General features: G+C 67.7%; 43 protein-coding genes and 2 pseudogenes (2 of these 45 only partly in view). 14 read left to right on the plus strand and 31 right to left on the minus strand.

What is annotated here, in order from left to right; genetic code table 11:
* From HNQ61_RS00250 to HNQ61_RS00280, 7 genes are all read right to left on the minus strand, one after another.
* Window positions 1-678: the start of a beta strand repeat-containing protein gene (locus HNQ61_RS00250; RefSeq protein WP_183685481.1), read on the minus strand. Its footprint begins 2,706 nt before the window's first position; only the first 678 of its 3,384 coding nucleotides appear in the window; the start codon lies at window positions 676-678; its stop codon lies beyond the left edge, outside the window.
* Between the two features lie 421 nt (window positions 679-1,099).
* Window positions 1,100-1,588, minus strand: a complete 489-nt coding sequence (locus HNQ61_RS00255; protein ID WP_170039340.1) for a GNAT family N-acetyltransferase — start codon at window positions 1,586-1,588, stop codon at window positions 1,100-1,102.
* A 110-nt stretch (window positions 1,589-1,698) separates the two neighbouring features.
* Window positions 1,699-2,226 carry a phage tail protein gene (locus tag HNQ61_RS00260; RefSeq protein ID WP_170039341.1) on the minus strand — a complete coding sequence of 176 codons (528 nt, stop codon included), beginning with the start codon at window positions 2,224-2,226 and terminating at the stop codon, window positions 1,699-1,701.
* A 14-nt stretch (window positions 2,227-2,240) separates the two neighbouring features.
* Entirely contained in the window at window positions 2,241-2,762 is a 522-nt protein-coding gene (locus tag HNQ61_RS00265) for a phage tail protein (RefSeq protein WP_170039342.1), read from the minus strand.
* Between the two features lie 16 nt (window positions 2,763-2,778).
* Window positions 2,779-3,282: a phage tail protein gene (locus HNQ61_RS00270; protein ID WP_170039343.1), complete on the minus strand. Its 504-nt coding sequence runs from the start codon at window positions 3,280-3,282 to the stop codon at window positions 2,779-2,781.
* Window positions 3,283-3,397: 115 nt separating this feature from the next.
* Window positions 3,398-8,971, minus strand: a complete 5,574-nt coding sequence (locus HNQ61_RS00275) for a beta strand repeat-containing protein (protein WP_170039345.1) — start codon at window positions 8,969-8,971, stop codon at window positions 3,398-3,400.
* A 324-nt stretch (window positions 8,972-9,295) separates the two neighbouring features.
* Complete coding sequence (locus HNQ61_RS00280) at window positions 9,296-10,555, minus strand: aminotransferase class I/II-fold pyridoxal phosphate-dependent enzyme (protein WP_170039347.1); 1,260 nt, start codon at window positions 10,553-10,555, stop codon at window positions 9,296-9,298.
* Window positions 10,556-11,641: 1,086 nt separating this feature from the next.
* Here HNQ61_RS00280 and HNQ61_RS00285 point away from each other — a divergent pair.
* Both HNQ61_RS00285 and HNQ61_RS00290 read left to right on the plus strand, forming a co-directional pair.
* The gene (locus HNQ61_RS00285) at window positions 11,642-12,364 is read left to right on the plus strand and encodes a hypothetical protein (RefSeq protein ID WP_170039349.1); all 723 of its coding nucleotides are present in this window, start codon (window positions 11,642-11,644) and stop codon (window positions 12,362-12,364) included.
* Between the two features lie 20 nt (window positions 12,365-12,384).
* On the plus strand, window positions 12,385-12,876 hold the full coding sequence (locus HNQ61_RS00290) for a BON domain-containing protein (RefSeq protein ID WP_170039351.1): 492 nt from the start codon (window positions 12,385-12,387) through the stop codon (window positions 12,874-12,876).
* 249 nt (window positions 12,877-13,125) lie between these two features.
* On the opposite strand, the gene HNQ61_RS00295 is transcribed toward HNQ61_RS00290, so the two are convergent.
* Window positions 13,126-13,797, minus strand: a complete 672-nt coding sequence (locus HNQ61_RS00295) for a BON domain-containing protein (RefSeq protein ID WP_170039353.1) — start codon at window positions 13,795-13,797, stop codon at window positions 13,126-13,128.
* A 128-nt stretch (window positions 13,798-13,925) separates the two neighbouring features.
* Between HNQ61_RS00295 and mobB the strand changes: the two genes are divergently transcribed.
* From mobB to HNQ61_RS00315, 4 genes are all read left to right on the plus strand, one after another.
* Entirely contained in the window at window positions 13,926-15,101 is a 1,176-nt protein-coding gene (gene mobB / locus HNQ61_RS00300) for a molybdopterin-guanine dinucleotide biosynthesis protein B (protein WP_170039355.1), read from the plus strand.
* Window positions 15,091-16,386, plus strand: a complete 1,296-nt coding sequence (locus HNQ61_RS00305) for a molybdopterin molybdotransferase MoeA (RefSeq protein WP_170039357.1) — start codon at window positions 15,091-15,093, stop codon at window positions 16,384-16,386. Before mobB ends, HNQ61_RS00305 begins: the two co-directional genes overlap by 11 nt.
* A gap of 93 nt (window positions 16,387-16,479) precedes the next feature.
* The gene (locus HNQ61_RS00310) at window positions 16,480-17,472 is read left to right on the plus strand and encodes a hypothetical protein (protein ID WP_170039359.1); all 993 of its coding nucleotides are present in this window, start codon (window positions 16,480-16,482) and stop codon (window positions 17,470-17,472) included.
* A 109-nt stretch (window positions 17,473-17,581) separates the two neighbouring features.
* Window positions 17,582-17,767 (plus strand): hypothetical protein, encoded by a 186-nt coding sequence (locus HNQ61_RS00315; protein WP_170039361.1) that lies wholly within the window; start codon window positions 17,582-17,584, stop codon window positions 17,765-17,767.
* Between the two features lie 78 nt (window positions 17,768-17,845).
* Here HNQ61_RS00315 and HNQ61_RS00320 read toward each other — a convergent pair whose 3' ends face one another.
* Entirely contained in the window at window positions 17,846-18,061 is a 216-nt protein-coding gene (locus HNQ61_RS00320) for a dodecin (protein WP_205762138.1), read from the minus strand.
* 196 nt (window positions 18,062-18,257) lie between these two features.
* Here HNQ61_RS00320 and HNQ61_RS00325 point away from each other — a divergent pair, with 196 nt between their 5' ends.
* A complete protein-coding gene (locus tag HNQ61_RS00325) occupies window positions 18,258-18,692 on the plus strand; it encodes a hypothetical protein (protein ID WP_183685479.1) in 435 nt (144 codons plus the stop codon).
* Between the two features lie 123 nt (window positions 18,693-18,815).
* On the opposite strand, the gene HNQ61_RS00330 is transcribed toward HNQ61_RS00325, so the two are convergent.
* From HNQ61_RS00330 to HNQ61_RS00345, 4 genes are all read right to left on the minus strand, one after another.
* Window positions 18,816-19,595 (minus strand): inositol monophosphatase family protein, encoded by a 780-nt coding sequence (locus HNQ61_RS00330; RefSeq protein WP_170039363.1) that lies wholly within the window; start codon window positions 19,593-19,595, stop codon window positions 18,816-18,818.
* A gap of 576 nt (window positions 19,596-20,171) precedes the next feature.
* Window positions 20,172-20,852, minus strand: a complete 681-nt coding sequence (locus tag HNQ61_RS00335; protein WP_221239647.1) for a DNA-3-methyladenine glycosylase — start codon at window positions 20,850-20,852, stop codon at window positions 20,172-20,174.
* Window positions 20,849-24,001: an NYN domain-containing protein gene (locus tag HNQ61_RS00340; RefSeq protein WP_183685477.1), complete on the minus strand. Its 3,153-nt coding sequence runs from the start codon at window positions 23,999-24,001 to the stop codon at window positions 20,849-20,851. Before HNQ61_RS00340 ends, HNQ61_RS00335 begins: the two co-directional genes overlap by 4 nt.
* 192 nt (window positions 24,002-24,193) lie before the next feature.
* Window positions 24,194-25,789 carry a class I adenylate-forming enzyme family protein gene (locus HNQ61_RS00345; RefSeq protein WP_183685474.1) on the minus strand — a complete coding sequence of 532 codons (1,596 nt, stop codon included), beginning with the start codon at window positions 25,787-25,789 and terminating at the stop codon, window positions 24,194-24,196.
* Between the two features lie 778 nt (window positions 25,790-26,567).
* Here HNQ61_RS00345 and HNQ61_RS29770 point away from each other — a divergent pair.
* Both HNQ61_RS29770 and HNQ61_RS29775 read left to right on the plus strand, forming a co-directional pair.
* Window positions 26,568-27,419, plus strand: a pseudogene (locus HNQ61_RS29770) (ATP-dependent helicase); the annotation flags it as partial.
* A 39-nt stretch (window positions 27,420-27,458) separates the two neighbouring features.
* Window positions 27,459-28,817 (plus strand): annotated as a pseudogene (locus HNQ61_RS29775) (ATP-dependent helicase); the annotation flags it as partial.
* A 98-nt stretch (window positions 28,818-28,915) separates the two neighbouring features.
* On the opposite strand, the gene HNQ61_RS00355 reads toward HNQ61_RS29775, so the two are convergent.
* The 8 genes from HNQ61_RS00355 to HNQ61_RS00390 all read right to left on the minus strand — a co-directional run bounded on the left by HNQ61_RS00355 (window position 28,916) and on the right by HNQ61_RS00390 (window position 41,148).
* A complete protein-coding gene (locus HNQ61_RS00355) occupies window positions 28,916-30,601 on the minus strand; it encodes an AIPR family protein (RefSeq protein WP_170030561.1) in 1,686 nt (561 codons plus the stop codon).
* Window positions 30,602-30,808: 207 nt separating this feature from the next.
* Complete coding sequence (locus HNQ61_RS00360; RefSeq protein ID WP_170030563.1) at window positions 30,809-31,894, minus strand: glycosyltransferase family 9 protein; 1,086 nt, start codon at window positions 31,892-31,894, stop codon at window positions 30,809-30,811.
* Entirely contained in the window at window positions 31,891-33,624 is a 1,734-nt protein-coding gene (locus HNQ61_RS00365; RefSeq protein ID WP_170030565.1) for an asparagine synthase-related protein, read from the minus strand. The genes HNQ61_RS00360 and HNQ61_RS00365 overlap by 4 nt, the downstream gene beginning before the upstream one ends.
* Window positions 33,621-35,369 carry an asparagine synthetase B family protein gene (locus HNQ61_RS00370; RefSeq protein ID WP_170030567.1) on the minus strand — a complete coding sequence of 583 codons (1,749 nt, stop codon included), beginning with the start codon at window positions 35,367-35,369 and terminating at the stop codon, window positions 33,621-33,623. Before HNQ61_RS00370 ends, HNQ61_RS00365 begins: the two co-directional genes overlap by 4 nt.
* Window positions 35,366-36,475: a glycosyltransferase gene (locus HNQ61_RS00375; RefSeq protein ID WP_170030569.1), complete on the minus strand. Its 1,110-nt coding sequence runs from the start codon at window positions 36,473-36,475 to the stop codon at window positions 35,366-35,368. The genes HNQ61_RS00370 and HNQ61_RS00375 overlap by 4 nt, the downstream gene beginning before the upstream one ends.
* On the minus strand, window positions 36,472-37,560 hold the full coding sequence (locus HNQ61_RS00380; RefSeq protein ID WP_170030571.1) for a glycosyltransferase: 1,089 nt from the start codon (window positions 37,558-37,560) through the stop codon (window positions 36,472-36,474). Before HNQ61_RS00380 ends, HNQ61_RS00375 begins: the two co-directional genes overlap by 4 nt.
* A gap of 22 nt (window positions 37,561-37,582) precedes the next feature.
* Window positions 37,583-38,707, minus strand: coding sequence for a DegT/DnrJ/EryC1/StrS family aminotransferase (locus HNQ61_RS00385; RefSeq protein WP_170030573.1), 1,125 nt, complete (start codon window positions 38,705-38,707; stop codon window positions 37,583-37,585).
* Between the two features lie 575 nt (window positions 38,708-39,282).
* Window positions 39,283-41,148, minus strand: a complete 1,866-nt coding sequence (locus HNQ61_RS00390; RefSeq protein WP_183685472.1) for an ABC transporter ATP-binding protein — start codon at window positions 41,146-41,148, stop codon at window positions 39,283-39,285.
* Between the two features lie 205 nt (window positions 41,149-41,353).
* Here HNQ61_RS00390 and HNQ61_RS00395 point away from each other — a divergent pair, with 205 nt between their 5' ends.
* Window positions 41,354-41,671: a hypothetical protein gene (locus tag HNQ61_RS00395; protein WP_170030577.1), complete on the plus strand. Its 318-nt coding sequence runs from the start codon at window positions 41,354-41,356 to the stop codon at window positions 41,669-41,671.
* Window positions 41,672-41,758: 87 nt separating this feature from the next.
* On the opposite strand, the gene porX is transcribed toward HNQ61_RS00395, so the two are convergent.
* The gene (gene porX / locus HNQ61_RS00400; RefSeq protein WP_170030579.1) at window positions 41,759-43,318 is read right to left on the minus strand and encodes a T9SS response regulator signal transducer PorX; all 1,560 of its coding nucleotides are present in this window, start codon (window positions 43,316-43,318) and stop codon (window positions 41,759-41,761) included.
* Between the two features lie 460 nt (window positions 43,319-43,778).
* On the opposite strand from porX, the gene HNQ61_RS00405 reads away from it, so the two are divergent.
* Window positions 43,779-44,540: a lipopolysaccharide kinase InaA family protein gene (locus HNQ61_RS00405; RefSeq protein WP_170030581.1), complete on the plus strand. Its 762-nt coding sequence runs from the start codon at window positions 43,779-43,781 to the stop codon at window positions 44,538-44,540.
* A gap of 165 nt (window positions 44,541-44,705) precedes the next feature.
* Here the strand turns inward: HNQ61_RS00405 and HNQ61_RS00410 are convergent, their stop codons facing one another.
* Both HNQ61_RS00410 and HNQ61_RS00415 read right to left on the minus strand, forming a co-directional pair.
* Entirely contained in the window at window positions 44,706-45,584 is an 879-nt protein-coding gene (locus tag HNQ61_RS00410; protein ID WP_170030583.1) for a hypothetical protein, read from the minus strand.
* Window positions 45,585-45,892: 308 nt separating this feature from the next.
* Entirely contained in the window at window positions 45,893-46,132 is a 240-nt protein-coding gene (locus HNQ61_RS00415) for a hypothetical protein (protein ID WP_170030585.1), read from the minus strand.
* Between the two features lie 201 nt (window positions 46,133-46,333).
* On the opposite strand from HNQ61_RS00415, the gene HNQ61_RS00420 reads away from it, so the two are divergent.
* Window positions 46,334-46,573, plus strand: a complete 240-nt coding sequence (locus HNQ61_RS00420) for a hypothetical protein (protein ID WP_170030587.1) — start codon at window positions 46,334-46,336, stop codon at window positions 46,571-46,573.
* Window positions 46,574-46,706: 133 nt separating this feature from the next.
* A complete protein-coding gene (locus HNQ61_RS00425; protein WP_170030589.1) occupies window positions 46,707-46,901 on the plus strand; it encodes a hypothetical protein in 195 nt (64 codons plus the stop codon).
* A 317-nt stretch (window positions 46,902-47,218) separates the two neighbouring features.
* On the opposite strand, the gene HNQ61_RS00430 is transcribed toward HNQ61_RS00425, so the two are convergent.
* The 4 genes from HNQ61_RS00430 to HNQ61_RS00445 all read right to left on the minus strand — a co-directional run bounded on the left by HNQ61_RS00430 (window position 47,219) and on the right by HNQ61_RS00445 (window position 50,625).
* Complete coding sequence (locus HNQ61_RS00430; RefSeq protein ID WP_338088053.1) at window positions 47,219-48,193, minus strand: DUF6174 domain-containing protein; 975 nt, start codon at window positions 48,191-48,193, stop codon at window positions 47,219-47,221.
* Between the two features lie 53 nt (window positions 48,194-48,246).
* Window positions 48,247-48,516, minus strand: coding sequence for a hypothetical protein (locus HNQ61_RS00435; protein ID WP_170030593.1), 270 nt, complete (start codon window positions 48,514-48,516; stop codon window positions 48,247-48,249).
* 271 nt (window positions 48,517-48,787) lie between these two features.
* Complete coding sequence (locus HNQ61_RS00440; protein ID WP_170030595.1) at window positions 48,788-48,997, minus strand: hypothetical protein; 210 nt, start codon at window positions 48,995-48,997, stop codon at window positions 48,788-48,790.
* 314 nt (window positions 48,998-49,311) lie between these two features.
* The gene (locus tag HNQ61_RS00445; RefSeq protein ID WP_338088054.1) at window positions 49,312-50,625 is read right to left on the minus strand and encodes a serine hydrolase domain-containing protein; all 1,314 of its coding nucleotides are present in this window, start codon (window positions 50,623-50,625) and stop codon (window positions 49,312-49,314) included.
* A 1,089-nt stretch (window positions 50,626-51,714) separates the two neighbouring features.
* Here HNQ61_RS00445 and HNQ61_RS00450 point away from each other — a divergent pair.
* Window positions 51,715-51,882, plus strand: coding sequence for a hypothetical protein (locus tag HNQ61_RS00450; RefSeq protein ID WP_170030599.1), 168 nt, complete (start codon window positions 51,715-51,717; stop codon window positions 51,880-51,882).
* 91 nt (window positions 51,883-51,973) lie between these two features.
* Here the strand turns inward: HNQ61_RS00450 and HNQ61_RS00455 are convergent, their stop codons facing one another.
* The 3 genes from HNQ61_RS00455 to HNQ61_RS00465 form a co-directional block, all read right to left on the minus strand.
* Window positions 51,974-52,852 carry a hypothetical protein gene (locus HNQ61_RS00455; protein WP_170030601.1) on the minus strand — a complete coding sequence of 293 codons (879 nt, stop codon included), beginning with the start codon at window positions 52,850-52,852 and terminating at the stop codon, window positions 51,974-51,976.
* Window positions 52,853-54,326: 1,474 nt separating this feature from the next.
* On the minus strand, window positions 54,327-55,262 hold the full coding sequence (locus tag HNQ61_RS00460; protein WP_183685470.1) for an SWIM zinc finger family protein: 936 nt from the start codon (window positions 55,260-55,262) through the stop codon (window positions 54,327-54,329).
* Window positions 55,263-55,275: 13 nt separating this feature from the next.
* Window positions 55,276-57,671: the 3' portion of a DEAD/DEAH box helicase gene (locus HNQ61_RS00465; RefSeq protein WP_170030603.1), read on the minus strand. The gene runs 730 nt beyond the window's last position; 2,396 of the gene's 3,126 nt are visible here — the last part of the coding sequence; the start codon falls outside the window, past its right edge; it ends in the stop codon at window positions 55,276-55,278.

A 57,671-nucleotide genomic window follows, 5' to 3' on the forward strand; every position in this document is an offset into this window, starting at 1 on the left:
CACCGTGGCGACGGCTGCGTTGGAGGTGGTCCACACGACTGCGGCGGCGGGGAGAGGAGCGCCGTGCAGGTCCGGCACCGTCGCGGTGAACTGCTGCGTCGCGCCGGTGTTGATGGTGGCCGACGCGGGCGACACCACCACCTGCGCCGCGATCCCCGTCTCGATGCGGAACTTGATGGGGATCGTCTGGCCCGCCTTCACCGCCACGAACTGCGTTTCATCCACCGAGTGCTTGTCCTTGCCGCCCGACACCACGTCCGCGTCCGCGTACCCGAGGCGGAACGCGCCCACGAACACCTGGATGCGGTAGAACTTGTCGGGATTCAGCGACTTGGAGGTGTGCCAGTTGGTGATGTAGTGCTCCGCGCCCGCGTCCACGCGCACGGACGACGATCCGGTGCCGAACGAAAAGCTCGCGACCGTGGCGCCGCACAGGCTTCCGGCCAGCTCGCAGATTTCTACCCGAGGCTGCAGCGTGGCGTCGAACGTACCGGAGGGCGCCGCGCCCTTCACCGTGGGGGGAAGAAAGTAGAAGCCCGGCGCGGCGGCGCTGTGCGCGGCGTCGACGATGGCCAGCGACGGATCGCCGTCGGGGGCCACGGGAGAGGTGGCGTCGCCGGTACAGGCGGCGAGCGCCAGGAGGAATACCGCGGAGGCGGCACACTTTGCACGGATCATGGAGCGACTCCGGATTCGGTGAACGTCGGGTGTACCGCCGGAAACCCGCCGGATCGTTCTCACGCTGGCGCGAGACGAGCGGCGATGGATGTCGAGACGTTTTCCGGTGCGGTTGCAGAGGCCGGGATGGGGAGGAGAGTTCCGCGCGCGGCCGCACGCGCCCATCCCGGCACCCGACGAAAATGCATCATGCGAGCCGGGTATTCCTCGCGTTCGAAGCGAACGAAAATCCAGCAACCGCGCCGTTTCGCACCCTTCGCTCCCGATTTCCGCGCTCCTCTTCGGGACATTCATTCCACACACACTGAGACACGATCAGAACAGGTGTCGCAGATCTTCCCCGGTCCACCCCGCACGAAAAGGCTCGCATCCGCCGGATGCGAGCCTTTTATCATCACATCGGAGCCGTGGCGGCGCGCTGTCAGCCGGCGGCGACCGCCGCGGGCGCGCGTTCCATGCGCAGGTACACGCCCCGCACCTCCGCCTGCACAAAGCCCAGCCGCTCGTACAGCCGCCGCGCGGGATTGAATATCTCCACGTGGATGCTGACCTTGCGGCCGCTGGCGTCGCCCTCGGAAAAGAGCGCGCGGATCAGTTCCGTCCCCAGACCGCCGCCGCGCAGGGCCGGCACCAGCGCGATGTCCACGATGCGGATGTCGCCCGGCCAGCGCGCCACGTACAGCCGCCCCACCGGTTCGCCGTCACGCACGATCAGATCCCACGAGGTGTCGCTGTAGTTTTCCCGCCAGAACTGGTGCTGCGCGTGGAACTGCTGGTGCACGAACGCCGCCTTCTGCTCCGGCGTCCAGTCCACCTGCTTCAGTTCCTCCTCGCGCGTAGTGGCGTACAGCGCGAGCAGAAACGGCATGTCGCCGTCGGTGACGGGGCGCAGCGTGATCGTTGGATTCATCGAAATGGACGACCGGGAGGACAGAAAAGGCTAGTTACGAAGAAACGGTGTCTGCGCAGGCACAAAGAGGGCGGCCACCGGGCCGCCCTCTCTGCTCATTCCACCGCGGATTACGGCCGCTGCGGAAAGATGCCCTGCATGGCGATGCAGAAGTTGAGCGTCAGGTACGGCTGCATGTTGTTGTGCGGCAGCCCGCCACCCGCGGGGGGAAGCACCTGGGGCGCCATGGTCCCCAGGTTCGCGGTGGACGGCTGATACGCGAACGCGTTCTGCGAAACCGCCAGCGAGCGCGTCGGGCCGGGGATGTTCAGGTCCGCCGGATCGATGTTGTTGGCGTTCAGCGTGTGCACGTGTACCGGGATTTCAGACACGAGCAGGGTGATGGATTCCACCCCGGACTGCTCGCCCAGGTCGCGCAGCGAAAGCCCCTGCCCCTGGCCGGGCTGCATGGGCGCGGAACCCTGCAGGTTCGGCAGCGCAAACGTGCTCTTGCCGTCACCGCCGTAGGTGGTGCCGAGCAGCGCGAACAGCGCGGTATTCTGCGAAATCGGAAGCAGCTGGCCGTTGCAGAACGCCCACCCCGTCGGGGCGAAGGTAAACGGAAAGATGCGGACTTCCGCGAGAAACTGGTCTGACATGTGGGCGCTCCTCCTCAGGTCGGGCTCGGGAAGACCCCGAACAGGGAGATGATGTGGTTGACGCAGAGGAAGGGCTGCGTGTTCTCGTGCGGCTGGCTTCCGCCCTGGGGGGTGATGGCCTGGTTGCTCATCTGCCCCGTGGGATCGCCATCGTAGTAGAGCTGAACGCTGCCCGTGGGCTGCGCGAGCATGCCGCCCACCGGCGTGCTCTGGTTGCCGGCGGTCGCGGCCGCCAGCGGGGTGTGCGTGTGAAGGGGAATCTGCTGCGAGGTGAGCGTCTCCTGCTCCGTTCCCGCCATCTCCCCGATCTGGTACGTGGTGCCGTCCGGGCCGGTGCCCATGTGGATGGGAACGCGGCTGGCCAGGTTGGGGAGGTTGAAGGTTTCCTGCCCATCTCCGCCGTAGGTAGTGCCGATCAGCTGAAACAGGACGTCGTTCTCGGAAATGGGCAGCGTCTGCCCCTCGCAGAACATCCAGCCGTTGGGGGCGAAGTTTCCGGCGAACAACCGGATTTCGCCCACGTAGGGTTGTGCCATGGGTACGGTCTCCGGATCAGTTCTGGGAGGGGAAGATGCCCTGCAGCGCGATGATGAAGTTCAGCGCCAGGTAGGGCATCATGTTGTTGTGCGCCTGGCTGCCTCCCACGTTGCCCACCGTCTGCGGATTGAGCGGGGTAAGGGCCGTCGGCGTGGTAACGTAGCTGTTGTTTACCGGAGCTAGGACCTTGCTGGTCGGATCGGCCGAAACACCCGTGGAAATGGGCGAAGCCTGGAGCAGGTGGACGTGCGTGGGAAGCTGCTGGATGTTCACCGTCACGCTGGTGCTGCCGGCCGTTTCGCCCAGCGTGTGCCCGTTGCCCACGTGGATGGGCACGCGCCCGCGCAGGTTGGGAAGGGCGAAGTTGGTCTGGCCGTTGCCGCCGTACGTGGTGCCCAGGAGCGCAAACAGCGCCTGGTTCTGGTTGATGGGCAGCAGCTGCCCGTTGGCCAGCGCCCAGCCCTTGGGTGGAAAGTTGAACGAGACGAGCTTGATCTCGCTCAGGAATGGCTCTGACATCCTTGCTCCTGTACGGATGGTGTGTGGGGTACCACGGGGGACCTGCAGAGCCCTGCACCTGCCACGAAATTCCCTCCCGCGGCGGGCGCCGCGGGAGGGAATTCCGCGTCCTGCGTTACAGCGACGGCTGCGGGCAGGCCGAGCCGGCCGGAACGGTGTTCAGAATGCCGGGGCCGCCGGCGGATACGTTGTTGGACGTCACGGCGACCGTGCCCGGGTTGCGCGCCACGAGGTAGGCGTTGATGGCCGTGTTGTCGCTGTTGCCGCCGGTGTAGCCCACCAGCCGCATGGTGGTCAGGAACCGCTCGTTGGGACGGATGCGGTTGTTGAAGTTGGTGATGGAGTTGCCCAGTGCGCCAGCCCCCCCCACGTCCGCGCACATGACGTCGGTGTCGCCGGTCACCCGCCCCGACTGCACCACGATGCCGCTGCGCGCCGACGACGCGGTTCCTTCTTCGGCGATGTTGTTGCCGGTGATGGTGGCGTTCATCGTACCCGAGCCGCCGCCGCCCACGTCGTCGCCCAGCAGCGTCCAGATGGCCTGGCTGCCGTTGATCTGGCGGATGACGTTGTTGCTGATCCTGACCGTGGTTGCGTTGGGCCCGGCGTGCTGCACGAAGATGCCGGTGCCCGTCGCCGAACCGGAGTTGGCCACCCCCGACGTGCCGATCGTGTTGCCGCTGATCGTGCCGTTGAAGTAGGTGTTGCCCTGGTTCTTGTCAGCGCTGACCGCGGTGCCGTCCGTTCCGCTGATCTGGTTGTTCGAGATGTTGAACGACAGGTTTCCGCCGTTCACCTCGATGCCGCCCGCCGCCGCCAGCGCCCCGCTGGTCTGCTGCACCCGGTTGTTCTGGATGAGGGCGGTGGAGGCGCCGGCCCCCGTCTGCACACCCACCTGAATGCCGTTGCCCCACCAGTAGGTCACCGCGTTGTCGCGGATGCGGACGTTGGCCGAGCCGTCGCCGATGATGGCCTGCAGCCCGCTGCCGCGCACGTCCGACGTGCTTCCCTGCATGGTGCTCACGGTGTCGTTGGCCAGCACCAGCGAGTCCACCACCGGGGCCGTGCCCGAGGTGTTCTCCAGGCGGAAGCCGTTCATGGCCGCGCCGTCCAGCCGCGAGTTCTTGACCGTGATTCCGCCACCCGCGTCTACCAGCCGCACCGGGCCTTCGCTGAAGGTGCCGCTGTTGCTGGTGCCGTGCGTGCCGGTGAAGCGGACGTGGTTCAGGTTCATCCCGCGCACGCCCGTGCCGAACAGGCCGTGGTTCTGGTGGCCGCTGAACGCCATCCAGTTCAGGTTCACGTTGCGCGCGCCGTTCAGGTACACGCCGTTGCCTGCCGAGGCGCCGTCGCTGCCGGTGGTGTTCTGGATCGTGCCGCCGGAGCCGGCGGCGCCGCCGAAGCCCGTCACCTGCAGGCCGTTGCTCGTCCCCGTGCCGCTGAGCACGATGCCGTTGCTGCCGCCGTTGGCGCTGATGCTCCGGAAGGTGAGCCCGCTCGCGCCGATGGTGGTGGCGCTCACGTTCAGCGCGATGCCGCCCGTGGCCGCAAGCGTGTTGTTGCTCCCCGTCACCTGCACCGTGCCGCCGCCCGTGGCGTTGAAGCCGTTGCCGGTGGTGGTGGTCACCACCAAGCCGCCGCCGCCGAACTGGATGGTGGCGCCCGTGTTGTTCACCAGGTTCACCGCGTTCGCCGTGGACGTGCTGAGCACCTTGGTTTCCCCCGCGTCGCCGGTGAAGGCGATGGTTCCCCCGGTGTTGTCCTGCACCAGGATTCCCGCCACTGCGTTGTTGTTCTTGGTGAACGAGCCGGCGTAGCTGAAGGTCGGCGCGCTGTTGCTGATGTTCACCAGCGCGTTGACCGGATTGGTGATGCTGGCGTCCGCGTTGAACGAGAATGTACCCGACGAGTTGTTGGTCACGTCGATGCCTGCGTCCGCACCGGCCACTCCGTTGGACAGCGTGGTGGCGCCGGTAAAGGCGTACGTGCCGTCGGCGTTGTTAAACTGCAGCCCGCTGCCGTGGGTGGCCGTAACCGCGCCGGAGACAGTCAGGCCGCCGCTGTGGCCGCCGCTCACGCTCACCGTCGCCGCGTTGGCGGCCTGGAACAGCGTGGCCCCCACGTTCACCGCCGTGGCCGAGCCGCCGCTGATCAGCACCGTCGGCCCCGTGGTGTTCTGCAGGCTACCGCCCACCGTCTGGAAGCCGGCGCCGGTCACGTTGGTCAGGCTGATGCCGTTGGCACCGCCCGTGGTGGAGACGCTGGCGAACGACACGCCCTCCGTCCCCGTGCTCACGTTGGCCAGCACCACCGGCGTGCCGTTCATCGACGCGGCCGTGTTGCCGGGGCCCGTGATGGACAGGGTGCCGCCCGCGGTCGCCGATAGAACGGTGGCGTTGTTCGGGGTGCTGATCGCCAGCCCGCCGCCGCTGAAGACGATGGTGGCGCCCGGATTGGTGGCCAGCGTCACCGCGGGGGTGGCGGTACCGATGGACTTGGACCCACCGCTGAAGGTGATGGTGCCGCCCGAGTTGCCGGACACCGAAAGCCCCAGCCCGCTGGCGGTGATGTTCCCCGACACCGTCACCGCGCCGCCGCTCACCCCGGCGACGGAAACCGGCCGGCCCGCGTTGGCGCTGATCGTTCCCGCGTAGGTCACGTTCGCCGCCGACCCGCCGTTGGCCACGTCCAGCGCCGTCCCGGTCGGGTTGGTGATGCTGGCCCCGGTGCCGAAGCTGATGGCGCCGCCCGAGCCGCCGGTCACGTCCACCCCGGCGTCGCCGCCGTTCAGCGTCGTGGTCCCGTCAAAGGCGTAGGCGCCGTCAGCGTTGTTGAACTGAATGCCGGTGCCGGTGCTCGCCTGCAGCGTTCCCGTGTTGAAGGTCAGCGTGCCGGTGTGGCCGCCGCTCACCGCCACCAGCGCGGCGTTGCTGGCGGTCTGCGACAGGCTGCCCTGGATGGTGGGGCTCACCGAGCCCGCGATCACCGCGAAGCCCGTGGACGCCGCGTTGGTGATCGATCCGCCCGCCACGGTGAAGGTGCCGGCGATGGCGTTCAGGATCACGCCGCTGCTGGCGCTGGTGGCGGAGGACAGCGACGAGAAGCCGCCGTTCACCGTTCCCGTCAGCAGGCTGAGCGCCGGGCCGCCCGTGGCCGACACCGAGGTGCCTGCCGACGTCAGCGTGCCGAAGCTGCTGCCGAAGATTCCCGCGTTGCCCCCGTTGCCCGCGCCGGTGACGGCGACGCCGTTCAGCGTGGTGGCCGTGGTGCTGGACAGCGAGATGGCGTGGCCCGCCGGGCTTGCCACGTTCATGAACTCCAGGGTGGCCTGCGGAACACCCGTGATGGAAACGCCCGCGCCGGTCGCGCCCTGGATGGTGCCGCCGGAGCCCGCGGTCGATCCGTCGCCCGTCACCTGGAAGCCGTTGCCGGTCAGGTTGGCGGCCGCGATTCCGTTCACCGCGCCGTTGGACGACACGCTGCGGAAGCTGATGCCGCTGGTGCCGGTTCCCACGCCGTTCAGCGTCAGCGCCGTGCCGGTGGTGGAGGCGATGGTGTTGTTGGGGCCGGTCACCTGGACCGTGCCCGCGCCCGTGGCGCTGAAGCCCGCGCCGCTGGTGGTGCTGATCGCCAGCCCGCCGCCGCCGAAGGTGACGGTGGCTCCGGTGTTGGAAGCCGCCGTGACCGCCGCGGTGGCGCCGGTGGAGATGTTCTTGGTGGTGCCCGTGAACGACACTTCGCCGCCGGTGTTGCCCGAGGCGGTGATTCCCTTGCCCGTCAGCGCCAGGGTGCCGGAAAGCTCAACCGCGCCGCCGCTGGTGCCCGTCACCGAGATGCCGTCGCCGGCGTCGGTGATGGCGCCGGACAGCGTCACCGCGCCGCCGCTGCGTCCGCTGATCCCCACCGCCAGCCCCAGCGCGTTGCCGATGCTGCCCGGGTAGGTGATGGTGCCCCCCCCGCCGCTGACCGCGAACGCGGTGCCTTCCGCGCCGGAGATGGATCCGCCCGTGGGAGCGATGGTGCCGCCCACGTTCGTCAGGCTCACGCCCGTGGTCTTGCTGTTGGTGGAGCTCAGCAGGTCGATGGTGCCGGCGACCGTGCCGTCCGTCAGGTTCAGCGCCGGGCCGCGCGGGTTCAGCGAAAGCTGGCCCACCGTCAGCGTGCCGAAGCCGCTGCCCGTGATGGCCGCGCCGTCCGCCGCCGTGATCCCCACGCCCGCGATGGTGTTGTTCTGCGCCAGCGTCACCGTGGCGCCCGCGTCCTCGCGGGACAGCCCCGGCGCGCCGCCGGCCGTGAACACCGTCAGCGTCGATTCGTTGTACGGCCCGCGGGTGATGGGGGCGGGAATGCCCTGGCCGATGATGGCCTGGTTGTCTTCCAGCAGCCAGGCGCCGTTCAGGTCCGTGGCGCCCGCCGCGAGGACGAAGATGGTGTCGCCCGCTTCGGCCGCGACCTGCGCGTCGGCCACGCTGCCGAAGGGACGGCTGTCGCGCCCGTCTCCGGCGCCGCCCGCGCGCACGTACCAGTAGTTGCTGTCATCCACGTCCACCACGGCCAGCGCGGGCAGGGTGCGCACGCCGTCGGTGACGAAGTAGCTGATGGTGTCGCGCCCCGCAAAGCCGCTGGCGCTCAGGTAGGTGTAGCTGCCGTCCGCCCGCAGAACCGCCAGGCCGCCCTTGGCCGTGGTGATGGAATCTTCCACCACGTCCAGGTTGCCGTCGTCGCTGTCGTTGGCCAGCATGCCGTGCGCCGAATCCACCGGCGTCGTCACGTTGCTCAGCGCACCCGCGGAGTCCGGGGTCACCACCGGCGCGTTGTCGACGATGACCAGCGTGGAATCCACCCGGCGGGTGTTCCCGTCGTTCACGGCGCGCACCCACGCGGTGCCCTGCGTAACGGCCGCGATTTCCGCGGTCGTGTCGCTCAGCGCGCTGACGGTGACGACGGAAGGGTTGCTGCTGGTGAAGGTGACCGAACGCGAGACCGAGTCCCGGGCGCCCACCACCGTGCGCACGTCGGCCGTCAGTGTGTCGCGCTGCCCGACGTTCAGCAGCGTGGTATCCGGCGACAGGCGCAGGAATCCTTCCGGATACCGCACATCCGCCGCGATGTACATCTTGAAGGCGATCCGCTGCACGCCGGGGTCGTAGCGCAGCTTCCACGTCTTGGGAAGCGACACCTCGCCCGAGTCCAGGCCGCCCGCGTACTGGTAGTACGGCCGGTCTTCCGTCAGGTAGATCTCGTTGCCGTCGGGGTTGCCCACGTCGACCGTCCCCGTGCCCACGCTGGCGTACGGCTCCTGGTAGAAAAAGGCGCGCACGCCCTCCGCGTCCACCGCACCGGTGGAATCCACGCCCAGCGCCTGCGGAATCAGGTTCTGCACGGTGGCGTCGAACGCCAGGGTGTCGGGGGCGATGTTGCGGACGTTGCTGCTGCCCAGCCGCACGTACACGCCCTGGTTGCCCAGGATCAGCCCCGAGGCCGAACCGGCCGAAGCCGCGGAAGGACGGCACTCCAGCGTGCCGCCGCTCACGTTCAGCGAGCAGTCCAGCGACTGCAGCGCGTCGTTGGGCGTGGGGGGCCGGGGCGGATTGCCTCCGGTCTCAGGCGCAATGGGATTGCCCGCATCGCTGCAGGAAACCGCGGCAAGCAGGCCCGCCAGGAACAGGGCGCGTCTACGGATTGACATGAACCAACTCCGGCCGATAAAGGGCACAGGGGAGGGATGCGACCGACCAGGAAGGCGGTCCGGAGACACGCCCGAAAGGAGGGAGGCAGACAGCCGCAGCGGTTTCAGGGCATGGCTTCGCCACGACCGGAACCGACTGCGACGCGTCAATGTCTCACATGCGGCTATCGGCGTCAAGAGTTTGTGTATCAGCAGCTTCCGCGATCTGGCGCGTTGCTGCGATGGCACGAAAACGCAAATTGGGACACGTCTGGTACACCGAATCGAAAAGGCCCGTCCGCACGCGGCGGACGGGCCTGAAATGTCTGCTTCGATGCGCGTCCGTCAGACGCTCGCGGGCCCGCGGGACAGCGCGCGGGCGATGCGCTCCGCCGCTTCGGCCAGGCGGCTTTCCGGCTCGATCAGGGCAAAGCGCACGTGCCCCTCGCCCTCCGGCCCGAACCCTACACCGGGCGACACCACGACGCCCGCCTCGGCCAGAAGGAAGCGCGCGAACTCGATGGAACTCACCCCGCGGAACGCTTCGGGGATGGCGGCCCAGATGAACATCGTCGCCCGCGGCGCCGTCACCGGCCACCCAGCGGCGTGCAGGCCCTTCACCAGCGCGTCCGCGCGGCGGCGGTACACCTCGCGCGTTTCGCCCACGCACTCCTGGCCGGCGCTGAGCGCGTGCGCGGCCGCGATCTGAATCGGCTGAAAGATCCCGTAGTCCAGGTAGCTCTTGATCTTGGTCAGCGCGCCCACCATCGCCGCGTTGCCCACGCAGAAGCCCACGCGCCAGCCTGCCATGCAGTACGACTTGGACATCGAAAAGAACTCCACCGCGATGTCGCGCGCGCCGGGCACGGCCAGCACGCTGGGCGGGTCTTCGCCGAAGCCGAAGTCCGCGTAGGCGAAGTCGTGAATCAGCAGCAGCCGGTTGCGGCGGCACACCTCCACGGCGCGCTCAAAGAACCCGGCCGGCGCCTGCAGCGTGGTGGGGTTGTTGGGAAAGGACAGGACGAGCACCTTGGGCGGGTTCTCCGCCGTACTGCACGCTTCCTCCACCGAGGCGAACAGCGCGTCGGCGTCCACGTATCCTTCCCCGCCATCGGTGAGCGGCAGCGTGTGCACCCTGCCGCCCGCGAAAACCACGGAGTAGGTGTGGATGGGGTACGCCGGCACGGGCACCAGCACCGTGTCGCCGTCGCCCAGAATCGCCAGCATCAGGTGCGCGATCCCTTCCTTGGCGCCGATGGTGACCACCACCTCCGACTCCGGATCCAGCTCCACCTTGTACTTCTCGCGATAATGGTTCGCGATCCCCTCCCGCAGTCCGTAGATGCCCCGCGAGGCGCTGTAGCGGTGGTGCTGCGGATCACCCGCGTGCGCCACCAGTTCCGCGACGATGTGGCCGGGCGTGCCCAGGTCGGGGTTGCCCATTCCCAGGTCGATGACGTCCTCGCCCGCGTCCATCCGGTCGCGCTTTTCCGCGTTGATCTGCGCAAACACGTACGCGGGCAGACTGCCGATGCGCGAAAACGCCGCGCTGCTGGTGGGCGGCCACGCGGGCGCGGACGTGGAACTGGATGACGGGACCGACATGGCTTCTCCGGCGTTGAGTGACAAGGGATTCCTCGCCCGGATGCAGGTTTCTCGCCGACAAACAGGGCGAATGCACCGTGGATGAATGTCTGATCACGGGTGTCGGCCGCGGCACGGACGGCCCCACATCCATCATGCTCAAAACGACGAGCCCGCCCGGCGGACCGGGCGGGCACCACCGCCGCGTTTGACGCCACGCGCAGCACACGCGTCACGAACAAGCGCGCGAACGATGATCTCCCGGCACCGTACGCCCACCCTTGGTCGGCCACCAGCGCGGCGCACGTCACCCGGCCGCGTATCGCCGCCCTCCTGTCTTTCGCTCCTTGCACACCGCCGTTCATCCGCCGCCCGCTGTAACGGACGCGCGGCGGATGGAGCGCGGGCCGGCCCCGGGCGCGGATGGCGTACGGTGTCTCTCCCCGAAAAACGCGGAAAACTCAGCGCGAGCGCCACCCGCGGCACCGCCCTCCGCATCCGCGCGGCGAGGCTCGCCACCTCCCGAGCACATATCCGCCTCCAGCAACTGGACTCCTCACGAGGACCTCGATCGGAGCAACGCCATCGCACGTCACCATCTTCCGCCACCCGCACTGAACTCTCCCTCACAGTCCACGCAGGTGGACTTCGTGTCCTTCGAGGCGCGGTTTCAACCGCCGGGCTGATCCCCGCCGCCCGTGGCCCATCCCGAAACGCACCCGCACTGAAACTCTCCCCCAAGGTCCGCGCAGGCGGACTTCGTGTCCTTCGAGGCGCGGTTCAACCGCCGGGCTGATCCCCGCCGCCGCGCCGGACTCGAACCGCCGTCATCCGCCATCCCCGCCGGACCCGATCCGCGCCCTTTCCCGTCAGGGACGACCCGGACCCGTTCCCGATATTCGCGCCCGAACCGCTCACCCGGAGGCGGCGGATCGGCGCGGGCGGCGGAGGGCGCAGAACTCCGCGCGCGTCCTTCGCTTGCCGCTCCCCGGAACAAACCCTACCTTCGGGCCGGTACTAGCGGCGGTTCCCGGCCTGGGGACCGCCCGTACGCCGCGGCGGACCGGTTCCGCCGCTTCGTTTTTTTCATCGACCGCAAGACCAACGATGACGCGAGTTCCGCGCACCGCGCTTCTGCTGGCCGCCGCCTTCGTGGCGCTGGCCCGTTCCGCCTCGGCCCAGAGCGTTCCGTCGCCCATCCGCGACGTGACAACCACCCAGGGCGTGCACGTCTTTACCGGGATCATGTTTCCCGAGCGGGGCGTGCAGATCACCGACAGCACCGAGGTCAACTTCGGGCCCAAGGTCGCCCCGCTGGTGGGCGTTTCGTACGAACTGCGCGCCACCGGCGGCCTGAACTTTCAGCTGGCCGTCAGCTTCAGCCCCAGCGAGCGCCGCCTGTTCACCCCCGAGTACGTGGCCGACTCCACCCTCGTGGAAGCCATCGACACCGGCGTGGACGTGCCCAGCGCCATCCTCATGACCGACGCGGCGCTTCTGTTTCACCTCACGGGGCCGCGCACCTGGCACGGCCTGGCGCCGTACGTGCTGGCCGGCGGCGGCATCGTGGCCGACATTCGCGGAACGCTGCAGGACGAGGCCGACCTGGACCTGGAAGGCGGAGAGCTGTACCGCTTCGGCCCCACGTTTGCGTTGCGTACCGGCGTGGGTACCGACTGGTTCGTCGGCGACAACCTGTCCATCCGCGCGGAACTGCAGGGCCGGCTGTGGCGCACCTCGCCGCCCGACGCGTTCGTGCTTCCCGTCCGGGACCTCTCGGAGTGGAACCAGGTGGGCGCGTTGACCGTCGGGGGTGTGTTCCACTTCTAAGCAAGCGTCAGGAGGGCGGCATGGCCGCGAAGTACACGGGGGACATCTTCGATTTTTCGGGGATGACGGACGACGAGCTGTACGACGCGGTTGTGCAGCACCTGCAGGAGCACCCGGAACTGGACGCGGGGTGGATCGAGGTGCGCGTCGACGCGGGCCACGTGACGCTTTCCGGCCGCGTGGGCGCGGATTCCGAAATCTCCGTCGCCGAGCAGGTCGTCACGGAGCTGATGGGGATTCAGGAGTTCACCAACGAACTCATGGTCGATGAACTGCACCGCGGCCAGGCGCCCGAGGCGGCGGACGATTCGGTGATGCTGGACATGGAGACCGATTCGCAGATGGGCGACGTGAACGACAGCCAGTCCGACACCGCGTCCCACCTGGTGGAGAACCTTCAGGGGCAGATGTACGGCACCCACAGCGTGCAGGAAGCCGTGGAAGAGGGCGCGTCGTACGAGCCGCCCGACCGTCCGCTGGGCGAAGGCTACGGCTCGCGCGAAAGCCACTGAGCCGGTCGCGTTACTCCGATGTGAAAAGCGGGTCCCGGGCTTCGGCGCGCCGGGACCCGCTTTTTCGTTCGTGCCGCCGGATCCGCAACTGCCGTTTCACACGGAGGCCACGGAGGATGCACGGAGGTCACGGAGGAACGGCAACAGCAAGTCTCACGCAGAGAAGCAGAGCAGCAGAGGGAACTTCTCCGCGGCTCTGCTTCTCTGTGTGAGACCCTTGTTGTCGTTTTCCGGATGTGAATCCCGGGCTCAGGGCTCGGTGCTGCTTCCGGACGAGGTCTGGGGAAGAAGGTCGCCGTGCGCGTCACCCGGGCCCTGGGCATTCACCGTCAGCCGGGTGATCACGCCGCGCACGCCTTCCGTCTCCCACGCATCGTCCCAGGCGTAGCGAGCTTCCAGAAAGTCGTCCACCTCGCCCGTAAGCGTCACCACGCCCTCTTCCACCGACACCTGGATGCGGTCCACGTCCAGCCACACGTCCTCGAACAGGCGCTGGCGAACGGCGTCCAGGATCTCGTCGTCATCCAGTTCCACGTCGGTGTCGTCCAGCTCGTAGCCCCAGCGGTCACCGTGGTGCGGCTCGCGGTTCAGCTCCGGATGACGCTGGTACGCGGACGGCGGCAGAAACGGCGCGTTCGCGTTCCCGCCCCCGAAGTCCCCGCCGTAGCCGGCCCACCCGCGTCCCCGCGACGGGGCCGCGCCGCCGCCGCCGTATCCCCCGCCCTGCACGGGATACGGATCGAATCCGGGGTAGCTCTCCCCGTACACGCCACGATCGTAGCGGTCCGGCTGCTCCCATCGGCCGTACCGCGGCTGCCCGCCGCCCTGCCCGCCACGAAATCCGTCGTAGCCGCCGCGGCGCGCCGGTCCCGGCTGCCGTTCCCATCCACCGCCAAAGCTGTACGGATCGTACCCGCGCATTGCTCCCCCTCACACAAGGTCCCCGGTCAGTTCCCGGGCGGCCGGGCGCGCAAGACCCGTTCCGGCGCCGGGTTGATCCGCCGCACCGGCGCGGGTTAGGTTGCGCCCGCACCCCGAACCCCGCACCCATGCCGCCGCCAGCCGAACTTTCTGCCCCCGAACCGCTGGGCGTCCTGCTGGCCGGGGGCGCCAGCCGCCGCTTCGGTTCGTCCAAGGCATTCGCGCGCGTCGGCGGGCGCACGCTGGCGGAGCGCGCGCGCGACACGCTGGCGGCCGCGCTCCCCCAACTTGTCGTCGTCGCCAACGAGGCGGGATACGAGGGTCTGGGCCTCCCCGTCCACCCGGACGACCGGGCCGGGGTGGGGCCGCTGGGCGGATTGGCGACCGCGCTCCGCCTCGCCGTGGAGGCCGGGCGTCCGGGGGTGATCGTCATCGCCTGCGACACGCCGTTCATCCCGGAGGCGCTGCTGCGCGCGCTGTCGGACCGGGCCCGGGCGGATGACGTGGACGCCGTCGTGCCCGAGAGCACCGGGCGGCGCGGGATGGAGCCGCTGTGCGCGTGGTATTCCGTCCGCGCGCTGGCGGCAATCGACCGAATGATGGACGAGGATGACCTCGCGCTCCATCACCTGCCGGAGCGGGTTCGCACCGCGCGCATTCCCCTGCACGAGGTGCGCGCGATGGGCGATCCGGCGCGCATCTTCTTCAACGTGAACACCTTGGACGACCTGAACTCGGCGGAAGACATGGAGCGCGCCGTGCCGCCCGCGGTGTGCATCGTCGGGCGCAAGAACAGCGGAAAGACGACGCTGGCGGTCGCCGTGCTGGCGGAACTGCGGCGGCGCGGGCTACGCGTGGCCAGCATCAAGCACGGCCATCACGACTTCGAGACGGACCAGCCCGGGCGCGACAGCTGGCGCCACTTCCACGAGGGCCAGGCGGAAGCGACCATCATGGCGGGAACGGGCAAGATCGCGCTCACCATGCGGATGGACGGCGACCCCGATCCGCGCGCGCTGGTCCGCGACTTCTTTGCGGGGCGCGGCTACGACGGGGTGCTGGTCGAGGGATGGAAGCACGGACCGTTTCCGCGCATCGAAGTATTCCGCCGCGCCGTGCACGATCGTCCCCTCCACGACCCCGCCCAGCCCGATCCGCTGCTGATCGCGATTGTGACGGATACGGAGATGGAGGCCGCAGTGCCCGTCATCGTCATGGACGCGGATCCCGCGGGCGAGCATGTGCGGCGGGTGGCGGATCAGGTGCAGGCGGTCTTCCGGGTCGGAGGCGGCGATGGGCGCTGATCGCGTGGCGGACTGGATCAGCGGCGGCCAGGCGCTGCGGCGGATGGTGGACGGCGTGCCGCGGCTGGCGGCGGAGGTGCGTCCGCTGCTGGATACGCTCGGCCGGGTGCTGGCGGAAGACGTGATCTCGCCGGTGGACCTGCCGCCGTGGGACAACAGCGCCATGGATGGATTCGCCGCCCGCGCCGACGACGTGCGCGGCGCATCCGGGGCCTCTCCCGTCACCCTGCGCGTGGTGGACGACGTGCCGGCCGGGCACTTCGCCGCGCGCGCCGTCGGCCCCGGCGAGGCGATCCGCATCATGACCGGCGCGCCGGTACCGCTGGGCGCGGATGGCGTGATCCGGGTGGAGCACACCGACGGCGGCACCGCGATCGGCACGGCGGAGGGGCGCGTGGTGATCCGCTCGGACGCGGACGCGGGGCGCAACGTCCGACCGCGGGGCGAGGACGTCCGCGCGGGCAGCACCGTCCTGCGCGCGGGCGACGTGCTGACGCCGGGCGCGCTGGCGGTGGCGGCGGGCGCGGGGCGCGACTCCCTTTCCGTCATCCGCCGGCCGCGCGTGGCCATCCTCGCCTCCGGCGATGAGCTGGTGACGATGGCGGAATACGATCAGGTGCTCGCCGGGCGGCGCATCGTATCCACCAACAGCTACGCGCTCGCCGCCCAGCTCGCGGAGGCGGGAATGGAGGCGGTGGTGCTGGGGATCGCGCGGGACACGCGCGCCAGCCTGCGTGAGCACCTGGCCGCCGCCGCAGGGTGCGACGCACTGATCACGACAGCGGGCATCAGCGTGGGCGAGCACGACCACGTAGTCGCCGCGCTGGAGGAACTGCGCACTGATCTCGCCTTCTGGCGCGTCCTCATCCGCCCGGGAAGCGCGATGGCGTTCGGGCGGGTGGAGGGGCTGGGCGGCATTCCCTGGTTCGGCCTTCCCGGCAATCCCGTATCGACCATGGCGACATTCGCACTGTTCGTCCGCCCCGCGCTGCTGCGGATGGCCGGGCACGCGCGCGTCCATCTGCCGAGCGTGGAGGCGACCTTTGACGCCACGTACGCCGCGCGCGGCGAACTGATGAACTTTCCCCGCGTCCGCCTGCAGCGCGCCGCGCAGGACGCCTTTACCGCCACACTGACGGGCGGCCAGGGGAGCGGAATGGCATCGTCCATGGCCGCCGCGGACGGGCTGGCGATCGTCGATGCGGGACGGGACGTGCGCCCGGGCGATGCGGTGCGCGTCGTCCTCCTCTCCGGCGCGCCGCTGACGGAAAACGCGCCGTTCTGAACCGCGCGCACGTCATGGTGGCGCGGCGGAATCCGCGCGCCTATCCTTGCTCGTCTCCGCTCTTCCGCCGCGCACCTTTTCCCCGCGCCTCTGATGATCCGGCTCGCCCCATTCCTCGCGATCGCCCTCGGGATCGCCATTCCCGCCATCGCGCAGCCCGAGCGGGAAACGTCCGCGGACACCACGCTTCCCGCCGCGCTGCTCGCGCAGTTCCGCGCGGACGCGGCCGCCATGGAAGAGGAGGCGAGCTATCTCGACCTGGATTCCGTCCCCGTTCCGGTTCTGGTGTACGACCGGGTAGATCTGAACGGGGATGGACGAGAGGAAGTATTCCTTTCCGGCCTGGGACGGTACTGCGGCGCCTCGGGCAACTGTCCGCTGTGGATCTACCAGGCGCAGCCGGAAGGCGCGTGGCGGCGGATTCACGCGGACGGAGGATTGTCCGCCAACCCGCAAGCCGCACGCACCAACGGGTTTGCGGACATCCTTGTACCCGCGCACTCGTCGGCCGCGGAAATGTATCTGACGGAATTCGCGTTCGACGGCGAGCAGTACGTGTGGTCGGGCACCACGCTGGAGGTACGCGGAGACAGTGATGAGGACGAGATGATCGCCTTCCAGGTACGCAGCCCGGTTCCGCCAGGGCCGCCAACCATCTCGCCCCTGCGGACGGTCACTCTGGAGCCGATGATGGTGGATTCCGCGCGGCGGATCACCCTTGCCGCCACGTACACGACGTGCGTGGCGAATACGGTCGAGGAAGCGTGCTTTCCGGCGCGTTTCATCCTGAACACGCCAGGAACGGCCTCCGGCGGCAGGTGCTTCACGGTGCACATCGCCGACTTCGCGGATGCCGAAGACGAAGTAAGGCAGGTCGGAGAACCGGTCTGTGAGCAGGAGCGGTTCGGCGTGACCACGCTCAGCCCCACGCGCCCCCAGCTGGAATCCATCTTCAATGCCGCGGCGGTGGAACTGCGTTCCGGCGCGCTCACGGTGCGCATCCGCGAGTATCCGCTGCAGGGCGTGCAATCCTTTCTGCTGGCGATGTACACGGTGGACGGCCGCGAGCCGCCGTCGCTGAACTGACCGGGCCGGACCGCCCGCCGCCGCACCCTCTACGCGGGGCGGTTCTCCGATGCCGCCACGGCGCGGGCGTTGCAGACCGGCGGCGCGAACCCCAACCAGACGCGAGAACATGGCCCTGGGTCCTGATCCAAATCGCTTTCAGCCCACCGATCCGGAGATGCAGCCGGAGGACTACAAGCACGGCGACAGCATCGGCGATCTGAAGTCGTCGCGGCTGGGCATGCCGCTGTGGGCGTCCGTGCTGATCGCCGTCGTTGCCGCGGGTTTCATGCTGTACCTCGCCTTCCGCGGCTGACACGCGTCGCGCGCGTGACGGAAAACGGCCGCCCTCGTACAGACGGGCGGCCGTTTTCATCATCGAAAGAACCAGGGATCAGCTCTCGTTGTCTTCCAGCTTGAACCACAGCTTGAGCTTCACCTGGTACTCGCCCACCTCGTTGCCCTTGATGTAGCCGCGCTGCTCCACGACTTCCAGCCATTCCAGGTTGCGCATGGATTCCGCCGCGCGCTTCACCGCGCCGCGCGTGGCGTCCTCAAAGCTCTGCGCCGAGGTTCCCACCATTTCGATCGACTTGTAGACGCCGCTCATCATCATCTCCCGTTGCGTGATCCGGACTCGGTGTCCGGCCGGGCGCACAGGGGGCAAGGCGTGTTCCACCAGCGGATCGCGCCGTCGAAAAGGGATTGACCCGGCGCACCGAATCCGCCAACGTACGGCCGCACCCTGCGCCGTGGCGCGCCAGTCCCGCCCGCCCCTCCGACTGACGGTTTCCGATCCTTCGACAATGACGCTGCGGACCTTTGTGGCCCCGGATGGGGACGAGTGGCGCGCCTGGCAGGTGATTCCCACCCTGCGCCTGAACGATCAGCTGCTGGGGGAGCGGCGCGGGCAGGACGTGCTGGCGTACGACGGCCCCGAGCGCCGCGGGCCGGAGTCGCTGCGCGCGAACGTGGCGGATTACGTACAGCCGCAGCTGGCGTCCGGCTGGCTCTGCTTTGAATCCGACCGCGAGAAGCGCCGGATCGCGCCTCCGCCCGCGGGGTGGGACAGCTGCTCCGACGCGGAGCTGGCGGACATCTGGTCGCGCGCGCTTCCCGCGCCCAAGATCGCGCCGCGGCCGTGGGCCAGCCGCAAGTCCGCCGAGGCCGCGGCATCCGCCGACGAACCATCCTCCGCCACCAACGCGCAGCCCGCCGCCGATCCGCTCACCGCGGGCTGACATCGGCCACGCGCGGCGATCGACGCCTCGGGGCGGATCGGCATCGACCGGCCACACGGAATGCGCCACGGGGGCGCCGGCGATGATCGCCGGCGCCCCCGTTCGCGTATCCGCCCGAACCGCTCAGCCGTGCAGCAGAAGGTCCGCCGCGGCGGCGTGCAGGCGGCCGTTGGTAGCCAGCGCCGGCGTCCACGCGCCGACCGCCGCGCCGTCGAACTGCGTGAAGCGTCCGCCCGCCTCGGGGAGGATCACGGCCATGGGCGCGTAATCCCAGTACGAACCGCTGATGGGGTCGCAGAGCAGGTCCACGCGCCCGGTGGCGGTCAGGAAGTACCCGTATCCGTCACCCCACGTACGGGTGAAGCGGGTGGCGCGCATCAACCGGTCAAAGCCGGCGCGGTGGGCGTCAGTGGAGCGGTCGCGCCAGTACTCCAGCCCCGACGTCACCATGCGCGCCTGCGCCAGGTCGTCGCATTCGGAGACGCGGGCGCGCTCGCCGTTGTGCCATGCGCCCGCGCCGCGCGCCGCCACCAGCGTTTCGCCGAGCATGGGAAAGTGGCACAGGCCCAGCGCGGGGTCGCCGTGAATCTCCAGGCAGAGGAGGACGCAATACAGCGGCACGCCGGAGCTGAACGAGCGCGTACCGTCGATGGGGTCCACGATCCACCGGCGGCCGGAGCGCGAGGGCACGTCCTGGCCCTCCTCGCCCACGATGCCGTCGTCGGGATACGCATCCGCAAGCGCCTGGCGGATGTACGCCTCGGCCGCGAGGTCGGCGGCGGTGACTTCGCTGCCGTCGCTCTTGAAGCTCGTGGTCACGCGCCCGAAGTGCTGGCGGGTGATTTCGCCGGCCTCGCGCGCAATGCGCGAGGCGAAGTCCATCAACGGATCGAAGTCGGTCATGGGCGAGGTGAAGGACAAAAACGGCTGGTTCGGTTGATGGATCGCGCGGCGACAGCCCGCTCTACATCGACATGTCGATCTCGATCGAGATAAACGGCGCAGGTGCGCTTCGGACGCTTGGGTGCTCGCGTCCGCCTGGGAGGCCCCTCCCCCGGCCCCTCCCCGCTCCCCTCCCGGCCGAAGCAGAAGCGCGCGCGAGGGGAGAACTGCGCTTACGTGTGCTCCGGATGATCTGGCGCGGCCGCGGGCACCCCTCTCCCCCCGGCCCCCTCTCCCGCAAGCGGGAGAGGGGGAGACCTCAGCGCGAGCGCCGGCAGACGGCTCGGGCCGGCCACACACTCGTCCGGCGGTTGAAACCGCACCTCGAAAGACACGAAGTCCGCCTGCGCGGACTGGGGCGGCTGGCCTGTCGCGGGTCCAATGCAGTTGAAGCCCCGAACCGGACGCGCCAGCGGCCGGTGTCGGGGGTTCCCGCTGTTTGAGCGGCGGATTCATTCGCTCAACAGGATCCGCTCACGCACCAGTTTTCGCCTGACCGGCCGAACCTTCCGCCGCACCCAACGGGGCCGCACCTGATCATCCGCCGCGCCGCGAGCCTCCGCCCGGCGTGCGCGAGACGTGCGGATCGCCGCGCACCCAGAAACGGAGCGGCCAGTCCGCCGCACGCGTGATCCCGATGCGGGGTCCCGTCTGCACCTCCGCGTCCGGCACCCCGCGGCCGGCCGCGATCCACAGCGGCGGGCGGTCCATCGGCAGGCGGTTGTGCGTGCCGTCCACCGCCAGCGCGCGGGCCAGGTTTCCCGGCCCGCGCAGCAGGTCGCGGTCCGGGCGGTCCGGGCGCCGCTCCCGCATCCACTCGATTCCCGCCAGCGGAACGGCGGCGCGGATCAGCACCGCGGCGCCGAACCCCTCCGCGCCGGTGACGGTGTTCAGGCACCAGTGCACGCCGTAGATGCGGTACACGTACGCCGTCCCCGCCGGGCCGAACATGGGATCGTTGCGCGCCGTCCGCCCGAAGCGCGCGGCGGCGTGCGAGGCATCGTCCTCCGGGCCGACGTACGCCTCCGTCTCCACGATTTCCGCCACGCACCGCACATCCCCGATATCCGAAACGACGAGCGCGCCCAGCATCTCGCGCGCGACCACGTCCGCCGGGCGGTCGTAGAACGCGGCGGGGATCGCCGTCAGGCCCGCAAGCGGCGAGCGCCGCGCCCGGGAAGTCCCGGACGCGGCGCTCGCCGATGGGTCGAGGGTCACTCGCCTTCGCCAGCCGGGCGGGCGCGTCCCCGGCCCCGTCCACCACGGCGGCGCGGGCGCGGACGGCCGCTGCCGTCATCGTCCCCGTCGTCCGTGTCGGCGGCTTCCGCCACCGGCGCGGCGGGCGCGGCGTCCACCGCGGGAGCGGCGGCGGCACGGCCCCGTCCACGGCCGCGGGGAGCGGCCGGAGCCGCCTCCGCATCCGGAGCGGCTTCCGTTGCCGGTGCCTCCGCGGGAGCGGCGGCGGCAGCGCGTCCCCGTCCCCGTCCGCGCGGCGCGCGTGCGGGAGCAGATTCCTCCGCGGCGGGAGCCTCCGCCACGGGGGCGGCTTCCGGCGCCGCGGCTTCGGCCGGAGCCTCGCCCGCGTCCGCCGAACCTTCCGTGCGCGCCCGGCCACGCCCGCGTCCGCCACGGCGGCTGCGGGAACGACGCGGCGCATCGCCACCCTCGTCCGCCGCATCCGTCACGGCGTCGCCCATCAGCGTGGGATCGGTGTCGCCGACGACGGCTTCCGCCTCGGCGGCAGCGGCCGGCGCTTCCTCACCCGCGGGAGCGGCGACGGTTCCGGCATCGCCCACCAGCGTGGGATCAGTGTCGCCGATCACCTCATCCGCCTGCGCGGCGGAGTTGCCGCGGCTACGCCCACGACCCCGGCGGCTGCGTCCGCGTCCCGCGCGCGCGGGCTCCTCTTCCCCGAGGATGAGGTCGCCCAGAAGCGTGGGATCCGTATCTCCCACCACCGTTTCGGCTTCCGCTGCCGCTCCGGCATCCGCCGAAGCATCGACATCCGCCGGGGCATCGGCTTCCACCGGCGCGGCGGGTTCCGGCTCCGGCGCGGGGGCCGGCGCGGCGGCGATCAGCGCGTCGCGCTCGGCGGCCCACTGGTCCAGCAGCGGACGCGACTTGCGGGCGCCCAGCAGTTCGCGGACGCCGTCCGGATTTTCATCCAGCGTGCGCCACACGTTCTCGCCGTAGTTGTCCACCAGCGTTTCCGCCGTCCCGCGACCCACGAAGTTGTAGGACGAGATGCGGGTGACGATGCCGTCGCGGTCCGTCGGCAGGCCGAGCGAACCGATGTCGACGGACCGCGGCGCGGCCGGAGCCTCGTCGCGCGCGGCGGGCGCTTCCTCGCGCGCCGGCTGGGCCGGTGCCTCGGAACGGGCGGGCTCTTCGGCGCGGACGGGCTGCGCCGGAGCTTCTTCGCGCACCGGCTCGGCGGCCGGCGCTTCCACGCGCGCGGTGGTGGAGGGAATTCCCTGCCCCGGCAGCAGCGGCGGCGGGCCCGACGGCTCCGCGCTGAAGCGTCCGCGTCCCCCGCGGCGGGCACGGATGCCCACGGCGCCCGCGCTGGCGCTGGAACCGCGGTTGGCCACGCTCGCCGGATCGGCGATGCGCGCCGACGCGACGGCCGGCTCGCGGTGCGTGACCAGCGCGCCGTCATCCGCTTCCTGGATGGCTTCCGCCGGCGTCACCACGTCCGCCTCCGGCGCCGCGGTCGCTTCCACCACGCGCGGATCCGGGATCGGGGCGGCGGCTTCCGCCGTGGCGCCCACCTGGCCGGGGAGCAGCGCCGGAGCGCCTTCCGGCGCGCCGCCGCGGCGTCCACGGCCGCGTCCGCGGCCCCGTCCCGCCGGCGCCGCGTCCGTCGCGGGCACGTCGGACGACGGAGTGGCGGAGGTGTCCGCCGCCATCGCGGGGGCCTGGGCGGACCCGCCCGCCGTCAGCACGGGCGCGGGGAGGCGCTTGCCGCTGGAGGGGAGCAGGACCTCGTATCCGCCGTCTTCCTGGCGGCGCACGTCCACCACCTCGGCCTCGTGGGCCTGGCGCAGGAAGCGGCCGAACTTGCTGAAGCCCAGCGTGTGCTCATCAAAGCCGGGCTGCATCTCCATCATGCGGCGCTTGACGTCGCCGTCGCGGGCGCTCTGCCCGGGGCCGCGCACCATGGCGCGAACCGTGTGCTGCAGCAGCGAGTAGGCGTTGCGCAGCGGATCGATGTCCGTCTGCTCCGCGGCCGGCGCGGCTTCGGCGCGCGGCGCCTCGGCCACAGGCTGGGACGGCGCCTGCTCGGGGCGCGGGGCCTCGGCGCGGGGCTCGCGAACCCGCGGCTCTTCGGCGCGGGGCTCTTCGATGCGCGGCTCCTCGGCGCGGACCGTCTCGGCGGGGGCGAACCCGGCGGCGGCGCGCTCGGCCTGTGCCTCGGGGGCGATCTCCGACTCGATGTCGAAAATCACCTCGGCGGAGATGGGCTGCGGACGCTCGCGCTCGCGGTCACCGCCGCGGGGACGCTCGCGGTCGCGGAAGCGGCCACGACCGCGGCCGCGGTCCCGGTCGCGGAAGGCGCCCTCGCGCTCGCGGCGCGGCTCCTCGGTGTACACCTCGTCCGAGGGCGAAGGCTCGCCCGGGACGATCTCCCACTGCCCCTGGTTGTCCTTGCGCAGGCGAACCAGCCCGCGGCCCTGCGCCTCGCTGATGAACTTGCTGAACTTGCTGTAGCCGATGTTCTTTTCGTTGAACCCCGGATCCAGGTCCAGCATCACCTGCTTGAGCCGGTCCACGCGCATGACGTCGCGGTTGCGGATCATCTGCTGCGCGGCCTTGCTCACCAGCTCCCACGGGTCTTCGCGCACGCCGCTGTCTTCCACGGCGCGGGTGAGGCCCGACAGGTTGTGGTAGCTGTAGTACTCGTCGCAGTTCTGAATCAGCAGGTCGCTGGCCGACTCGCGCATCCCCACGCCGATCACGTACTTGCCGTACTCCTTGAGCTTCATGACGCAGCTCGAGAAGTCGGAGTCGCCGGTGAGCAGGATGAACGTGCCGATCTCCGGCCGCATGAAGGCCAGCTCGATGGCGTCCACCGCCATCCGCAGGTCCGTCGCGTTCTTCTTGCTGGTGCCGTACGCGGGGGCGAAGATCAGGTCGATGGAGGCTTCCGTCATGGGGACGACGGAGCTGGGGTACCGGCGCCAGTCGGCGTAGGCGCGGCGCACGGCGATCTTGCCGCGGAAGACGTCCGAGTTGAGCAGACCGTTGAGCTCCTTGCCCAGATCGCTGCGGACGTTCATGGTGACGTTGTCGAAGTCGATCAGCAGGGCGGCGCTGCGGCCGCTGCTGAGCGTGGGGCCGAAGCCCCGGGGCGTGATGTTGTTCATGAGATTCTCAGTCCGTCAGTTCAGTCACGGACGAAGCCCATCCGCTTCGGGAACGGCGGCGCGGGAAACGCGGAGTGCGGAACGTACGGAGCCGACCCGGGACCGTGTCCCGCGGGTCTGCCCGCCGTTCCGCACCTCATGCGCACCGCGCCGTCCGCCGACAGCCGGAGGAGCCTCGCCATCTTGTTGTTTTCACCGTCGGCTGCTCTCCTCGGCGCTGATCATGCGCGAGAGCTCCACACGGCGAACCTTGCCGCTTCCCGTCATCGGAAAGCCATCCAGAAACCGGACCAGGTCAGGGACCTTGTAGTCCGCCAGCACTTCGCGGCAGAAGTCGCGAATTTCCTCGCCGGTGACGATGGCTCCCTCCACCGCGACGATGCACGCGCACGCGGCCTCGCCCAGGATCTCGTCCGGAAGCCCCACCACCGCCACGTCCAGCACCGCCGGGTGGGCGTGCAGACGGTCCTCCACCTCGCGGGGGTACACGTTGAACCCGCCGCGGATGATCATTTCCTTCCGGCGCCCGATCAGGTGGAGGTAGCCTTCTTCGTCCACCATCCCCAGGTCGCCGGTGAGAAAGAAGCCGTCGGCGGTAAAGGCCTGCGACGTCTCCCCCGGCTGCCGGTAGTACCCCTGCATGACGCCCGGCCCGCGGATGGCCACCTCGCCCACCGATTCCTCGGGGAGCACGGAGCCGTCCACGTCAATGACCCGCACCTCGGTTTCGGGAAGCGGGCGGCCCACGGTGGCCACCTGCTTGCCCTCCGGATCGTCCGGGCGCATCACCGACACCATGTTGCCGGTTTCCGTCATCCCGTACCCCACCCGCACGCCCGGAAACAGCTCGCGGCGAATACGGTGCACGAGTTCTTCCTGCACGGGCGCCCCGGCCACCACGCCGGTGCGCAGCGAGCCCAGGTCGCGGCTGGCGCGCTCCGGGTGGTTGAGCGCCAGGATGAAGCTGGTGGGCACGCCGTGGAACACCGTCACCTTTTCGCGCTGCACGATCTCCAGCGCGGTGCCGCTGTCGCCGCCCTCCTGCAGGACCAGCGTGGCGCCGGCGGCCATGGTGCCCAGCATGCCGGTGCCGATGCCGAACGCGTTGAACAGCGTGTTCACGCCGAACACCACGTCATCCTCGCGCAGGCCGATGGCATCGGCCGTGAGCGAGGCGTTGGCCATCAGGTTCTCGTGCGTGAGCGCCACCCCCTTGGGCTTGCCCATGGTGCCCGAGGTGTACAGGATGGCGAACAGCGCGTCGGCGCCGCCCTCGAAGCGGGGATATTCCCGTCCCTCGCCGCTGCTGACCAGGTCCTCGAACTGGTGGATCCGGTCGTCGTACCACAGGTCCTCGTCGCCCACCGACACCACGTACTGCAGGTCGGGAAGCACGCCCAGGAACTGTTCAAAGCGGGCCAGGTAGTCGACGCCCTCCCAGTTTTCCGCCGTCACCACCACCACGGACTCGGAGTGCCGCAGCATGTACTGCAGTTCCGGGTTGGTGAACCGGGGATTGAGGGGTACGACGACGGCGCCGAGTTTGGCGGCCGCGAACGTCGCGACCACGAACTCGGGCCAGTTGGGAAGAGTAAGGGCGATGCGGTCGCCGGCCTCGATGCCCAGTTCGTGAAGCGCGGCGGCCAGGGCGGCCGCCTGCGCGTCTACCTGCGCGTACGAGAGCCGCCGGTCGCCGAACGCAACGAATGGCCGCCGCGGGTTCTCCCGCACGCGCAGCTCCAGGCTGTCCGCGAGCGTGAGACCACGAAAGCGGTCGCGTAGCGTCATGTAACCTCTCGTCCGGGTGCTCGGGCCTGTTCCGACGCGCAAACATAACGGGCGCCTGAGAAGCCGTCAAATTCCGGAAGGGAAAAGAAGTGCGTGAGTGCGGGGTGCGTGAGTGCGTGAGTGCGGGTTGGACGGGGAAAAGCCAGAGATTCGTGTGTTTCGGCGCGCTCCACGGCGGCCCCCACCCGGGCTCGTACGACTCGCCCACCCTCCCCCGAAAAAGACCGGGGGAGGGTTGGGGTGCGGCGGTGAGTGTGGCGCGGGAGGCAGAGTCTGGCGCGGCGCGAAGTCCATTGAGCGAATAAATACGCCGCTCAAACAGCGGGAACCCCCGACACGCGGCGCTGTCGCGCCCGCGTTCGGGGCTTCAACCGCGTTCGGGATGCCACACGAGCCTGGTGTGTGCTCCCTCTCCCACATCTGTGCGTGGGAGAGGGTCGTCGCGCGGAGCGCGCGGGGTGAGGGCGTCACTGTGGGACGCGATCCGAACCTTCCCCGCGCCGGACGGCTCCCCCTCTCCCGCTTGCGGGAGAGGGGGCCGGGGGGAGAGGGGTGCCCGCGGCCGCGCCAAACTCTCCGGAGCACGCGAATCCGCCGTTCTCCCTTCTCGGTGCGGCAGTTTGCACGGTGAGAGGCCGGGGAAGGAGCCTCCCCGTCCGCCGCCGCGCCGGTCCTCTATTCCCTATTCCCTATTCCCCATTCCCTGCTCTTCCGGCTATCTTCCCGCCGCGCGTCCACGCGCCCAACCGCAGTCCCCTGAAGGCTCACGGGCAAGGCTTTGCAAGCGATTCCGCAGTACCTGCTGGAACTGAATCCCGAGCAGCGCGAGGCCGCGCTCGCCACCGAGGGACCCGTCCTGGTGCTCGCCGGCGCCGGGTCGGGCAAGACGCGCACGCTCGTCTACCGCATCCGCTACCTGATCGAGGACAAGGGGATCAACCCGCGCGCCATCCTGGCCGTGACCTTCACCAACAAGGCCGCCGCCGAAATGCGCGAGCGCGTGGCCAAGATGGTGGGGCGCACCGCCAAGGGCGTCACCCTGAGCACCTTCCACTCGCTGGGCGCGCGCCTGCTGCGCGACTACGGCGACCGGCTGGGGATGCCCAAGGACTTCACCATCTACCCCACCAGCGACCAGGTCCAGGCCATCAAGCGCATCGTCGCCGAGGAGGTGCACATCTCCGCCACGGTGGGCGAGGACACGTTCGACTTCAAGAAGGTCCTCTTCACCATCGGCGACTGGAAGAACCGGCTGATCACGCCGGAGCAGGCCGCGGTGGAGGTGGCGGAGGGGCAGATCCGCGGCGACCGGCGCGACGACTACGCCGTGCTGGCCGCCGACGTGTATCCCCGCTACGAGCAGACGTTGCGCGCGGCGGGCGCCTGCGACTTTGACGACCTGCTGGTGCTTCCCGTAAAGCTGCTGCGCGAGCACATGGACGTGCGCGAAAAGCTGTGGAAGCGCTGGCGCTATCTGATGGTGGACGAGTACCAGGACACCAACGGCGCCCAGTTCGAAATGGCGCGCCTGATGGCCGGCCCTCTCAAGAACCTGTGCGTGGTGGGCGACGACGACCAGTCCATCTACGCGTGGCGCGGCGCCGACGTCACCAACATTCTGGACTTCGAGCGGCACTATCCGGGCGCGCGCGTCGTCATCCTGGAAGAGAACTACCGCAGCACGCAGCGCATTCTGGAAGCCGCCAACGGTGTCATCGCCAACAACACCACGCGCAAGGCCAAGACGCTGCGCACCGGCAACGCCATCGGCCCCAAGATCGACTACTGGCTGATGGAGGAGCACGGCGTAAAGAGCGCCGAGGAGCTCGAGGCCGAAATGATCGCCCGGGAAATCGGCATCCGCGCGCCGCTGGAGAAGCTGACCCGCGGCGACTTCGCCGTGCTGTACCGCACCAACCTGCAGGCCAAGCCCATCGAAGAAGCGCTGCGCGCCGCCAACATCCCCTACCGGGTGATCGGCGGGCAGTCGTTCTTCGACCGCAAGGAAGTCGCGGACCTGGTGGCCTACCTGCGCGTGATCGTCAATCCGCGGGATGAGGTGTCGCTCCGCCGCATCATCAACTACCCCACCCGCGGCATCGGGCGCACCACCCTGCTCAAGCTGATCGACGCCGCACGCGCCGCCCAGCAGCCGCTGTACGAAACGCTCAAGCGGGTCGATACCATCGAGGGGGTGACCCGCGGCACGGGCGAGGCGGTGCGATCGTTCGTGGAGATGATGGAAGAGATGCGGCTGGAGTTCCACGCCACGCAGGCCGCCATCGAGCACGGCATCACCACGCAGCGCACGCTGGTGGGCTTCGTGCGCGAACTGGTGAAGCGGGTGCGGCTGGAAGACGCCGTTCGCGCCGACAACGCCAAGAGCGAAAAGGCCGCGGCGGTGCGCGTGGAGATTCTGCGCGAGTTCGTGGAAGGCGTGGGCCGGTTCGAGGAGCGCACCTGGGCCGAGCGCCCTCCGCTGGATGAGGAGGACGACTGGAATCCGCCCGCGCTGCGCACCTTTCTGGAGCGCGTGTCGCTGACGGACGATGATGACCGCAAGGAAAAGGAAGAGGAAAACCCCGACCTCGTGACGCTGATGACCATGCACAGCGCCAAGGGTCTGGAGTTTCCCCACGTCTTCATCGTGGGGCTGGAGGAGGAGATCCTGCCGCACTCGCGCAGCATGAGCGCCTCCGCCGCCGCCGAGGCGGACGCGGAAGAGTCGTGGCAGAAGTTCGAGCTCAACGGCGGAACGGACCCCATCGCCGAGGAGCGGCGCCTGTTCTACGTGGGGATCACCCGCGCGCGCCACCGGCTGACGCTGTCCGGCTGCGCCACCCGCCGCTCACGCGAGAACGTGAAGCCGCGCAAGCCGTCGCGCTTTCTGTCGGAGATTTCGCCGGATCTGCTGGACCAGCGCGCTGGCGCCCTGACGCGCCAGTCGTCGCTTTCGCCGGAAGAAAGCCAGAACTTCCGCAAGAACCTGTTCGCGGATCTTCGCAAACAGCTTCAGGGCGGCGGCTGAGTTCGCTGAGCGTCCGCATCTTGGGACTACGGGCGAGATCCGCAGGACTTCCTGCGGATCTCCTTCCCTATTTTGTTCTCCTGGTTCTCAAACCGCCGCTACGGTTCGGGCACCAGTTCCGCTAAGATCTGCTTGCATTTTCCAAGGTTCTTGAACAATTGGGCCGGATAAGCCGTTGCATGCAAACGCTCTACAGCGGCGATGGTCCTCTCGAGTGTCAATCGAGTGAGTGCCTCAAGCTTGTCAGCACCGTCGCGTGAACCGATTGCAGCGAGGTCCATCCCTTCCGTTTCACCGTCGTGGTAAACACAATGCAAGATGAATCGGTTGCCGTGGATCGCGACCAGCTTCTCTCGTCCGCCCCGAACGGCCATCTCCGCTCGGAGAACCGCATCCACTGCACGCATGATCATGACTGCGCGCCAGAGGTGTAAACCTGTAACGCCCCCATTGAACACAAGCTTATAAGGGGGCTTTGAGGTGTTCTCCCACAGTTGCCCGATTTCGCGTTTCGCCTGCACAGCAAGCCCCAGATCGTTGTACGCACAGGCGAGAGCGACTGTTGCCTCATCTATAGTGCACCCTTGATCAGGCTGCGGAGGCGTATCGCCCGTTTTAAATGCATAGACCTTCTGCTCGAACAGTAACTCGGTCCGCAACCGCTCCTGCTCAGGGTCGAGTGCGGCGAAGTCCCGCCGTTCAATCCGGTTCTGAGTGTTGGTCGCGCGCGTGATCTGCGTAGCGAAGTCAGCTGGTGTATTCTCGAGCGAGATAAACCTGATCGGTACGTACGCTGTCCCCAGGATGTTCTCGTCTGCATCAGCAAGCGTTCCGATCGCACCTACAGTCTGTGCACCGTTGACAACGCTTACCCCTTCACACACGAAGTAACCCGTCCCACGGTCAGGTCCTCCAGCCGGCTTCTTAGAAATCCGAGTGCACAGCGCCGTGATACCATTATTGAAATACCAGAAATGTTCTGGAGACCCTTTGAGCGTTCCGCTCAGACCTTCATTTACTTCGGTGCTTCCAGCAAATTTCCGCAAGTTCTCGGTGAAGAGCCGGTTGTTGTACTCACCCCACCATGCCGCTACGTCAGAGGCGCTCACCTGTCCGTAGTAAGCTTGGAACGGCTCCCTACGTTGTCCCCAATCTCTGAGAGCAACCTCCAAGTTGATCGGATCTTCCCTGACGTCCAGAACTACCGCACGGTGTAGTTCGCGTTGACCAATCGGCTGAAACGTCACCATAGGTGACGTGTCGTTCATCTCCGAGAGCAGATCATCGACAGCCTGTTGGGCGTGAACAGACAGCGGGTGGTTACTTGGATACGCAATAAACAACGAGAAGGTGGCTTGGGAGTCCTCCAACGCGGCTTCGATCTCAGCGCTGCGAGCCATCACCTTGGCGTTGAAACGGCCGCGGATGTCGCTGAACTGAAGCAGGTCTCGAAATCCATGCAAGAACTTGTGGACTTCGCCCAACTCTGGACTACCGTTGCCATCGCTAATCCATTTGGATTGCACGATAAACATACGGTGCTCGTCGGGATCGAAGTGAAACGCATCAATTCCGTTGTCATTGTAGGAATCCACCACGGCCGATCCCGCAGCTTCGGGGGTTAGGCCAACCTTCTGGACGAGCGTGTAAGCAGCTAGCGCTCGACTGATGAAAACCTGCTTTTGGTCATGATCCGGCTTGTTGACGGAATCGGTCATGTCGATCAGGCCGTCGAACATAGCCTTGAGACCTGCCTGGATGTGGTTCACGTGAATCAAGCTCATCGCGTTCGTCAGCTAAAAAGGGGAGTGAGAACCTGTGAAATTGCTCGCAGCAGAACTGAGAGGATGCAGGCTCAGAATCCGCTCACGACCCACAGCAAGATGCAACGCCAACGCAGCGCAAGATAGACCCTAAAGGACCTAGTCCGAAGCTTGGGTTTTGCATGTGCGCACTTAAGCTAACCCGTCCACTTGCCGCTCCGCCTTCCGTCAGCTTCGGTCCATCAAGCCATACCGGTCGCGCGCCAGCCGAATGCGATCCACGACGTCGTCGACGGTTATCTGCTCCATGCGGCCCAGCTTGGGATCGTAGCGGCTGGGGTCCGGCGCCTCGCCGGGGTCGGTGTAGCGGTCGATGATCAGATCGTGGTAGCGCTCGTAGGGGCCCACGCGCCACGGACTGGTGTGCCCGTACAGGCCGATGACGGGCGTATCCAACGCCCGCGCCATGTGCAGCGGTCCCGTGTCCGGCGCAATCAGCAGCGCGCATCCGTCAATCATCCACGCCATGCGCCGGATGGGATCGCCCATGGCCCACAGCGGCTTGTGGCGCGCGGCGTCGGTGATCTCCCGCGCCAGCCGCGTCTCGCGCTCGCCCGGCCCGCCCATGAGCACGGCGCGGAAGCCGAACTCGCCTTCCAGCGCATCCACCACGCCCGCCCAGCGCTCCGCGATCCAGTCCTTGCGGGTGATGTTGGATGCGGGAACGATCCCCACCAGCGGCCGGTCGATGGCTGAAAAGAACTCCGCGCGCGCCGCCTGCTCCTCATCCGTGAACGTGATGCGCCACTCCGGAGCCGCCACCGGCGCGCCCAGGTGGGCGGCGAACTCCAGGAACATGTCCACCGTGTGCCTGCGCGGTCGTGGCCCGATCCGGTCGTTCGTCACCAGCCACGTCTGGTCGAACGTGCGCGCCCGGTCGAACCCCACGCGGCGCGGCGCTCGGGAAAACATCGTCCCCCAGATGCTCTTGGCGAACACGTGCAGGTTGATGGCGAGGTCCCAGCGCGGCTGGCGAAACATCTCTCCCGCCAACTGCCGCACACCCGCTACGCCCAGCTTCTTTCGATAGACGATCACCTCGTCTACCGACGGATGCGGGCTCAGCATGGGCGCGGGCATGGGCTCCACCACCCAACTGATGCGCAGCGTGGGGTCCGCGTCCTTGAGCGCGTTCACCAGCGGCAGCGCGTTCACCACGTCGCCCAGCCCGGTGAGCAGCACGATGCACACGCGCCGCCCTTTTCCGCCTTCGCGGTCCAGCCAGCTTCCGGGGATGATGGTCGGCGCGCTCACGGCCGCTCCGCTTCCGTGGCGAGAAAGGCGAGCTGGAGAAGGAACAGCTCGCGCAGGGGATGCCACTCCGCGCGGATAGACGCCGCCAGTGCTTCGGCGGATTGTTCGGTGAAGATGGCGCGCAGTGGTGTATCCAGCGGCGGAAGGGCGGCCATCGCGCGCGTGGCGGCATCCGAGCGGGCGACGACGCGCCACTTGGGCCAGGGCTGCTGCCGTGCCCGCACCTCTCCCGTCAGCAGCGCGCGAACACCGCGCGTCACGCGCAGCCCGGCGGAGAGCGGCAGGTTGGCGGCGGCGCCAAAGTACGGAAAGCGCCAGCGGGCGTGCGGCACGTGCCACGAGCGCCGGAACAGCGGCTTCATCGCCAGGTGAAACAGGCGGCGGTGCTGCTTCCACGCGGGAGGCACGGCCGCGGCGATCGCCACGACGGCGTTTGCGTGGTACACCTCGTGGCTGGCGAACAGGCGGCGGTTGCCGTGCAGGTTGGCGCTGTGCCGGCGCTGCGTGAAGGGCCACAGCCGCTCCCATTCCGCCGCGCTCGACGGGCGCACTTCCGCCAGCCACCGGCGGAATTCCAGACGCCGCGTGATGACCGCCTCGCGCAGTTCCGGACGGATGGCGCTCGCGGCGGGCAGCTCGAAGCTGTCGGATGGCGCCACGGACGGCGCGTGCTCCGCCTTGAGGAACGAATCGGACGACAGGCCGCCGAGCACCACAGGCAGGTCCCGGATGCCCAGCCGCTCGTGCAGCCCCCACCCGTGCACATCCATGAAGTTGTTATGCGCGCCGATGATGGATGACACCGGCTGCAGCCCGTCCACGTAATGGTCGCGCGTCCGCTGCCCGAAGGTGAGCGACGCGCCATACGCCTTTGCCGCCGCTCGCGCGACACGCACCTCACGGTTCTCCCAGTCCGCGTACACGAACGACCGCACCTCCACGCCCTCCGGCACCGCGCCGAGCACCGCCCGCGCGTCTTCCCCCCCGCTCAGCAGCAGTCCGACCGTGCGCTCGCCCTGCACCGCGGCCCGCACGTCTTCCGTCACCGCCGTGCGCAGCGCGGCGGCGGCTTCGCCCACATTGCGATAGGGATTGTGCTCCAGCGGGCGCCAGTACGCGGCACCGTCGTCCACCCACTTTCCGTCAGCGTCGAACGACGTCACTGACGCGGGGGCGAGCTGCCGGACGCCGCGGTAGAGCGTGTGCGGCCAGGTGCAGCTCAGGTTGATGAGCATGTCCGCGGCGGAAACAGGATCGATGTCCCGGTTCTTTCCCGCCGCGCGCGCCACCGTATCCAGGTGTGTCCCAATCACGATCCCGCCAGCCACATCCGCGGCAAAGACGGGGACAAAAGCCGCCACGTCCGTCACCACGCGCCCGCCGTCCGGGCCGACCGCCAGCGCCGCGAATCCGCTGTCGATCCGGTCGAACCATGGCGTCTCCCCGTCGCGCAGCATGGCGTGAACAGCCTCGCGCCGCTCGCCCATCCGCGAGCGCGCGGCGGGCTCCGCGCCCGTCCGCACGACCGGATCACCGATCAGCACGCTGACCCACCCATCCGCCTCCAGCAGAACGCGCGGTGGATCGTGGGAGCCGCGAAGGACGGCGAGCGAGCCCCACGGCCCGTGCCGCTCCACGACGTTTTCCGCCACGGGCGACAGGTAACGGCGCAGCGCTGCCTCAAGTTCGCCCGCGGCGCGCGGCTGGCTGCAAAAGAGAAAATCGCTCACGGCGCGCGCGCCTCGCGGGCCACGTCCGCCGCGCGTTCGGACAGATACGCGAGCTGCATGGCGATGAATCGCTCCATCGGGTCCCACGCGCGGACGGTCGCCTGCGCGGCGTCCCCCTCGACGGCCAGAACGCCGCCGAGCGCCGAGCGTGGCAGGTTGTGGCGCGCCTCCAGATCCGCCATGGGCGCGGCGTACTCCGGCTCCGACCAGCGCGGCCACGGGCCCTGGTTCATCCCTTTGCCGCCTGAGCGCAGACCGTTGATGGCGCGCGTGGCCCGCAGCCCCGCGCCGAGCAGCAGGTTCGCCGTCCGCCCGAAGTACGGAAAGCGTGAACGTGCGTGCGGCACGTTCCACGACCGGCGCAGCAGCGGGCGGATGGCGGGATGGAACAGGCCGCGGTCGCGCTTCCACCCCTGCGGCACGCCCGCGGCGATGTCGAGCACGGCCGCGCTGTGAAACGGCTCGTAGATGTGGAACAGGCGGCGGTTTCCGTGCACGTTCGCCCCGGTGGACCGCATCGAAAACGGCCACAGGCGGTACCACTCGCCGCCCGACCCCGGGCGGATGGCCGTCACGCGATCCACGTGCGCCTGGTGGCGGATGCGGACCTGCTCCAGCAGTTCCGGACGGATGCCCGCGACCGGGCGCAGGCGGATGGCCGTCTTTCGCGCGTGCTCCGCCTTCAGCAGCGAATCCGAGGAATATCCGCCCAGAACGCGGGGGAGCGAGGCGAGGCCGAGGGAGGTGTGGAAGCCGTAGCCGTGCACATCCACCCACACCTGGTGGCTGCCGACCATGGCGGAAACCGTCTCCATCGCACCCAAGTAGTGCTCGCGCGGGCGGCGGCCCCACGTGAGCGTGGCGCCATACGCGTTTGCCGCCATACGCGCCACCTGCACCTCGCGGTTGTCCGCGTCCGCGTAGATGAAGGCGGACACACGCACGCCCGCCGGAACCGCGCCCAGCACCGCGCGCGAGTCCTCGCCCGCGCTCAGCAGCAGGCCCACGTGCTCCAGCCCCGCGCACGCGATCGCCACCTCGGCCAGCAGCGCCTCGCGCAGCGCCTCCGACGCCTCGCGGACGTTGGCGAAGGCGGTGCGCTCCACCGGTTGCCAGTACGTCTCATCTTTATCCGCCACGCTGTTGACCGCCGTGCCCGGCCCAAAGCGGCGTGCGGTCCCCGGCGGCATCTGTGTGACGCCGTGAAAGAGCGTGTGGGGGAAAGCGATGCAGCGCGTGGTCAGCAGGTCCGCGGCAGAGACGGGATCAACCTCCGTGCGCCCCGACGCCGTGGCGACCGCGTCCGCGTGCGTCCCCATCACCCGCGCGCCGAGCTCGTCCGTGGCGGCAAAGACCGGGATGAACGACATGCGATCCGTTACGATCATGCCGCCACCGGTCCGCGTATCGATCCCGATCGCGGCGAACTGGCCGTCAAGCCGCGCGCCCCAGTCCGGCTTGGGATCGGCGGAGAGCAGTTGATGAACGGAATCGCGCAGCGGACCGGGAGCCACGACGCCCGGCGCCATCCCCGGCGCACGCACGACGGGTTCGCCGGCGAGCACGGTGATCCATCCATCCCGTTCGATGACCGCATCGCGTCCCGGCCACGGCGTCGCGACGGCGAGCGCGCCCCAGTTGCCGCGTAGCTCCGTAACAGTCGCCACCGCGCCAAGATACGCCTCCAGCACCGTCCGCAGCGCGCCGGGTGCGGGCGCGGGTGACGCAAAGAGAAAGTCCGTCATCCGCCGTTCTTGGCGCCAAAGAGGACGCGCTCGTACTCGGGGCCCATCTGCTCCAGCGTGAACCAGTGCTCGATACGCCAGCGGCCTTCCGCGCCGCGCGTGGCGGGTTCCGGATCGCCGGACTTCATCGCGGCGACCAGTTCCGCCAGCGTGGCGGCAAGTGCGTCCGCCGTGCCGCCGGGGACGATCCACCCCGCGGGCGGACGGCCCTCCAGCGGCGCCAGGCAGTCGTGCGCGCCATGGACGTCGAACGCGACGACGGGGAGTGAGGCCGCCATCGCCTCCAGAATCACGTTCGCCATTCCGTCCGCGCGGCTGGGGAGCACGAACGCGTCCGCCGCCGTCATCAGCGCGCCCACGTCCCGGCGCTGGCCGAGAAGGTGAACCCGCGATCCGATTCCCGCCGCATCCGCGCGCGCACGCAACTCGTCGCGCAACGGACCGTCACCGGCGAGGGCCAGGTGCACGCCGGGGCCGAGGCGCGCAAACGCATCCACCAGCAGGTCATAGCCCTTGCGCTTCTCCAGCGCGCCGACGGACAAGATGACGCGCTCGCCCGGCGCCGCCCCGATCTCCGCGCGCAAACCGCCGGGCGCGACGCGTTCGGTTTCCGTCGCGTTGCGCACGGTGTACATCCGGTCCGCCAGCGCAGGGACGAGCGCGGCGAAGTAGTCGCGCAGCCCCGTGGCGTTGGCGATCACGCCGTGAATCCACCGGAACGCAGTGCGGTACTTCCACGCGCCGGGCCCGCTCTCCGGAATCGGTTGCGGCAGGCCGACGCGCAGGATCACACGCTTTACGCCAGCGATGCGCGCGGCTGATGCGGCGGCGGGAAAGCGCTTCCACGAGGCGAGCAGCAGGGCGTCCGGCTTCTCCCTGCGCAGCCATGCAGCGAACCGAAGCTGGTGCCACAGGTCGCCGTCGCCGCGCGGGCGGTGCGGCGTGGTGCGCGCGCCGAGGTCGCGAAAGGCTTGGCCCACCTCCGTCGTGTCGCGGCAGGCCACGGCGACATCGTGGCCCTGGCTCAGCATCCAGCGGGTGATGAGCAGAAGCTGCCGCTCGTTGCCGCGGATGACGGGCCCGTCCACGTGGATCACCAGCTTCATCCCGCCCTCCCGCTTGCCGCCAGCACCGACTCCCATTCGTCCAGCATCCGCTCGAACCCGAACCGCTCGCGCGCACGGCGGGCCGCCGCCTCCGCCATCCGCGCCCGCCGATCGGAATCCGCCACGACGGATGCGAGCGCCGACGCGATCTCCGCGTCTTCCCACCCCGTCACCACGCCGGGCGCGGTACCGTCCGCGAACGGCTCCAGCGCCTCGCGTGCGCCGCTCACCGGCGTGCTGACCACGGGCACGCCCGCGGCTAGCGCTTCCAGCATGGCAAAGGAAAGCATTTCCTTGTCCGAGGTTACCACGAAAACATCCAGCGCGGAGAGCACGTCGCCCACGTCGCCGCGGTGGCCGATCAGGTGCAGACGGTTTCGGACACCGAGCGCTGTCGCCTCCGCCTCGATCTCCGCACGCAACGTCCCCTCCCCCGCGATGATGCAGTGCACATCGGATGGAAGTGCGGCCAGCGCGCGCACCAGCCGGTCGAAGCGCTTCTGCCGCGCCAGCCGCGCCACCGCGCCGATCACGACCGTGTCGGCGGAGAGGCCGAGTTCCGCGCGCACGGCGCCCAGGGTGTGGCGGCGAACGGGAGGCTCTACCGCGCCGTGGATGGTCACCAACCGCTCATCGGCGAATCCGGGGAGGGCGGCACGCCAGCGGGGGCGGACATCGTCGGCCTTGAGGACGACGGTGTGCACCCAGGGAACCGCGATGCGGTATTTGAGGTTGCGCGGCAGGTCCGTTTCCAGCCCGATACGCAGCACGATGCGCGGCACGCGCGCCATCCGCCCCGCCAGCGCGGCCCACGCGACTTTCTTGAACGTGCCGATCATCAGCACGTCCGGCCGCAGCGCACGCAGCACGCGCGCCAGGCCGAACGCGTGGTGGATGGCCACGTCGCCGCCGAGGGGAACGACGCGCGACGGCACGCCCAGCGCCTGAACCTGTCCCGCGACGCCATCGTCCGTGCAGATCATCAGCACGCGATGGCCGCGGCGCTGAAGCCCTTCCAGGATGCGCGCCACCCCGCGCTCAGCCCCGCCGAACACGCGGGCGCCGTTGTGCGCGACGACAAACATCAGCCCCGAACCCGCCGGCCGGTCACGCGCGGAAAAAGGCGCGGATCGACTCCGCCACGTACGCCAGCTGCGCTTCCGTCAGTTCCGGAAACACCGGCAGGGAAAGCACTTCGCGGCAGGCCAGCTCGGACTCCGGGAACTGTCCTTCCTTGTATCCAAGGTACTCGAAGCACTCCTGCAGGTGCAGCGGAACCGGATAGTACACGCCGCTGCCGATCCCCTTCTCGCGCAGGTGATCCGCCAGCGCGTCACGCCGGCCGCCGCGGACGCGGAGGGTGTACTGGTTGTAGATGGACTCGTTGTCCGCGCTGACGACCGGCGTCTGCACTTCATCGATTCCCGCCAGCGCCTGATCGTAGAACGCGGCGTTCTTCCGCCGTCCGTCGCTCCACCCGCGCAGGTGCGGCAGCTTGGCGGAGAGGACGGCGGCCTGCAGCGTATCCAGCCGCGAGTTGTAGCCCACCTCCTCGTGGTGGTACATCTGCCGCCCGCCGTGCACGCGCAGCTTGCGCAGCCGCTCCGCCGTGTCTGCGTCCTGGGTGACGGTCATTCCCGCGTCGCCGAACGCGCCCAGGTTCTTGGTGGGAAAGAAGCTGAACGCGCACGCGTCGCCCAGCGATCCCGTGGTGATCCACTCGCCGTTCACCCGCTGCCGCGCGGCGATGGCCTGCGCGGCGTCTTCCAGCAGCTTCACGCCGCGGCGGTCGGCCAGCGCGCGGAAAGCCGCCATGTCCGCCATCTGACCGAACAGGTGCACCGGCATGACGACGCGCGTGCGGTCCGTGACGGCGGCCTCGGCGGCGGCGGGGTCGAGGTTGAAGGTGTCGGGATCGATGTCGGCGAAGACGGGGCGCGCGCCGACGTTGTGGATGGCGCCGGCGGTGGCGAAAAAGGTGAAGGGCGACGTCACCACTTCGGTGTCGCGGCCGCAGTCGTAGGCGCGCAGGGCGAGGAGAATGGCGTCTGTTCCGCTGGCGCAGCCGATGGCGTGCGGCACATCGAGATACGTCTCCACCTCGCGCTCGAAGCGCTCCACGACGGGGCCCAGGATGAAGCGCTGTTCGTCGATCAGCGTCAGCAGCTCGGGCATCACATCGGTGCTGATGCCGCGGTACTGAAGGGTGAGGTCCAGCAGAGGTACGTTCATCTATCCTTCACTTGTTCAATATCTACAAGACCAAGCCGGCAAAGAAGATGGGCCGGATTGACTGATGTGCTTCGGACGGTCTGGCGCGGCCGCGGGCAGGCCCCTCCCCCGGCCCCTCCCCGTGCAAACTGCGCACGGAGAGGGGTGAACGGCATGTTCGGGGCGCTTCGGACGGTTCGGCGCGGCCGCGGGCACCCCTCTCCCCCCGGCCCCCTCTCTCCCGCAAGCGGGAGAGGGGGAGACCTCAGCGCGTGCATCCGGTTCGGTGCGGGGCGGCGGGCATTGTGCCGGCGGTTGAAACCGCGCCTCGAACAACACGAAGTCCGCCTTCGCGGACTGCAATCGATGCGTCGCCGCGATCCCGAATGCAGTTGAAGCCCCGAACCGCGCGCGAATAGCGCGGTGTCGGGGGTTCCCGCTTCTGGAGCGGCGGATTCATTCGCTCAACGGCATCCGCTCACGCCAGGCACTCGCCCGCCTACATCGAAACGTCCGCCCGCCAACAACCCTCCCCCAGTCTTTTTTGGGGGAGGGTGGGCCGGTGGTGCCGGCCCGGGTGGGGGCCGCCGTCGAGCCTATCGCGCCGGCCGATCGTCTTCGTCCGGGTCCAGCGCGCGGCCGCCGAACAGGCTCTGCGGATCGGGATCGTCCGAATCCAGTGCATCATCCGCGGGAAGCGCCGACGCGTCCTGTCCGTCCCCGTCCACCGCGGCCGCGGGATCCAGCGCGCCGAACTGCAGATCGTGCAGGCGGCGATATGTCCCGTCGTGCGCCAGCAACTCCTCGTGCGTGCCGCGCTCCACGATTCGGCCGGCCTCCAGCACGATGATCTGGTCCGCGCGGCGGATGGTCGACAGGCGGTGCGCGATCACCAGCACCGTGCGGTCCGCCATCAGCTGCTCGATGGCCTGCTGCACCAGCCGCTCGCTTTCCGTATCCAGCGCGCTGGTCGCCTCGTCCAGAATCAGCACCGGCGGATTGCGCAGCAGCGCCCGCGCGATCGCCACGCGTTGCCGCTGCCCGCCGCTCAGCCGCGTGCCCCGCTCGCCCAGCACGGTATCGTACCCCTGCGGCAGCGCGGCGATGAACTCGTGCGCGTTGGCTGCGCGGGCGGCGTTCTCCACCTCCTCCTGCGTGGCATTCTCCACCCCGTAGGCAATGTTGGATCGCACCGTGTCGTGAAACAGGATGGTTTCCTGCGTCACGATCCCCAGCAGCCCGCGCAGGTCGCGCAGCCGCAGTTCGCGCAGATCCACGCCATCCAGCGTAAGACGGCCCGCAGTGGGATCGTAGAAGCGCGGCACCAGGTCCGCCATCGTGCTCTTCCCCGCCCCGCTCGGGCCGACGAGCGCGACGACCTCGCCCGGGCGTACGGTCAGTTCGATCTCGGAAAGCACCGGCTGGCCGGGGATGTACTCGAAGCCGACCTTCTCGAATCGAAGCGCGTCCCGGAATTCCTTTGCCGCCACCGCGCCGGGCCGGTCCATCACCTCCACCGGCGTGTCCAGCAGCTCGAACGCGCGCTCCGCCGCCGCCAGCCCGGGTTGCACGATGGACGGATACTGCGCGATCACCTTCACCGGCGTCATCAGCCGCGCGGCGACCAGGAGCGCGGTAAGGAACGCGTTTGGCGCCATCGACCGATCGACCAGCACCAGATGGCTGCCGTACAGCACCAGGATCATGATGACGCCGGAGGTCACCACTTCCGTCGCGGGCGAAAAGAACTTGCGCCAGCGGTCATTGCGGGCGAGCGCCTTGTAGTGGCTCTGCGTCAGCTTGCGGAAGCGGCGGTCTTCCCACGGCTCCGCGCCGCTCGCCTTCACCAGCCGCACGCCGCTCACCGTCTCCTGAATCTGCCCCGCCACCTCGCCCACCGCGTCCAGCACCTTGAGCACGCCGCGCCGCAGCCGTTTGCGGAAGCGCGCCCACATCAGGATCATCGGCGGCAGCGCGATCATCGCGACCAGCGTAAGCCGCCATGACATGCTCAACAGGAAGCCGGTAAGCACGAGCGCTTGGATGGTCGCGGAAACTACCTTAATCAGGTTGCTGGTCACCAGCCCCCGCATCTGGTCCACATCGCCGGTCACGCGGCTGATGATCTGCCCGGCGCGCGTCCGCTGAAAAAAGGGGAAGCCCAGCCGCAGCAGGTGGCCGTAGATGTCGTTGCGCAGGTCGCGCGTGACCAGGCCTTCCACTAGCGTCGCCGTGTAGTTCTGCAGATACAGCGCGACGTTCTTGAGCAGCAGCGCGATGAAAATCACGCCGACGACCACGTACAGCGCCTGCATAGGCGTGCGCTGCGTGACACCAGACCCCACGATGAGGTCCATCACCCATTTGACGACGGTGCCTGCCCCATCGCCGAACAGCCGTGACGCATCCGCCTCAGCCGATTGCGCACCGCTGAAGAGCACGCGTAGGAAGGGTGACAGCAACGTGAGACTGAACGCGTCCAGTACCGCGCCGAGTGTCATGGCGACTACGGACCCCGCCAGAATCCGCCAATGAGGCCTGAGATACGCGAGGATGCGGGTGTACGTGCGGCTACCCGATCTCATCTGAAAAAAACCCTTGTGTCAACTACGACTGCCATATATCCTCCATTACCCGACGTTATTCATCCATTTATCCGGAGTCGTCATGCTGAACCTCAACTTCCGCTGTACTGCTTTCGCGCTGGTAGCCGCTGCCTTGATGATCTCAGCCGCCACGGCACAGGCCGCCGTGCCGAATCGGGATGTCGTCACGGCTGCCACCACGAAATGCCGAATTGTATTCTGGGCATCCATCGTTGGCGGGCTGACGTGGGACGAGGCGAAGCAGGTCGAGGATCAGTGCGAATGCGACGCAACCGACTGGTGCGGCAACGGAGCGGGCGGGGACTGGTTGCGGGCTGCGCCCACGCGCGCAGAGGCAACGACCCCGAAGCGCTTCGTGCCGGAACGCCGTCGAAACTAAGCCGACCCGTGCATGAACTCGCCGCCAACCTTCGGGCTTGGCGGCGAGTGTCGTTTGTGCCCTGAACGCCCGTCTGAAGCATCAGCTTCATCGGGGCGTCAGCAGTGCAACCGGCAGAATCATCTCCTCGGGGCTGATGCCGCCGTGCAGAAAGCTGCCGCGGTACCGCGCCTGGTACTGGCGCAGCTTGGTGGGATACACGAAGAACACGTCCTCGCGCGCGATGACGTAGTTGGTGGCCGCGCGCCCCGCGGGAAAGCGCAGCACCTTTTCGTCGTTGGTGCTGAAGGCGAGCGACGGGTCTTCCGCGCGCAGGTCGTCGCCGAACTTGTAGCGGAGGTTCGCCGTCGTGTCGCGCTTGGCGAACACCGTCGCGGGACGATGGCAGTGGATGCTGCCGTGGTCCGTCGTCAGCAGCACGGGGATGCCGCGCGCCATTGCCTCGCGGATGGCGGTAAACGCTTCGGACCGCTCGAACCACTGACGCGTTAGCGCGCGCAGCGCTTCCTTGTCGCGCGCCACTTCCAGCAGGACGGAGCTTTCCGTCCGGCCGTGCGTCAGCAGATCGACAAAGTTGAAGACGAGCGCGGTGACGCCGGGCTGCGACAGGTGGCTGGGCAGGCGCCGCAGCATCTGCTCGCCATCGCCCGCGTCAAAGATCTTTTCGTAGTGGATGGGCAGTTCGCGCCCCGCCACGCGCTGCACGTGCTCGCGGAACAGCTCGGCTTCGGTGGCGTTCAGGCTGCCTTCGCCCTCGAACCCCCACCAGCCGGGAAGCCGCTCCGCCAGCCCGTCGGGATACATCCCGCTGAAGATGGCGTTGCGCGAAAACGGCGTGGCGGTGGGGAGGATGGAGTAGTACAGCGCCTCTTCCACCTGCGCGATCGGCTCCAGCAGCGGCAGCAGCGAGCGCCACTGGTCCAGCCGCAGGCAGTCGATGATGATGAACAGCGCCTTCTGGTCTGGGCCCAGCAGCGGCGCCAGGTACTGCGGCACTACGTCCACGGAAAGCGGAGGACGGTCGGCCGCGCCGGAGGTCCAGTGTCCGTAATCCTCGCAGACGAACTGGCAGAACTCGCGGCGAAAGTCGTCCAGCAGCGTCTCCAGCGAGGCGAGCAGGCCGGTTTCGCCCGCGTCGCGCAGGCGCAGCTCCCAGTCGACCAGTTCCGAGTACGTCTCGCTCCATTGCCGCCAGCCGCGGACGGCGTTGCGGTCGCCCAGCATCTCGCGGAAGCGCTGGGTGAACTCGCGCGCCGTCACCTGCTGCTGCAGCTGCCCGCCCTCCAGCAGCCGCGTGACCACGCTGAGCACCTGGCGCGGCGACGTCGGCTTGACGAGGTAGTCCGCCACGCGCCGGCCGATGGCTTCCGTCATCGTCCGGTCTTCTTCGCTCTTGGTGATCATGACGACGGGGACACGCGGATCCAGGCGCCGGATCTCATCCAGCACCTCCATCCCCGTGCGCCCTGGCATCTGCTCATCCAGCAGCACCAGGTCGTAGCCGTTCAGGCGGACCAGTTCGATGGCGTCGTCGCCATTGGAGGCAGCGTCGACGTGGTACCCCCGCCCCTGCATGAACAGCAGGTGCGGGCGCAGCAGATCGATCTCGTCGTCTACCCAGAGCAGTCGTTTCGCGGCAGCGGCCATGCGGGAAACCTACGGTCAGACGGGGGTTCGGTCAAACCCCGCATCTGCCGCCAGAGCCGGACAAAAGCGTGGTTGTGGACGATGGATCGCGGCGTGGCGGATCGGGATGATGGACGCGGGATCGGCACGTGGCGCGAAGCGTCGTTCCGCGGATGGCGGGGCAACTGCCGTTTCACACGGAGGTCACGGAGGATGCACGGAGGTTACGGAGGAGGGAACAACATTTCTCACGCAGAGCAGCAGAGCAGCAGAGCAGCAGAGCAGCAGAGCAGCAGAGCAGCAGAGCAGCAGAGCAGCAGAGCAGCAGAGCAGCAGAGATGAGGTGGATGGATCAGGGGGATGAGTCCGGCGCGGGGCTCGTTCGGATAGCGGGGATGAACGGCACGGCGCCGAATGCGGATGGAAGCGCGGAGGGCGGCGGGGACTTGCTGCCACTCCCCTGCTACCGCACCTTGGCGGGATGAACTGGAGACACTACGCCGGCCGGCACGCCATGGCCGAATTCGTCGCGCTGGAGCACGAGGGCGCGCGCATGCTGGTGCGCGCCGGCTACGAGGATTCCGCGCGGCTTCTCGTGGAAAGCCGCAGCCTGCCCGCCACCGAAATGCTGCGCGGCGGCCGCGAGGCGCACGCCGTCGTGGTGCTGCCCACGGGGGAGCGGGCGGTGGTGCGGCGGTACCGGCGCGGCGGGTTGATGGCGCGCGTCAACCACACGCGCTACTTCGGCGGCAACCGCGCGTACGACGAACTGCGCGCCACCGAGCGGGCCCGTGCCGGCGGCGTGCGGACGGCGCGCATCATCGCCGCGGTGGAGAACCCGCGGACGGTGGGATACACGGCCATGCTGGCGAGCCTGCTGATCCCCGGCGCGGAGGACGCGGCGGCGTGGCTGGAGCCGGCGGATGGGGAGCGGCGCCCGGCCATGCTGCGCGAGGCGGGGCGGCAGCTGGCGCTGATGCACGCGGCCGGCGTGGCGCACCCGGACGTGAACCTGCGCAACCTGCTGGTGACGGAGGGCGAGGCGGGCGTGGAGGTGTGGATTCTGGACTTCGACAAGGCGGTGGTGCACGCCGGGCCCGTACCCGTCGCGCGCCGCGTGGCGGACCTGCGGCGCCTGGCCCGCTCCGCCCGCAAGCTGCGCGTGACCTTGGGCGAGGACGGCTGGTCCGCCCTCGAGGCCGGCTACGGCCCCGACTGGCCGCCCAACCTGCTGCTGACCTGAGTGGAGGCAATCTTCGGCGATTCCTCTGTCATGCGGTAAGGGGAGCAAGTAGGCATCCATTGACGGAGACTAAAACGCACCCGCCTGGCTCGATAAAGATCAACGGTTGGATCCCAACAAGGACACCGCGACATCTTTGCAGAGGTCAGAATCCCGGAGATTTCTTCACGCAGGCTCAACGATCCCGCCTCCCGTACCTGCCGAACTGGTCCGTGGGGCCCCAATTTCGGCCGAGGTGGATTCATGTATGTTAACGCTTGGTGCGGAGCTTTCGACCGGGCTCGCAGCAGGTTGGCTAAGCGGGATCGGCTCGTTGACATCGATGTCGAGATATGTTTTGATCAAATCCGGAATGCTGTTGAATGAATTCAGCTTTTCCACATCTTTCTTTTGTAAACGAGCAGCCTGTATCCTACCGCTGTGGAACACATCAGCGTCATGATTCTTCAGGCTCCCAGAAAGATAAAGCCCTTTTATCGCCGGATCATTTTGGAGCTCCAGTCGCATTACGCCGTTGTAGGTGAACTCCTTTAAGTCTGGAGTAGACCCGGTTATTGTCATTAGATACGGAATCCACAGATAGTCTCCAACTCCGATCCGCTTATTGGAGAACGTTCCACGCTGGTTGTTCTGATTTAAGTTCTTAGTTCCACCATACCAACATCTTCCACTGCACAGCCGTAGATCTTCCATGGTATGGACAATTTCAAACCTACCGAAAATCATCTTACCCATCCCCGTATCCTCGAACACGTAAACATAGTCGCCGTCCAGACTATCTGACCTGTGGATGATATTCCAAAATCTACGAGTCTTGAACAGACCAAGAAACGCTTTGAAAATCAAGGTAAAGATTGTAACAGACACGAACATCTTCACAGATACTGCTAATGAGGTATTATCTTCGAAGAATTTGTATAGTGACACGAGTTGGGAATAGCGATCATTCGGCCTGATGAACAGCTCCAGTCTCGAAATGACCAGTGATCCCAAAAAGCACACCCCGGCAAACCACAGGATCACCCTCAGATCTCGCTTGTCCATTGTGTTACAGAGTTCAGGTATAAAGGACCGAATACCCCTCCAACAACCGATCGAACGATTAAGCACCCGCGACCGGTGCGAGGTCACTTGCATTCCACAGAAAGGAGTTGAGCAGACCCGCAGAGCGCGCCAAGGCCAACTCTCTTTCAGATACTATTTATTTGGCAACCAGTCAAGCCCAAAGCATCTGAGGTATGCTGCTCTGGAGGCAGACCGAATACGCTCTCGTCAGCGCGAAGGAACGGAAGTCCTGCATGCATCGCGGCCCATCGATCAATGGGTGATCGTGGAGTCTTGCCCGGCGTTCGTCACGAGCGGCTACGATGCTGTTCTTCCAGATCTTCCGCGAGGGCTTGAAGTTCACCGCTGCGTTCCCGGGCGAGCTTCGCGACGGCCAACTCCCAGCCGGCAGGAGGGTTCCGGTAGGAACCGCTCTCGGGATCCATCCTGGCGCGCTCGATCGAGTTGACGGAGGAGCCACATGCGGCGGCGATCTCCGGTAGCGTAACGCGTGTGATCAGCCGGTCAGTCGCTGCCTTGAAATCCACCTCTTCGCCCCTGTCAGGAGTACGCTTGACAACCCGCCGCTTGTCAGGTATCCTACTGACAGCAGGGGTAATAAACAAGGCTGGCCGCTCCTCCCATCACGAAGTCGCGACCAGCCTCGAAAGCGAACCGACCCGAAAGCCTGCCCGCCTGCAAAGGATACCCCTGCCGGGCGGCGAGGGTCAAGAGCGTGGAGGTACAGCATGGAACAGCAGCACCCGCCGTCGCCCATGCGGCTTCTGGAGATCCTGAAGGACCGGTTCGGCGCGCTGGAGGCGGTCGCCAACTCCTCCATCAAGCTGGCGCGCTACGCACCGGAAGATGAGTTGGCGATGGACCTGCTCGTCGCGGAAGCGGTGCTGGAGTTCGGCAGCACGCTGCGAGAGGCGCGCGACGGGGCGATGCAGTGGGCGCAGGCGCGGGGTGTGGCGTCACCGGGTTGATCGAGAACAAAGAAGAGTGCCCGGCGCGGAGGATGGCGCCGGGTACTTTCAATGGTATGCCGCTCGAAATCACCGTTGTGACCGCCTGCCCTGCCGAGTACAAATGCTACTCACCCACCCGAAAGGAGGGCAGATGATTACACAGATCACGTTGCGCAAAAGCAGAAGCCGCCGTGAGCGTCAGCCAGTTGTATCAAAGGCCGTGCTGAACGGCGACGAAGGCAGCAATGAAGATGAGGAGCCAGATTCCGACCGCGTGGGCCCACGCGAGCACTTGGACAAGCGCAAAGAGGACGAGAGAGGGGCAGGTTTCGCGGTGAAGGATTGATCGAAGTGCGATTGATAGCGCGAAAAAGCAACCCGCCGTGAGGTCGACCACGACCGCATAACCGAGTCCCATGTCATACAGGCGACTGTTTGGAACAAAGGACAGGATAAGCGTTACGCACCACAGGCCGGAGATCAGTGACAGCAGAAGAAAGTGGAGCCGTGCGTCGCTCCTGGCGCGAGCCGATGCGTTCGATGGTGCCGTTTCCAGCATGGCAGAGTTATTGGCGGACGATGATGAGGCGCCGGTGCGTCGGCAGACGATACAAGGGTCAGGGGTCCGGGATAGACCCGCAAGACTTTCGTTCTCGCGGCTGTTCACTCACGCTGCCGCACTTCCTTGACATCCCGGATCGTGATGGTCTGCCAGCTGTCCGACAGCATTTCGAGCGTGTCGAAGCGGATATGCTCCGGATAGCCGAGACTTTGGTTGTAGCGGACCTCCACTCTGCGGCCTGTATCGCGGATTTCCGCCTCGATCCACGCGAAGATCCTTTCCATGCCGGCGAATTGGGCTGGCACCTCCATCGGTACACCGGGCCCGGAGTTCAGCACGATTATGCTATCCGCCTGCTCCTCCAGAACCCAGAGCGGGTTGACCCCAAAGCAGAAGCACTCGCTTCTCAGTGTGAACTGGTACGTCATCGGCCCCTCGAACATCCACGTATTGCGAGCTTCAGACAGTTCTTCCAACTGCTTCATCCGCTCCGCCAGAACGTATCCGATCGGTGGGAGGGCGACGTCGATGGAGGTGGCTCCGCCGGGAACCACATTCGCGAGAAGCTGCGCCTCCCCTGTTCCCATGCCTCTCGCCGTCAGGACGTACCCGCCCGGCTGAACCCGCTCGAATGAGAATCTGCCCGAACTGTCGGCCACCACGGCCGGGGCCGGATGGGGGATTTCTCCTTTGAGCGGAAGGAGAGCAACCCTCGCCAAAGGGACTGCGGCGCCCGTCTTCAGAGACGTTACCGTCCCCACGATTCGGCCCGCGAACTCTGTGGATGCAGGGATGCGTTCCTGAGCGAGTGCACTCCCCGCACTCGCGAGCAGGAGGAGCCCTGTCAAGCACGACCGCTTGAGATTCATGAGAAGGGAACTGGTGTGGATACGTTCCGGCGGAACGACACAAGGGTCAGGGGCGCGGGGGGTGGCACCGCCGGGGATTGCGCGGCAGCCGCAGAAGTTCTGCGGCTGCCGCTGTGCATCACCAAAGATGGCCAAGGGTACAGGGGTCAGAGGATGCGGGGCTGGGGCGCAGGACTCTCCTCGGCCCGAAAGCATGCAAACCTGCATCCCCTGCAGCCAATTGCCAGGCTGCGCCTCGAGGGTGCGGCGGCCGCCTCAACTCAGTCAGCTAGCTTCTCAGTGGGCGCACGCTCCTCCAAGCAAACGTACCCTACGCAGCTCTGAAAATCGCCGCACGTGGGCCAGGTAAAGACGCCGCCACCGCAGATCAGACTGGCCGGGGTCTCGCCGGACGGAATGCAGCCCTCGCTGCAATGAATGTGACGCGTTTCCTGCAGCCCTTTGACAGTCCCCCGGATGCCGCCGCCTGCGGACTGAGGAGTAAAGGAAGTCACTTGGAGCCGGTCGAGATCAAGCTTCAGCTTCTTCATCTCCGTACCCTTTGCCGAAAAGTCACATTCGTGTAGGGCATCTCAGCCCCGAGGTGAGTTCCACGCCCAACTGGAGGCATGACGGGGAGTTGATCAGAACTCGGCTCCGACGCAATACGCCCCTATTGAGCCGTACCGAGCAGATTCAGGCAGTATATTGTCTTCAATTCAAAAGGACAATGCTCCCCGGCTCGACACGCCAAGACAACCAAAGCCCATGACGCTATGCCAGGTCATGCATGAGCAGACGCGTCATTCGACAGATGGGCCGCTAGCAGCAGTTCTGCGTCGCGATGCAGGGCCGAATGCCAGATTGCATGCACGCCGAGGCACACTCGCTCAGCATCATGATGGCGGGGCAGGCGTCGCTCGGATAGGTACCGTCGCTCGCTGCCTTCACGGTTCCAACCGCGCCTCCTTCGCTGGCCACTTGGAATGATTGTACGTTCAGCGCTTCGAGATTGAGCAACAGCTTTCTCATCCTTTGCTCCTGCAACTGTTACGGTGGTTTCCAACAGCCCTGCCGCACAACCATACCTACAGATTTCGGCGCCAGGCGCAAGACACCCTCACCGAGTCGTCCCTCAACAAATGCTGGAGAGCGCAACCGCTCTGCTATTCATGGAGGCAATCCGTCAGGCTGGCGCGGCAACTGAGTTCGAACCAGGTGCATCACCCGCGCGCGATGTTGCACCGGCAGGATGCCACGGGCGGCTGCCGCGTTTGACTTGAGTTCGCGAGAGAGAGGCTTCAGAGAACCCCGCTCACCGCCTCTCGGCGCCGCTGCGCCTCATCTCATCGAAACGTCGAAAACAGGTCGTGCGTCGGAAACGCGGTGACGCTCGCGAGCGAATTCCACAGCGCAGTATCGAGTTCGCCGTCAAAGGTGCCCCCCGCCGTGCGCGCGTTGAACAGCGCGACGAACGAGAAATTGTGATACGAGCGCACGAGGATGGTCGTGGTGCCGGGCAGCGATCCCCCGTGCCACCAGTTCGCGTCGCCCTGGGTTGGGCGAATCAGCCATCCTCCCGCGTAATAGCAGGCGCCCGCGGCACATACGGGAGCGCCGTTGCTGGTCATCTGCGTGATGAATCCGGCGCTGAGGATGTCCGGGCGATTGGCGCGGCCGTCGACGCCGGACAGGAAGCGCAGGAGATCGACGGTTGACGACACCCAGCCGCCGTGTGAATCCATCGCTTCGACGTAGAATCCCCCGTAGTTGACGGGCACCATGCCCCCGCCCGGGAACACCGATGGCACCAGCGGCCCGGACAGGCCCAGGCCGGCTTCCCCCGGCAGATAGTACTTCACCTCATCCGCGAGCGCTTCGCTGATGCGCGTCCTGCCCACCCGCGTGCGGTTGGCGCCCACGGGCTGCAGCACGCGTGCGCGCACGTACTCCTCGTACGACATGCCGCTCAGACGCTCGATCACGCGGCCGAGAATGGCGTATCCGAAATTCGAGTACACGTGCTTCTCGCCGGGATTGAAGTCCAGCGGCATTCCCTTCATGTAGCGGATGACCGTTTCGGCGGATGCCGGCGCGGGCGCGTTCACGGCGGCCGCGGCGATCGCCGGCCGAAACATGGGATCGAACCCGCCATTCGGCTTGTCGCGATCCCAGCCCGCGGTGTGGTTGAGCAGATGACGGATGGTGATCTGCTCCCACCGCGGATCGACGGTCGCTCCCGGTGCGGGAGTGAGGTGCGCGATCAGGGGCGCGACGCGATCGTCGAGCCTGAGCTTGCCCTCTTCCACCAGCTTCATGATGGCCGCGCTGGTGACCGGCTTGGACACGCTGGCGATGCGGAAAAGCGCGTCGGGCTGCACCGGCGTCTTGTTCTCGACATCCGCGTACCCGAAGCCGCGCGCGTAGATCAGCTTGCCGTCGCGCAGCACGGCGACCGCGCCGCCGGGAATGGCGTGCTTCCGCATCAGATCGGCGATGTTCTTGTCGTACGATTCCATCCCCGGCACGGCGGCACCGCTGATCGGCATCTCCGCGGACGGTGTAACCGGAGCAGGAGAAAGAGGCGCCGGATCCCTGTTGCATGCAACGAGTGACGCAGCCATCACCAATCCAGCCATCAACGTTGTTGCGCGTTTCATTAACACTCTCTAGCGGTTGTGCGTGCGAAGTCGCGTGGGGGATAGCCGAACCCGGCACGATCGGGTTCGGAGCAGGGGGATCCGGCCAGGCAGTCGGCTGCTGTCTTCCGACCGGGGCCGTGAGGGAGCGCAGCCGCCTGGCTACGCAAGGTCAGGGTTGCGGGGGCGGCGCGCAAGATTTTTGTCGACAAAGGCCCCGACGACCCGATCCCGCGCAGCTTATTGCCAGGCGGGTGGCGGTGGAGCCTCATTCGCGCCTCCACCATGGGACCGTCATTCCCGTGCAACTCGGCACCGCGGCTCAAGTTCAGCTCAGCCGGCCGCCATGGCGGCATCTACCTCTCGGGGCATGGCTGTCGATGGAAATACTCGGGGATCGCTTCAGTGACGGCCCAGGTGAGCGCACTCGGCAAGCGCGCGTTGACAAGCCGCGGCGGGCGCTCCGGTGCGATGAGATAAGCCCCGAAGGGGAGAGAGTCGGCGCGCGAGAACCGGAGCGTGTCCGTGCGCCCGCGGGATTGCACGCGGACTACGGTATCCACGAGCATTACGATCGCGCTGTCTCTGCCAAGGCAGCTCTCCGCGTCCTGGAGCGCGAACCCCACGTGAGCCATGCCTTCGGAGTACCCGGGCTCCTCGGCTTCGGCGAATCCGCCGCTGGCGGAAAGTATGCAATGACGGTCGGCCGATCGACGGCGACGAGGGCCGTCGTATCCGCAACCGCCCTGCGGGCCGGGTCTGGATTGGCGGGGAGATCGGCCCGGGTGGCCCGCGACTCGGCCCCACCGCCGCACGCAGCAAAGCCGATTGCTATGACCGTCATTCCTGCGAGACGCATGACCACCTGCCGAGCTAGTGTGGGTGCCTGACGACGCAAGGGCCAGGGGTGCGGGGCGGGCGCGCAAGACTTTTCTTGACAGCCCTGATCGGAGGCGAGGGTCAAAAGCGCGGAGGTACAGCATGGAACAGCAGCATCCGCCGTCGCCCATGCGGCTTCTGGAGATCCTGAAGGACCGATTCGGCGCGCTGGAGGCGGTCGCCAACTCCTCGATCAAGCTCGCGCGCTAGGCACCAAAAGATGAGTTGGCGATGGACCTGCTCGTCGCGGAAGCTGTGCTGGAGTTCGGCAGCATGCTGCGGGAGGCGCGCGACGGGGCCATGCAGTGGGCGCAGGCGCGGAGCGTGGCACCGCTTGGATGGGGATCGCGCGGCAGCCGCAGAACCTCTGCGGCTACCACGATGCTTGCCAGCGCCTAACATAAAGCTTAGCTGCGGTGCCTGTCGGCGCACAGTTGCTCATGCCCAGCATCAACTGCAACGCGTGGGTGGGCGACAGAGGGACGACCCACTACTTAGAGAACCATGCGTAGGCGAAGCTAGCAAGGATCGAGACCACAAATCCCACAACCACCACCCAAACAACATTCGTCGTGCGGCTCTTGTTCCGATCATGGACCGCGACGAAGTCGCCCCAGTAGAACACCGGCTGATTCAGCCAGTTGCGAAAACGCGAGATCGGCCGAAGCTCGAGCGCCATTAGCATCAAGATCACCGGCATGAAGACGCAAAGTGCGAAGAAGGCACCGACATCAGGTGACCAGATGTTCTGCTGCTTCTGAATCAAGAACAGGATGTGACTCAGCTTTTCGCCGTCACTAAGTCGGGCAACCTGCGCTGCGGTCATACGAGTTGGGGCTAGCCAAGTACCGGCAAAGATCACCACTAGGCCCACGACGGCCACCGCGAACCCTATATCAATAAGCCTCGCAGGGAACCAACGGATTTGACGCGTCAGAGTTCGCCTGACTTGAGTATCCAGTTCGTCCGCGAAGAGGAAGCACCAGTCTCGCCCCTTCTCCACGATGGTAAAACGGACACGGGTTTCCCGTCCGAACAACGGGCTATCCTGCTCTCGCCCGAACGACACCTTTGCTGCAACTTCCCGGCTGTCACGCCCATGCAGATCTAGCTGGGCTTCGCCGGTCAGGAGACGAATCGTGATTTCACGAATCTCCTTGCCCGCAGCGTTGTCATCGTCGAGGACACCGCCGATGTCCTCAGTCTCGTAGAACGAATTGTCAGCTCGGTTGACTTGGAACTCCACCGTCGTGGTACGTTCGAGTCGCCTTCCAAACTCGTCGAAGACGCTCGCAATCTTTCGTAGCCGGGCTTCATCCAACAGGAAGCTCGCCTCGTAACTGCGAATAATTCCCGCTCGGCTCGTCATATCAGGAACAGTGGGGGTGATTATCGAGAATCAGGGCTGCTGAAAAATGGAACAGCACGGTTGGGGACCGATAGACTCAGGGTCGATAGCTCAACCTCGGTAGCCATACGTATGGATCGTCGGTCTCTCCTTGGGAGGCATCGAAGGATTGGGACGGGTTCGCTGTCATGTGTAGATCAGGTCAGGCTGCGACGATCACCAAAGCGAGAGGCGCCAAGCTTGCTATATATTGGAAGGAGTTCCGGGCAAAGCTACTCGGCATGGCGGTATGCCGAATACGCTCCGATGCATTTAACGGTCGAGTTCCTATTCGTCAAGCACCTGATGAGGCTCGCGCAGCGGCCCGATCCATATTCGTGATTCCACGGTGTGGCGCGGATGTTTAGGCAAGTGCCACAACAGCTCTATTCTCCGCGCAGTCAAAGAACGACGCCAGCACCGATGACGTAGGTGTGCGTGCTAAACCCAGCCCAGCAATGCCACGCCGCCGCCGACAACGACGTACAGCAAGCACACAATGATCAGACCAGCGATTGTGGCTCGGAAGCGGGAGATTTGTTCAGACCCGAGTTGAGTTAACTGGGCGATGGTGGTTGTGTCACGTCAGTTTAACCACAATTCAAGTGAAGCAATGGTTAAAAATTTATGGATGGTACTTTGCAGGGGTGAGCGGCCCGACGACTCCAAGGTCAGGGTTCGCGGCCGCCACTCTAGAACTTTATCCGCCGAAAGCATGCCTGGACTTAACATCGCTGCAGCCGGATGGAGGCGCCGAACAACAGGCCCCGCCCGAAGAACCAGAAAGGGGTTCCGATGGCAATTGCACCACCGGGAGCAGAACTGGTACCGCATTGGCTTGGCGCGCCCGGAACTCGGTCGTTCAACGACTCGCAAGTCGCGGCTCAGAAAAACAGTCTGCTAACTTCGCATACGGGAGCCAGGGAGAAGCTGAGCATCCAACAGTCATCGAGTTCGATTGGCAAACAGGAGAAGGTTCGTTATAATGAACGCGGACCACGGTGGCGTGGGTCCCGGTCTGCTGTTGTGACCGGCCTGGACTTCAGGCCGTCACGTAGGCCGCAGTACTACTATGGACCGTTTTGTTGAACAGGTCCTTCCGTTCGTCGTTGTTGTACTTTCGGAGCCGATATACCGAACTTGGTTGACTTGGCTTCTCCAAGATCTGCTCGGCCGAAAGAGGCGCTCGAATTGAGAAGGTCCGCCACGCCGTTGAAGGATTTACGCGCGTGGTTGGATATTTGAGGGTTCTAGCTATGGCGGTCGGGTCACCCGTCGAGAACCTATCGGTCCGGTAGAGGCATGCGTGCGCGTCCACCACTCCGGCGGCTTCGGTCCTCACCGAGCCGCCGGTTTCTTTCGCCGTTGTCCATTGTGTCGCAATAACCCCGACGCCTGTATCCAACACTGCGTGTGGTTGTAAGGCTCGTCCGAGCGCGCCTTTCTGACAGAGGGGTCAGGGGTCAGCGGCCTCGCCGAAGGCGCGGGTCTCGGCGGCGGCGGTGAAGAGGCGGTAGGCGGTGGTGAGCGCGTCCGCGACGGCGCTGCCGCCGGCGGCGTCGGGGAGCGGGCCGAGCTGCCGGATCACGGCGTCCGGCACCGCGGGGGCCGCAGGCGCGTAGCGGAAGCCGAAGAGCTCCGGCCCCGCCGTCCAGAAGCCGCCCGTGCGCGGAGCCTCTGCCGCGGGATCCGGCAGTGCGCTGGCCGCAGCCTCCGCCGCCGACGCGTCCGCGGGTCCCCCAGTGCCCTCGGCGGACTTGGCGTTCGCTGCTGCCGCGGCGTCCTCGGCGGCGATGGCGGCGGCGCGCAGTTCCCGCAGGTGCTCCAGCAGGGTCTCGCGCGGACGGCCGCGCCACGCCAGCACCAGAAAAGGATCGGCGTCGAACGCTTCGGCCAGGATGTAGTAGACGGCCGCGATGTGCTTGCACGGGTTCGCCGCGTCCGGGCACGAGCACTCGCTCTCGAGTTCGTCGGGCGACCCGGGAAACAGGTGCAGCCCCGCCGCGGCGAACGCCTGCTCCACGTCGCGCGGCATCTCCCCCGCCAGCAGCGCCGCCAGAAACAGCGCCTGCGACGCCAGCTCGCCCTCGGCCCGCGCCCACTCCGCGTCCGTAAACGGCACGAGGGTGATGCGCACGGCGTACGGGCGGGAACTCGTTCCCTGGACGGAGGCCGTCACCACCCCGGGCTTCACGACGGGGCGCATCACCTGCCCGCTGCGCGCGTAGCTGCGGCCGCGCCCCAGGCGCGAGGTGTCGGCCACCTGGTCCAGCGCATCCAGAAACCGCCGCGCCCACCAGCTCTCGCCAATCGGCCCCTGCTGGCTGCGCGCGCGAACGCCGTCGGGCGCGGGGCGCCGCGGACCCGTGTCGTAGTTCCACCAGTCGCTCATCGCACGTCCTCCATCATCCGCGCGCCTCGTCGCCCAGCGCCACCACGCGCCGCAGCTCGGCGGTGGACAGCTCGGTGAGCCACGCCTCGCCCGCGCCCAGCACGCTGGCGGCGAGCTTCTTCTTGTCCTCGATCATCTCATCGATCCGCTCCTCCAGCGTGCCGGCGCACACCAGCTTGCGCACCTGCACATCGCGCCGCTGGCCGATACGGAATGCGCGGTCGGTGGCCTGATCTTCCACGGCGGGGTTCCACCATCGATCAAAGTGGATGACGTGATTGGCCGCGGTCAGGTTGAGCCCCGTTCCGCCGGCCTTGAGCGAGAGCAGGAGCACGGGCGGTCCGTCGCCCGCCTGGAAGCGCGCCACCATGCTGTCGCGCGCGGCCCGCGTCGTCCCGCCGTGCAGAAACGGCACCTCGCGGGCGAAGCGCTCCTCCAGCCGCTGGCGCAGCAGCTTTCCCATCTCCGCGAACTGGGTGAAGACGAGCGCGCGGTCGCCCAGGGCCAGCACCTCGGCCACGATCTCCTCCAGCCGCTCCAGCTTGCCGGAGCGGCCCGCCAGCGCGGAGCGGTCGCCCAGCAGGTGCGCGGGATGGTTGCACACCTGTTTCAGGCGCAGCAGCGTGGCCAGCACCAGGCCCCGCCGCTCGATCCCCTCGCTCTGCTCCACGCGCTGCATCATCTCATCCACCGTCGCCTGATACAGCGATGCCTGCTCGCGGGTGAGGGTGCAGAACACCTTCATCTCGTGCTTGGCGGGGAGGTCGCGGATGATGCTCTGGTCCGTCTTGAGCCGCCGCAGCACGAACGGCCGCGTGAGGCGCTGAAGCTGCGCCGCGCGGTCGGTGTCGCGGTGCTTTTCGATGGGCGTGGCGAAGCGGCGGCGAAAGTCGGCCGCGTTGCCCAGCAGGCCGGGGTTGAGGAAATCGAGGATGGACCACAGCTCCGCCAGCCGGTTCTCCACCGGCGTGCCGGTGAGCGCGATGCGGCGCGGCGCGCGGAAGGTGCGCACGGCCTGCGCCTGCCGCGCGGCGGAGTTCTTTACGTTCTGCGCCTCATCCAGCACCACGCGTCCCCATCCCACCGCCGCCAGCGCTTCCTGATCGCGCGCGGCCAGCGCATAGGTCGTCAGCACGAGGTCGCTGGCGAGCGCGGTGGCCTGCAGCGCGTCCGCGTCCGAGCGGCCCGCGCCGTGGTGCACGTGCACCCGCAGCCCGGGGGCAAAGCGCGCCGCCTCGCGGTGCCAGTTGGCCAGCAGCGACATGGGGCAGACGAGCAGCGTCGGTGCGGTGGCGGCATCCGGGTCGCCGCGCTCGGCGAGCAGCAGCGCCAGGAGCTGCACCGTCTTGCCCAGACCCATGTCGTCGGCCAGGCAGGCGCCCAGGCCCAGGCCGTCCAGAAACGACATCCACGACAGCCCGCGGCGCTGGTAGGGACGCAGCTCGCCCACGAAGCCGGCGGGCTCGGCGACGTCCTCCACCTTGGCGTCTCCATCCGCCGACAGCAGCTCGCCCAGCCAGCCCTCCGCCTCCACGCTCTCCAGCGGCAGCTCGTCCGGCGCGTCGGCGCCCATGGCCAGGCGCAGCACCTCCGCCGCGGTCATGGTGCCGCCCCGGCCGCGGTCGAACATCCGCAGCGCGGCCTCCACCTCGCCCGGCTTGAGCTCCACCCACGCGCCGCGCACACGGACCAGCGGCACCTTCATCGCCGCCAGCGCCCGGAACTCGTCCGCGGAAAGCGTTTCGCCGCCCAGCGACACCTGCCAGTCGTAGGCGCAGAGCGTGTCCATCCCCACCCGCCGCTCCCCCGCGCTCCCGGCGGAAGGCGTGGCCTTGAGCTTTACGCCGAGGCGCGCGGCGGGACGCGTCCACCATCCCGGCACCAGCACCCCGAAGCCCGCCTGCGAGAGCGCCGGCACCGCCTCGCGCAGAAACCGATACGCGCCCTCCGCGTCCATTTCCATCCCGCTCGGCCGCGGGCTGCGCAGCACCGGCGCCAGATCGGGCACCAGCCGCAGGGCGCGCCCCAGATCGCCCAGCAGCTGTTCCTGCGGATCATCCAGCACGCGGCGGAAGACGGTAAGCGGACCCTGCGTGCGCCACACCTGCGCGGCCGGCACCAGCAGGCTCGGATCATCCACCGCCTGTAGAAGCACCTCCAGTCGCCAGCCGCCCTCCGCCGCGACGATCGCGTCCGCGGCGGGATCACCGGACTCCTCGACGGTGATGGGCGCGATGGACTCATCCAGTTCCTCCGCATCGCCCGGGGGCGAGAGGCGGAAGCAGGTGCGCAGCCCCGCCGTGGGCCGGGTGAGGGCTCGCGTCCAGGTGTGGAGCCCGCGCTGCACCTCGTCCGCTCCGGAATCGCGGAACCCCGCGCCGCCCGTGGGCAGCAGTTCCACCACCCAGG

This window comes from Longimicrobium terrae, from assembly GCF_014202995.1.
Lineage (GTDB): Bacteria > Gemmatimonadota > Gemmatimonadetes > Longimicrobiales > Longimicrobiaceae > Longimicrobium > Longimicrobium terrae.

Bases quoted from the DNA above. Each gene is read 5' to 3' on its own strand.
- HNQ61_RS00460 (WP_183685470.1), bottom strand. From the start codon at position 55,262: ATGAGCGACTGGTGGAACTACGACACGGGTCCGCGGCGCCCCGCGCCC.
- HNQ61_RS00265 (WP_170039342.1), bottom strand. From the start codon at position 2,762: ATGGCACAACCCTACGTGGGCGAAATCCGGTTGTTCGCCGGAAACTTC.
- HNQ61_RS00340 (WP_183685477.1), bottom strand. From the start codon at position 24,001: ATGAACAACATCACGCCCCGGGGCTTCGGCCCCACGCTCAGCAGCGGC.
- HNQ61_RS00345 (WP_183685474.1), bottom strand. From the start codon at position 25,789: ATGACGCTACGCGACCGCTTTCGTGGTCTCACGCTCGCGGACAGCCTG.
- HNQ61_RS00380 (WP_170030571.1), bottom strand. From the start codon at position 37,560: ATGTTTGTCGTCGCGCACAACGGCGCCCGCGTGTTCGGCGGGGCTGAG.
- HNQ61_RS00385 (WP_170030573.1), bottom strand. From the start codon at position 38,707: ATGAACGTACCTCTGCTGGACCTCACCCTTCAGTACCGCGGCATCAGC.
- HNQ61_RS00355 (WP_170030561.1), bottom strand. From the start codon at position 30,601: ATGAGCTTGATTCACGTGAACCACATCCAGGCAGGTCTCAAGGCTATG.
- HNQ61_RS00290 (WP_170039351.1), top strand. From the start codon at position 12,385: ATGGCCGCGAAGTACACGGGGGACATCTTCGATTTTTCGGGGATGACG.
- porX (WP_170030579.1), bottom strand. From the start codon at position 43,318: ATGGCCGCTGCCGCGAAACGACTGCTCTGGGTAGACGACGAGATCGAT.
- HNQ61_RS00305 (WP_170039357.1), top strand. From the start codon at position 15,091: ATGGGCGCTGATCGCGTGGCGGACTGGATCAGCGGCGGCCAGGCGCTG.
- HNQ61_RS00280 (WP_170039347.1), bottom strand. From the start codon at position 10,555: ATGTCGGTCCCGTCATCCAGTTCCACGTCCGCGCCCGCGTGGCCGCCC.
- HNQ61_RS00330 (WP_170039363.1), bottom strand. From the start codon at position 19,595: ATGACCGACTTCGATCCGTTGATGGACTTCGCCTCGCGCATTGCGCGC.
- HNQ61_RS00255 (WP_170039340.1), bottom strand. From the start codon at position 1,588: ATGAATCCAACGATCACGCTGCGCCCCGTCACCGACGGCGACATGCCG.
- HNQ61_RS00370 (WP_170030567.1), bottom strand. From the start codon at position 35,369: ATGACGGACTTTCTCTTTGCGTCACCCGCGCCCGCACCCGGCGCGCTG.
- HNQ61_RS00410 (WP_170030583.1), bottom strand. From the start codon at position 45,584: ATGGACAAGCGAGATCTGAGGGTGATCCTGTGGTTTGCCGGGGTGTGC.
- HNQ61_RS00395 (WP_170030577.1), top strand. From the start codon at position 41,354: ATGCTGAACCTCAACTTCCGCTGTACTGCTTTCGCGCTGGTAGCCGCT.
- HNQ61_RS00445 (WP_338088054.1), bottom strand. From the start codon at position 50,625: ATGAAACGCGCAACAACGTTGATGGCTGGATTGGTGATGGCTGCGTCA.
- mobB (WP_170039355.1), top strand. From the start codon at position 13,926: ATGCCGCCGCCAGCCGAACTTTCTGCCCCCGAACCGCTGGGCGTCCTG.
- HNQ61_RS00375 (WP_170030569.1), bottom strand. From the start codon at position 36,475: ATGAAGCTGGTGATCCACGTGGACGGGCCCGTCATCCGCGGCAACGAG.
- HNQ61_RS00325 (WP_183685479.1), top strand. From the start codon at position 18,258: ATGACGCTGCGGACCTTTGTGGCCCCGGATGGGGACGAGTGGCGCGCC.
- HNQ61_RS00425 (WP_170030589.1), top strand. From the start codon at position 46,707: ATGATTACACAGATCACGTTGCGCAAAAGCAGAAGCCGCCGTGAGCGT.
- HNQ61_RS00450 (WP_170030599.1), top strand. From the start codon at position 51,715: ATGGACCTGCTCGTCGCGGAAGCTGTGCTGGAGTTCGGCAGCATGCTG.
- HNQ61_RS00455 (WP_170030601.1), bottom strand. From the start codon at position 52,852: ATGACGAGCCGAGCGGGAATTATTCGCAGTTACGAGGCGAGCTTCCTG.
- HNQ61_RS00275 (WP_170039345.1), bottom strand. From the start codon at position 8,971: ATGTCAATCCGTAGACGCGCCCTGTTCCTGGCGGGCCTGCTTGCCGCG.
- HNQ61_RS00430 (WP_338088053.1), bottom strand. From the start codon at position 48,193: ATGCAGGTTTGCATGCTTTCGGGCCGAGGAGAGTCCTGCGCCCCAGCC.
- HNQ61_RS00320 (WP_205762138.1), bottom strand. From the start codon at position 18,061: ATGAGCGGCGTCTACAAGTCGATCGAAATGGTGGGAACCTCGGCGCAG.
- HNQ61_RS00420 (WP_170030587.1), top strand. From the start codon at position 46,334: ATGGAACAGCAGCACCCGCCGTCGCCCATGCGGCTTCTGGAGATCCTG.
- HNQ61_RS00285 (WP_170039349.1), top strand. From the start codon at position 11,642: ATGACGCGAGTTCCGCGCACCGCGCTTCTGCTGGCCGCCGCCTTCGTG.
- HNQ61_RS00260 (WP_170039341.1), bottom strand. From the start codon at position 2,226: ATGTCAGACCAGTTTCTCGCGGAAGTCCGCATCTTTCCGTTTACCTTC.
- HNQ61_RS00405 (WP_170030581.1), top strand. From the start codon at position 43,779: ATGAACTGGAGACACTACGCCGGCCGGCACGCCATGGCCGAATTCGTC.
- HNQ61_RS00315 (WP_170039361.1), top strand. From the start codon at position 17,582: ATGGCCCTGGGTCCTGATCCAAATCGCTTTCAGCCCACCGATCCGGAG.
- HNQ61_RS00435 (WP_170030593.1), bottom strand. From the start codon at position 48,516: ATGAAGAAGCTGAAGCTTGATCTCGACCGGCTCCAAGTGACTTCCTTT.
- HNQ61_RS00295 (WP_170039353.1), bottom strand. From the start codon at position 13,797: ATGCGCGGGTACGATCCGTACAGCTTTGGCGGTGGATGGGAACGGCAG.
- HNQ61_RS00310 (WP_170039359.1), top strand. From the start codon at position 16,480: ATGATCCGGCTCGCCCCATTCCTCGCGATCGCCCTCGGGATCGCCATT.
- HNQ61_RS00270 (WP_170039343.1), bottom strand. From the start codon at position 3,282: ATGTCAGAGCCATTCCTGAGCGAGATCAAGCTCGTCTCGTTCAACTTT.
- HNQ61_RS00440 (WP_170030595.1), bottom strand. From the start codon at position 48,997: ATGAGAAAGCTGTTGCTCAATCTCGAAGCGCTGAACGTACAATCATTC.